The organism is Rhizobium sp. 05N49, assembly GCF_056396805.1.
Genome location: NZ_JBFTME010000008.1, coordinates 171,767 through 227,983, shown reverse-complemented (window position 1 = coordinate 227,983; position 56,217 = coordinate 171,767). Strand labels below are relative to the sequence as shown.

The window sequence follows — 56,217 nt, the reverse complement described above, 5'->3', positions numbered from 1 at the left end:
GGCGCCTTCCTTCCGTGGCGCGCGAGTATGTCCACAACCAGACCATTTACCTCCTGCACCTCTGCCCGACGGCCCTTTCGCCAATCCTGGAGAGACGTGGTGAGCGTGTCGGCTTGGGAAAACGTCTTTAGGACTTCTTCGAAAATTTGGTCCACGTACCGTTCCGGATGGTTGGTTGTGACGGCAGACATGCCGATGATCGGGATGATCTGAGCTCCGTCGGCCAGCGCTGCCTGCATCGCTTCGTATCCCGCCTCCCGCATTACTTCCAGCATTCCCGGATGCCGCGCGGCGTCAGCCAGTGGAAGGTTGACGATCGCGGAGGGGATAAGCTCCGCTGCGTTCACGACCAGCTTCATCCACTTCGCCGAATGAATGTCGTCCAGCACTTCGACGCGCCCAGAGTTTCTTAGAAGCTCGGCAACATGTTCCACCCGGTCCTGGTTTGCCGGATCCAAGGCGCCAAGAGCAAACCACGAGGTGTCATGATCGTTCTGGCGATTTGTAATGCCGGGGACGAACATGTTGGACGCTATCTCGATGACGGCACCAACGGTCCGATGTCGACCTACGACATCGGCGATGTCCTCGTGCGTCATGCCATTCTGGAGACCGATGACCAGACCATCGGGAGCGAGGCACGGCTTGATCAACTGACATGCCCATTTCGTGTCATAAGCTTTGACGACCAGGAAAACCAAATCGAATGGCTCCTTGATCTCCGCTACCTGGCACAGGTGCAACGCTGGGACTCGAACATTTATCGTACGAGACGGCAGATTAACCGTGATGCCGTCGCGACGAATTGCTTCGACGTGTTCCGGCCACTGCTCAATGAACGTGACGTCTAGTCCCGCAAGAGCGAAATCTGCACCGATGGAGGCCCCTTGCGCGCCCGTTCCCAAGAACGCGATCCTTGGTCTCTTATCAGCTCCGGTCATTCTATGTTCTCCCAACATTTTCGCGCCGCTCAACAGCTTCGCGCGATCAGATAGGACGATCGTAATGCCGATCGTAGAAACTTAAACGACGGTTTTATCCAATCTGGATGTAGCTGACTTCGGGCTGTCTACAGGAACAGCGGAGCCGTATGCGCTGGTTACGTCGAGACTAGGCAGGCGGTTGGAACGGTTCGTTGTCGGCTTTCCGCGACGTATTCCCTTGCGTGCCCGTGTGTGGTGGCCATTGCGATGCACTACCTTCCGCTTTCTCTCGAGGAGATGACCATATGCTCGCGACTACCAGCCCGATTTCAGAAAAAGCCGATTCCGATCGGTGCCCCCAAGTCGTTGAACGAGGACACGCAAGACGACGAGCGTTCCGAAACCAGCGTGGACGACCGGCAGGCCCCGCCCGTTAATGAGCAACAGCCAGAAACCGGCGACAGCGTCGCGGAGGCCGATCCGAACCGGCAGGGGCGACGCGAAGGATCACGTCCGGGCACGGCAAACCTAGCGACACGTGACAGCAAGGCTGGCAGCTCGTCGATCATGGCGGGATCGACCTCCCCGTTAAACTCGGCTCATATCGAGATTGGTAGTCGCTCGCCTGCTCTCACCGCGCCCTTCAGTCGATTGCCCGACGGCGCTAATGGACAGACATAGCGGGGCGAGTAGGCGCAAGAAGGAAAATAGGAAAAGTTGAAATCGAGTACCAGCGCGCCGCCTGCTCGGGCAACTCCGAGGTCCGCTCCTTTGATGGTGTCGAGGAGATATCGGCCACCACCATACGTCTCTGTCCCCGAGGTCCCGTCTACAAACGGCAGGAACACGCCACCACCGTACCCTTCAATCCAGTAAAGGGTCAATTCGCCGCCTAATCTGGCTTCCAGCCCTGCGGTGCGGGCGAACGCATGCATCGACAGATCACCGTCCACGCCTGTTGCGATGGTTATCCGTTCCGATGTTTTCGACACAACCTCAACCGTCATGCGCAACGAAGGATCATAAGGAAATATAGTCGGCCCTGCGAACCCCTTGCGATCCGCCTGTTCGATTGGTGACTGGGGATGGTCGCGAAACAGGGTCGAACGGGTGTCGCACCAAAGCCTCCAGGCAGCAACTGCGTCCGCACTGGAACGTATCTCGTAATAGAGATTTGAGATCCTTTCCCGCCATTCCCACAGTTGTAGATCCTCGTTCACACCATACCCTTCCATGTCAGAAATTAAGCCGGCTTTCATCATCGTGATGCTCGCGCATTCATTGCGGCGCACCACGGCGTGACAATATGCAGTCCACGTTTGGGTGCATGTCAACAATAACCAGACAGAAGCATATCGGAGCCTTCAGCATAGCGGCCGCGCCAACAGCGCGGGAAAGCGGGAATCCGCGTCACAGGCGGGCGTGAAGAAGGGCAGCCGCAGGAGCGCCAGCGTCGGCGATCCGAAGAAGAAGCGGGACCGACTGCCACGACCGCGTGTTCCGGAATCGATTTCCGAGCCGACACCCCAGGCACAGCCTAGCGCGTTCGGAGGCTGCAACCAAAAATGTCAGCGTGCCAACGCATCCCTCGGAAACCCGGCAGCCAGGCTGTCGATGAACTTGCGCACCGCCGGCGGAAGACCCCGGCGTGTCGTGAACACGAGGTGGACGAGTCCCTTCATACCACGCCAGGCCGGCAGCACATGAACGAGCTTTCCCTCGTCGATGGCTTGGCGGCAGGTATGGTCGGGCAGGAGTGCGACCCCAAGCCCGGCAATCGCTGCGGCCCTGACGGCAGTGAAGTCCGCGCAGCCCATGCGCGGTTCGTGGCGTAGCGTATGCGTGCGTCCATCGTCCGTTTCGAGAAACCAGTTGACCTCTCCCTGGTCATCAGTCGTTGAGAGCGTCGATTGATCGGCGAGCCCGGCTATGTCGCCGATGCGGCTTGCTATCTGTGGGCTTGAGACAAGAATGCGAACCGAATTTCCCAGCGAGCGCATCGTCAGTGATGCGTCGCCATCAAGCGACGTTCGCACACGCAGCGCAACATCTATGCGTTCTTCGATCAGATCCACCGGACGGTCGATCGCGACAAGCTGAAGGCGTACCCTCGGATGTTGCGCCAGAAACTGCGTGACCAGACCAGAGATCGATTCGACGAGGCCGGTCGGACAACTCATCCGGATCAGGCCATGCGGCTCTGACTGCGCCTCAGCAACCAGGGCTTCGGCGCGCTCTGCCTCTGCCAGCATCGCCTTGCAGCGCTCGTAAAAGGACTGCCCGACATCGGTTACACGAAAGCGCCGGCTCGAGCGCTCGATCAATCGGACACCAAGGCGTGCCTCAAGGCCCGCGATCCGCCGGCTGAGCTTCGATTTCGGCTCGCGCAGCGCCCGGCCCGCCGCGGCAAAACCGCCATGCGCCACGACTTCGGCAAAATAAACCAGATCGTTTAGGTCGGTCCGCATCATCGTTCTCCATTCAGAACGCTGGGTAACACAATTGCTGGCTACTGGCACCAGCGTTCTACTGGCATGTTCCTTCTCAACGGCAACCGGCCGCAACAAGGAGCAAGGCAATGACCAAGAAGTTCGAGAACAAAGTCGTAATCGTCACCGGCGGCACAAGCGGCATCGGGCTGGCGACAGCAAAGGCCTTCTCTCAGGAAGGTGCATCGGTCTTCATCACGGGCCGCCGGAAGGAAGCGCTTGACGCTGCCGTCAAAGACATCGGGGGCAGGGTGACTGGCGTGCAGGCCGACATGAGCAAGCTCGTCGATATCGACCGTCTTTATGACGCAGTCCAGCAGAAACACGCTCAGATCGATATCCTCTTCGCCAATGCCGGCGGTGGCGAGATGGCGCTGCTCGGGGCGATCACTGAAGAACACTACGAGAAGACATTTGCGACGAACGTGAAGGGTACGCTCTTCACCGTCCAGAAGGCGCTGCCGCTGCTACGCGATGGTGCGTCGATCATTCTCACTTCCTCGACAACGAGCATTTCCGGCACGCCTGCCTTCAGCGTCTATTCGGCAACGAAGGCCGCCATCCGCAACTTTGCGCGCAACTGGATCCTCGACCTCAAGGACCGCCATATCCGCGTCAACGCGGTCAGCCCTGGCGTTACCGATACGGCAGGCCTCAATGAGCTGTTCGGCAATGGCGACCAAGCGGAGAACACGAAGAACTACCTTGCGAGCCTCATCCCTGCCGGTCGCATCGGCAAGCCGGAAGAGATCGCCAAGGCTGTCCTCTTCCTCGCATCCGACGATGCCTCCTTCATCAACGGCGTCGAACTGTTCGTCGATGGCGGCCAGGCTCAGATCTGATACGGTGACATGAAGGAGAGCCGTCATGGTAGATATCGCAACATTGCTTGAACGCAATCTGCAGGGCATCTTCGGGGAGGGCGACGAGGCCCTCCGCCGGACGGTGGCCGAGGAGATTTTTCATGAAGATGCCGTATTCGTCGAGCCGCACGGAACCTACCGCGGCCGCGACGAGATCGTCCGCATTGCCGGCGTCATCCGCGCCATGCATCCGGAGTTCAAATATACGCCGATCGCGCCGGCCGAAGTGCTTCACGAGGCGGCAGGACGGATGAGGTGGGTGTCCGGCAGCCCAGGCAAGGCGCCGTCCTACGCGGGAACGGATTTCATCGTGGCAAGGGATGGAAGAATTGCTGCCATCTATCTGTTCTTCGACGGTCAACCTGATCCCACCAGTCCGCCGATACCAATGATTCTGAACAAGTGGCGTGGCGCCTAGCACCCTGCCCTATTCGCGGCCTGCCCAGGAAAGCAGGTCGCGCCACCGCTTCACATATCCCACGACGATGAGGTGATGCATGCCGGACATGACAAGTCGCTCCGACAGTATTTCAGGATCGAAAGTGGCTATGGGCGTATYTTTGCCATAGTGGCGAAGTGTATAGGTAAACATCTCCTCCCAGCTGCGGCGTACACCCACGGTCTCGTCAGCCAGACATGGCCGGTATCGATCGATCAGCTCTCCCAGCGTCACGTGGCCTCCTTCCTTCCATCCACGGCATCAAAGCACCTGGCCGATGGCAAACCTTTCGCACAGCGCTGTTTCGCCGGCAATTTTACTCCCCTCTCCTTTTCCCAGCCTGAACAGATCACTCGGCCAAGGTCGCGTGCGCGTTGCCCCCTCATTCAGGGCGGTCCCACACCGTTCAGACGCCGCCGCCTCGTCTACGTTTCAGACCAGGAGCGGCTACAGGGTAGAATTCCTGACACCGAACCGCGGAACAGACGACTATCTTGATCAGCCCGCAGAGATGCCGACGCTCGGAGGCGCCAGCGCCGCTCCGCTTCGCTTCCTCGATTTCCTGATCCGTGATCCTGTCCGGACGATGCTCCTGCACAAGAGCGGTGTCCCGGTGACCGTCCCCGACCCATCGCGCTTTGCTGTCCACAAGCTGATTGTTGCAAGCCGCAGGCACGCCGACGGCCAATCGGCAGTCAAACGGGCTAAGGATATCCGCCAAGCGGCACTCCTGTTCGAAGCCCTCCTGCAAACAAGGCGAGCCTCTGACCTTGCTCTTGTTTACAACGAGGCCTGGGAACGTGGTTCGTCATGGCAAAGCGCCATTCGAGCAGGCGCTGCCATGCTGGATGCGCGCGGTAGAGGCAATTTCGCGACCTTTCTCACGACGGGTTCGAAGGAGATTGCAGAGAACGTCGTCCTGCCCTTCGAAGCGAGCCCTTGAGACAAGATCCCTTTGTCGAAGAAAGGCGGGCCCGGTCGGCGTCGAACGATTGCTTCGATCCCTGGTTGCCGTGGCAAATGTCGGTCGCTAGATTGCACGCGCGATCAACTGCAAACATACGAGGGTTTCATGCCGACCGGTAAAGTAAAGTTTTTCAACGCGGACAAGGGTTTTGGCTTCATCACGCCGGAAACGGGCGGTGCCGACGTGTTCGTCCACGTATCTGCCCTGGAATACGGCAATGTCTTGAAGGAAGGCCAAGACGTATCCTTCGACATCGGTCAGGATCGAAAGACCGGCAAGTCGAAGGCCGAAAACGTCAGGCCGCTCTGAGCCAAACTCTTTCGAGAGCCTGTTCCAGCGGGGCGCGGTCGATCGCGCCCCGTTTCTTCCGATACCCAAACCGCTCGCCGGTGTTTTCCGCAGTGTTTGGTGACACCGGTGGTGATCTTCGCAGCCGTCGGCGATGGCGTCGTCGTCGGAGCGATCTGAGCGCCACCTCTAGCTTTCCTGGCAGGCTTGGACTTCGCCAGGCAGTTTCGGCTCTCCGGGCCAGGCTTCTTTGCCCGGCTGTTCTTGACCGCGCCGCCATCCGCCTCGGCGCTTGCGGCAATTTCCTGGACGCCTGCGGCCAGTATTGCATGTCTTCCCCGAGCGGCCGGCGCTCCTGCTCCCAGATCTCGTAGACGCGCTGTCCAATACGGTCTTCGTTTGCTGCCATCGGGGGCTGGCCTTGACGCTTTCAGTTTATGTCGTTCGGAAGCTCAGCCCGATTTTCCAGGTAAAGCCTGTTTGCGGTGACGGAATGAGATCGAGAGATCATGGATATTCCAAACAATAAATTCCGCGATAGCAGGTACGTTCCCGTGAACAACGGGTTTGTCATCTGCCAAGAACAATCTTGCCGCGGCCAGCAGTACGGCCATATAAGGCGCGATGACTGATTCAAAGATTTTTGTCGGCCTGAGACCGATCCGAAACAAGCCGGCTGAACGTCGCGATCCAGGCGGTCCGACATGCCAATGGGATGGATGTGACAAACAAGGCATGCACCGCGCCCCCGTCGGAGCGGATGCTGAGGGCCTGTATCTTCTCTTCTGTCGTGGCCACGCAAAAGAATACAGCGAAGGCTACAATTACGTGACGAAGCTCTCGAACCCTGTCACTGCCCGTTATCAGAGGGAAGCGGCAAGCGGCAGCCGGCCGACCTGGGGCGTCAGGGTCAATCACGCTTCTGCCGCACCCCTCCCTTCCTCAGTTCGCTCCGGGACCGCAAAGGCGATCAATGCAAGGAAAAACGCTGCGCGCAGCCGCGCGGCTTTGCAGTCCCGAAAGCTCAAAGTTCTTGAAGCGAAAGCATTCGAAACGCTCGATCTTTCCGCGGATGCCACGCCGGAAGAAATCAGAAGTCGCTACAAGCAGAGGCTCAAGATGCACCATCCCGACGCAAACGATGGAGACCGCGCGTCAGAGGAGGCACTTCGGGCGACGATCGAGGCCTATAAAATCCTGAAGCTCAACGATTTCTGCTAGGTCGGTGGGCATTGGGCGCATCGACCGGAGTCGAACCGACGTCCAGCTACTACGAAGGCTTTTAGTCTGAACGCGCCAACAGGCTCGTCAGTTTGCTCAATCCGCGCAGAGCGCGTCCACGTATGCGATTCTGATTTCTCTGAAGGCGACGCCTTCACCACGAGCATGTGGGTGGCCTCTTCCCTTCCGAGAACTCGGCAACTGCTTTCCGCGCGCGTGACGACGACGTCCGCACGCGACAAGTCGAGACCGACATCTCGATTTTCAGCTTCGATAAGGCTGCTGGCGCAGGGCGCCCTTGTAAGATTGTTGGTTGCGGTCGGTCGAGTTTGCGCTGGCGAGATGTCCGCAGATTGCTAGGATCGTGACGCATCCGCCGCCGACTCAGTTTCAGTTCAGGTTTTGATTTCAAGGCGAGGACGAAATGAGGCTTGTTTTATTCAATTCGGCGGGTGCATTCGGAACGTGCTGGAGGAGCGCTTGATGAATTCGATTGACTTGAAAGACAGAGTGACCGTCATCACCGGCGGCGCACAGGGGATCGGTTATGCCATCGCCGAACGGGTGATCCAGTCCGGCGGGAAAGTTGCTCTCTGGGATTCAAATGGCAATCGCTCGGCCGATAGTGCCAGCACACTCGGACCGAATGCCCACGCGTTCCAGGTCGACGTGACGGATTTCGATCTCGTCGGCAGGGCGGCTTCGGCGACAGAGGAGGTTTTCGGAAGGATCGATTGCCTGGTGAATTCGGCAGGGATTACGGGGAAGGTCAAACCGACGATCGAATACGATGTCTTGGAGTGGCGAAGTGTCGTAGACGTCTGCCTGACGGGCACATTCAACTGCTGCCGCCATGTCGTGCCGGTCATGTTGAAACGAGATTACGGTCGGATCGTCAACATCTCATCGGTGGCCGGAAAAGAAGGTAACCCGAATATCGCGGCCTATAGTGCTGCCAAAGCAGGCGTGCTTGGCTTCACCAAGTCTTTGGGCAAGGAACTTGCGAAAACCGGAATCGCCGTCAACGCCATTACGCCCGCCACAGCGAAGACGCCGATCCTCGATGGCCTCACGCCCGAATTCATCGAATACATGCTGGTCAGGATTCCGCGAGATCGCTTCGCCGAACTTACGGAGATCGCGGCGATGACGGTATGGCTCCTGTCGGAGGAAAACTCGTTCACGACGGCGTCTACATTCGATCTTAGTGGCGGAAGAACGACTTACTAAGTGCATTAATCGCCCCTTGCGGCACCGCATTGGCTGAAGGCGCCTTCTCCCCCTCACGTGCCCGGACGGCGGAAGCCCTTGGCCAAGCCGGTGGCCGATAACATAATCGGCAAATGACGATTCGAGGGCGACTGTCGGTCTTGCCGGCGACCGAGCGGACGATATCGGCCGACAGGTCCACCTCACTCGAGATCCGAACAGATCGCCCGTAGAAGGTCGTCGAGGGTATTGATGTAGACGCGGACAGCCCTACAGGATCGTAGACGGCCCCACTGACCGCGCCGTGATTGATGCCCTTTATTACCTGAAAGACACTTCGACGTTTTGACGGTCCTGCGCGATAACGCGGCAACGGGTTTCGAAGCCTTCGCCGCGGATTACCAGATCAAACTCCGGCGGTATGCCTGAGGTGTTTGAAAGGACCAGCCCTGCGCCGTCGCTTCCAAGCGACTTAACCGTGCAGTCGATTACTGAACGCCGCTCGTTGAACAGGATGGAGGCGCTTTTCAGTACCCTGCGGCGCTCTCCTCCGTTTGCACCCTTCAGATCATGCCATGAGACGCAGCGATTTCGTCCTCCGCTTTTGGCGGCATACATCGCCGCGTCCGCCTGGGCTATGAGCGTATCGGTGTCACGGCTAACAATTGAAAGGTTGGTCGATCCGATACTGGCTGTCACACTCACGGTGCCGAAGTCGCCGTTCACAAGGGACCCCGCGATAGCGTTCCGCAACTTCTCCGCAACAGCTGCGGCTGCGGCCTTGTCGACATGGGGAAGTAAAAAGGCGAATTCCTCGCCCCCTAGACGTCCAATTAGATCTCCTGCCCGCAGGCTGCCCCTACATGCACCACTAACAGCTTTGAGAACCTCATCGCCGGCAGAATGGCCGTAAGTGTCATTTACCTTCTTAAAGTGATCCACATCCAATACAAGGCATGCGAGATCATGCTGATGCCTCAGTGCCTGCGCGATTAATTTCTCGCTCTCGGACTTGAAGGCTTTTCGTGTGAGAACACCCGTCAGACCATCCGTCGCAGCAGATTGAAGCAGCTCAATGCGTTCCATTGCAAGTCCAGCGAGCTCCTGAAGGATAGCAAGGTCCCTCGCCCCAAATGACTTGGGCCGACGGTCAATGGCGCACACCGTCCCCAAGACAAACCCCTCGCGCGTTTGGAGTGGCACGCCAGCATAGAAACGGACATGAGCTTCGCCAGTCACCGATGGATTGTTTGCGAACCTGGCGTCCTTTGACGCGTCCTGAATAATCATCGGCACTCCCGAGTCGACGATCAACGTGCAGAAGCTTTCTTCTCGTGGGACCTCTGAATTCGGCAAGCCGACACAGGCTTGATAACTTTGACGATGTGCGTCGATGACAGACACAATCCCGATATCGACTGAAAATATCTCTTTGATAAGCCGAACGATTCGTTCGAAGCTCGAATCCCTTGGCGCGTCCAACAAGTCAAACTGGTCCAGTGCTTCGAGCCGCGCGCGTTCGCGCTGAGCTCGTTCCGCCGTCAATTTTCCGAATGTCCGTAAAGTGTTCATGTAGCCCACCATATCAAGCAGGTGGATCATGGGAGCGATAAATTAAATTTCGATTAGACGGCTAGCTGCGCATACTCTGGATAGCGCTTGCTTGAAACTTCGCCACTGGGTCGCATGCTGGAATACCAGCTCATCGCCCAGGAGCGCGAACAGAACGGAGATAGTCCTATGCGCATCAAGCAATGCACACGGCTTAGAACCACTTCACCAGAAAATGTTCGCTGGTGGGACGCATATCGCCTCGCCGTCGATATCGAACCGCAGGAGTTCACCTAATCCTCTAATTCGGCCTGGAGTAGCATAAAGCGAGACGCCTTCAGGGCGCGGCAGTCAGTTCGTCCAAGACCCCCATTTTCTTCAACGAACTCACGACGCCGGTGAGCGCAACGACTGCTACGAAGAGCGCGACAAGTACCATCGCGTAAGAAAGCTCCTCAGGCGATATTGAATCTGCCGCCAGTCGATAGAATTCAGTTGCCAACAGGGCGATCAATGTGGACGACATCGTCGAGTAATCCTTGGCAATGACGCGCTTCGCATTGAAAGCCATACCTTCCGTTGACGACGAAAACGCGCTCAGCTTCAGCCCCCATCTGGATACGTCCCGGCAATAAGCGCCATATGCCTCGCCGAACTTGTTCGCGAGGAATTCCTCTTCGGCGTAAATGATGCACTGGTAGATAAGGCCGAACAGTACGCATCCGGCAACGACGACCACCGGATTGCCATGGAAAAGAAAGAGCCCGGAGTAAATCAACATGTTCCCCACGTATAGAGGGTTGCGGCAAACGCCAAACATGCCTTCCGTCACCAAATCGCTGGCATAAACCCGCTTATTGAGGCCACCGCGCTTGATGTAGGCATATCCGATCACGGTTGCGCGCAGTACCAGACCAGCCATGACGACAAGCAACGCGATAATGTTTTTCCATCCTTCGAGCGCAGCACTACCGAAAACGGTTGTGGCAGGCGGGCTAGAAACAAACAGTGCGACGATTATGAGCGGGAAAGCCTGGTTTCGGTATTTGAAAAAGAAGCGGCCGATCGCGAGGGAAACTCTGTTCATGGCTTTTCGACTCACTTGACCGCGACGATGCCGCAGAAATTGTACCAGCGGAAGAAGACCTCGGTGCTCTTGAAGCCTACCTCCTTGAGCAACTGGATGTTCTCCTCGAGGCGGTAGGGAATGAGGACATTTTCCAGTGCCTCTCGCTTCTTCGAGATTTCGATCGAGGAATATCCGTTGCGCCGCTTGAAGTCATAATAGTGGTCGATGAACAGTCTGTTGAACGTCGTGTCCTCGCTGGTCAACTTCTCGATCAGCAGCAGGCATCCGTGCGCCTTGAGCCCGTTGAAGATAGTCTTCATCACTCTTTCACGAAACAGTGGACGCACGAACTGAAGCGTCAGAAGCATCGTCACGACGCTAGCATTTTCGATCGTAAAGCCGCGATGGAGGTCGCTTGTGACCAGATCGATTGATCGGTTTGTTCCCGATTCCTCAATCTTTTCCGCCGCCTTCTTGAGCATGTCCGGTGCATTGTCGATTCCGACGAAATCAAGTTGATTGTCGACGACGTGGTCCAATGCCAACAGGGTGGTGGCCGTCGAGCAGCCAATATCATAGAGGGTCGAATGGGGTTGGGCGAAGTCCCGGGCCAATTCGCAAACCATCCGCTGCATCTCCCCATAGAATGGGACTGAACGGCTGACCATGTCATCGAAAACGCTTGCGACGGTGGAATTGAAAGAAAAGTCCGCAACCGAATTGCGTTCGTCGGCAAACACCTCGTCGCGCGAATTCATATGCAAGACAAGACGGCTAGACTGGTCTGTCATACCCGCTCCTAATTTATAGCAATTTCAGGTGGGAGTACTTTCCCCGAGCACACCCGGCGCGGTGCGATGTGAGCACAGGAGTCTGACAATAACCTGAAAGACGATCTGCACTCACAACAATGGTGGGAGAAACGGCTAGAAGTGATCCTGCCTACGTGAGGCCGGCTCGCCACCAGTCGCTATCATTACAATCAACGCCGCCTTTCCCTCACCTCACCTGCCCGGCCGCGCCAGCGACCGTGCGATATCGATGATGTCGTCACGCGAGGCGGTCGGACGCACCGCCTCAGGCAGAAGCAGCCGCACCATTCGGCGCATGGCCATAACGCTTGCGGAATGCGTTGGAGAAATACTGGCTGGAGTTGAAGCCGCAGGAGAAGGCAATCTCCGTGATGCTGCTACGCCCCGGCGTCTTCAAAAGGCGCGAGGCCTCTTCCAGCCGCAGATGCTGCAGATATTGCCGCGGCGTCATATTGGTCAACCGCTTGCAATATTCCGAAAAGCGGGTGCGCGACAGACCGCATTCTTCGGCCATGGAATCGAGCGTCCAGTCTTCGGCAAGCGCGAAGGCCAGCCGGCGCAGGAAGATCGCCACCGTATGCTGCGACGTCGAAAGATCGGGATCGAGCTTCGGCGCCTGCTCCATCATCCGGTCGATCAGGCTCAGCATGATCGTATTGATCGCCACCTTCAGCCGCGTTTCGCCATCTTCGGGCGTTCGTCCGAGCAGGATCGAGGGCACGGCCTCGAAGGCGCGGCACAGATCAGCGCCGCCATCCCAGACCGGCTGGTTGTTCTGCGTCAGCAATTCGCCGAGCGTGCGGGCTTCCTCGCTTGAAAACACCATCCAGCTCGGCCATCCCCAGGCTTCGCTCGGACGCCTCAGCCCCGCATCGAGAATGATCCACAGCAGGCGGCTCGCATCGACGCCGGGATTGCCGATCGAATGCAGCTGCCAGGGACGGATGACGATGAACTGGCCCTGCTCGAAATTGTAGGTCTGGTCATCCACGACGAGATTGAGGTTCCCGCGCGCCAGATAGGCGATTTTGAACCCTTCATTGCAGTGGCGGCCGAGTCCCCAGCTTTGCGCATAACGCGCATCCCAGAAGCCGACCGTACGGATCCCCGGCAGGCGGTCTCCGAGCGACTGGCCGGGATAGCTGCCGCGGGTCCACGCGTGCAACTCGACTTCGCCACGCGCGGCGGCAGCCTGCAACTCGCGGCAATTGTCGGCATACATCATCGAATCCGGCTGGCGAAAGACCGAAGGACGACGAATGTCGGCTGGCTTGATGATTGTGTGCTTATTCATTTCGCGCGCCTCCCAACGCAGAAAATGACTTAAGAAATTTACCACTGTTGTGGGGCGCAAGTTYTACCGAGTCAAGTCTGCCAAGTATCCACCTCGAGGATGGGCAACCATGCCGCGGGACGACGACGTGACTGCCGCATGGGAAGGAGAACACGTGAAGATCGCATTCAACTTACTTGTGCTCGGAGCGGAGATCACCACGGCGCATGGCCGTCAGCTCGAGCGACTGAAGGCGCTGGGATATGACGCGGTCGAGATCCCCGTCTTTTTTGGAAAGCCGGATCACTATGCCGCCCTCGGCAAGATGCTGCGCGATATCGGTCTCTCCGCCGGCGCCGCTGCAGTCGCGACCCAGGAGGCCAATCCCGTGAGTGCAGATCCTACGGTCCGTCGACGCGCCCGCGACCATCACCGGTGGATCGTCGACTGCACGCAGGCAATGGGCGGCGAAGTGATCGCCGGTCCGCTCCATTCCCCCGTCGGTGTCTTCACCGGCTTCGGTCCAACGTCGAATGAGCGCGGCCGCTGCGTCGAGGCGATGCGGGCGCTGGCCGAATATGCCGCATCTGCAGGCATTCGCATCTCCGCCGAAGCCGTCAACCGTTTCGAATGCTACCTGATGTCGACGATCGCTGCCGCCTCGGAGATCTACGGCGAGGTTGGTCACCCGAACTATGGCTACATGTTCGATACCTTCCACGCCAACATCGAAGAAAAGGATCCGCCGGCAACTTACGAACGTTACCACAGGGAAATCAATCACTACCATGTTTCGGAGAACGATCGCGGCATTCCGGGGACCGGTCACGTACCCTTCGCGGCCCATTTTGAGGCGTTGCGCCGTTGCGAATATGACGGCTGGCTCACGGTCGAATCCTTCAGCCGTGCCCTACCCGAGCTTGCGGGAGCCACGCGCGTCTGGCGGGATCTTTTCGACGACCTGGACACGCTCTTTGCCGAGAGCATCGCCTTCATCCGCAGGGAATGGGACATTGCCGGAGAACGCGCACCATCGGGCTCGAAGGGGGCGGCGCAATGACGCTACCCGCACTTGAAATGGCCGGCATCACCAAGACTTTCCCCGGCGCGCTCGCACTTGACGAGGTGGATTTCGACTGCCGTCCCGGAGAGGTGCACGCAATCTGTGGCGAGAATGGCGCCGGAAAGTCGACGCTCATGAAGATCCTCGGTGGCAGCTATCGACCGGATAGTGGAGAGATTCGCATTCGCGGCCAATCCGCAGATTTCGCCCACCCGCAACAGGCCAAGGCGGCTGGTATATCCATCGTCCATCAGGAACTTAGCCTATTGCCCTATCGCAGCGTCGCGGAAAATATCTTCGTGGGCCGCGAGCCCTCGCGGCGCGGCGTTCTCGACCGGCGCGAGATGCGTCGCCGCAGCATGGAGTTATTGCAGCGTCTCGGCGCCGGTATCGATCCGGACCGGCAGGTTTCGACGCTTTCGATTGCGGGTCAGCAATTGGTGGAAATTGCCAAGGCGTTGCTGCTCGATGCGCAGATTCTCGTCATGGACGAGCCGACGGCGGCCCTTGACGAACGTGACGCCCAGGCCCTGCTGCAACTCGTGCGCGGCCTGCGGAGTGAAGGCGTCTCGATCATCTACATCTCGCACAGAATGCCGGAAATCATGGCTCTTGCCGATCGCATCACGGTGCTGAAGGACGGCCGCAGGATCTGGACGAAATCGCGGGAAGACGCCGATATTGGCGCGATCATCAGAGCGATGGTCGGTCGTGATCTCAAGGACTTCTATCCATCGCCGCCGGCCGGCAAGCCCGGTCATTCGTTGCTCTCGGTGGAACAGGGCGGAAATACCTACCTGCGCGGCATCGATCTCGATCTCCGGGCCGGCGAAATCATCGGCGTCGCCGGGCTGGAAGATTCCGGAAAGGCATCGCTCGCACAGGCAATTATCGGCGATCAGCCGCTGACAGCAGGTACGATACGACTTGGCGGCGGTTCGCAGGCAATCACCTCGCCGCGCCGCGCGACGAGCCGCGGCATCGGCTATCTGCCGGGCGATCGCAAGCGCGAGGGACTGTTGCTGCGGCAGTCCGTTCGCGACAACGCACTGTTGACGCTCCGATCCATGTCGAATTTCTTCACCCGCCCCGAAAGCGGAGCCTTCTCAAGAGACCGCATCGACGAGGTGCTGCGGGTGACGGACGTGCGAGCTGCCGATTTCGGCCAGGCGGTCGATTCGCTTTCCGGCGGCAATCAGCAGAAGGTCATCATTGCCCGCTGGCTTGCGCGGCAATCGAATATCCTCGTTTTCGTCGAGCCGACCCGAGGCATCGACATCGCCGCCAAGGCGGCGATCTACGAGGCGATGCGAAGCTTCGCCAATACCGGCCGCGGCATCATCGTCGTTTCTTCTGACATGCCAGAACTCATCGGCATTTCCGACCGGATTCTCGTGATGCATCAGGGCCGGATCGCCGGCGAGTTGCCGCGCGGCGCAAGCGAGGAAGCAGTGATGGCGCTGTCGCTCGGCATCGATATACGCCAGAAGCAGGAGGCCCTCACATGAGTGGCGAGACCCTTCCGGCGACAAGCCGTACCCGTCACCCGATACGCCTTTCCGTGGCCGCCGTGCTCGTGCTGGTTTCGGCCTGCATCTTTGTCATTGCGGCGATAGCGACGGGGGCGACAAGCCAGCTAAATCTTGAAGGGCTGGCCGGCCTGTTTCAACGGATGGTCGCTCTCGGCCTTGTCGGGCTCGGCCAGACCTTCGTCATTCTCGTCGGCTCGATCGATCTTTCGGTGGCGGCGCTAATCAGCGCGGTCGCGGTCCTTGCCTCGTTCATCATGCAGGCAAATCCGGCAATGATCCTGCCGGCGATCCTTGCGTGCCTCGTCCTCTGCCTGATCGTCGGCGCCATCAACGGACTGCTCGTCGCCTATTGCGGCATAAACCCGCTGATCGCAACGCTTGGCACAGGCCTGACAATCCAGGGATTATTGTCGGCATCCTTCACTTACCTCCAAGGTTCGGTCGCACCGTCCTTCCAGGCCTTCGCCTATACCAGTCTTCTCGGTATTCCCTACCCGGTCCTGCTGTTCGTCGCACTTGCCGCCGCGGCAAGCCTGCTGCTGACGCGCACCGTATTCGGCGCGCGCATCTACGCCGTCGGCGGAAATCCGCAAGGCGCTCGTCTGGCTGGCATCCGCACCGAGCGCGTGGTGCTCGCTGCCCATGTCATCGCCAGCCTCTTTGCCGGCGTTGCGGGGCTCTATCTGGCGGCCCGGCTGCAGTCAGGTACGCCCTGGATCGGCCGTGACGGCATCTATGACCTGGAATCGATCGCGGTAACAGTCATCGGCGGGACCATACTGGCCGGTGGCAAGGGGGGAGTGGCGGGCACGGTCGCTGGCGTCCTGCTCTTTGCCACGCTTGACGCCAGTTTCAATATGCTCGGTGTCGATGCATTTCTCAAGCAGGTGATGCGCGGTGCGATCGTGATCGCCGCTGTTGCCATCCACGCCATACGTCACAAGGGGCATGTCGCATGACCCCGCTTTCAGAAACGACACCGATGCGTCGCCCGGTCATTTCGCTTGCAAAGATCAACTTCGGCCTGATCGTCTTTATTATCCTCTATGCCGCTATCGCGAGCCTTCAGCCGAACTACCTCGAAGCCGGCCTTTTCATGAACTTCCTGCGCCGGGCAGCGCCGCTGATCATCCTCGCCGTCGGGCAGCTCTATGTCGTTCTGACCGGTGGTTTCGATCTCTCCGTGGGGGCCATCGTCACCCTCGTCGTTCTGGCAGCTTCCATCCTGATCAATGGCGACCCCGAGATGACCTGGCCGATGATCGGCGTCCTCTACCTCATGGGTCTCGCTGTTGGCCTGGTGAATGGTCTCGTCGTCACTTTTCTGAAGGTGCCTTCGATTATTGCCACGCTTGGCACCATGCTGCTCGTCAACGGCCTAGCGCTGGCCTGGTCGGGTGGTGCGGCGCGCGGCGATCTGCCGGACAATTTCCGAGATCTCGGCCGTTTCCTGATGCGCGATGTCTGGCTGATCGGCAGCCTGCCGCTCGCAGTCATCATCCTCTTGCTTTTTCTCATGTTTGCCTGGTGGGGACTGCACGGCACTGTCTACGGCAAACGCGCGTTGGCGATCGGCGACAATCCGAGGGCTGCGGAACTCGCAGGCTTGCCGGTCGCCGCCACCCGCATCGCCGCTTTCGTTGTGTCGGCACTGGCGGCGGTCACCGCCGGCATCCTCGTCGGTGGCTTTTCCGGTGTGTCCGTCAACGCCGGCCGCGGCATGGAACTGCAGGCGATTGCCGCCTGCGTCATCGGCGGTGCCCAGCTGCTCGGCGGCCGCGGCTCGCTATGGAGTGCGTTGTTTGGCGCTCTTAGCCTTTTCGCGCTCTTCACCCTACTCAATCTCGCCGGCCTGCCCCAGGCGCTACGCGACAGCATCCAGGGGGTGATTCTGATTGCCGCCGTCGGCGCCAGCGCCTGGCGAGATCGGAGAAAGACCTGATTGCTTGCAGGGAGAGACAAGCGATGAACCGCCGGTACGCCGGCATAATGGAGGAGGACGAACATGCAATACAAAGCAGTTGTTGCAGCACTGATAGCGATGGCATTTGCCGGCGTTAGCTATGCGCAGGAATTCAACGATCCCGCTGAATTCAAGAAGCAGCGCGAGCAGCTTTCGATGACGCCGCAAGGCCCGGAGGGCAAGCCATGGGCGCAGCATCTCGGGGACGGAATGGTCGATGCCGCCAAATACAAGAAGGACGGCCCCGTCACGATCTGCTTTTCCAATGCCGGGATATTCAACCCCTGGCGCGTCGTTGGCATGCACAATCTGCAGGCCGAGGCCGAACTGCACAAGGATCGCATCAAGGAACTGGTGGTCGTCGATGCCGAAGGCAAGGACGATAAGCAAATCTCCGATATCGAAGCCCTGGTCAGCGGCGGCAAGTGCGATGCGCTGATCGTATCGCCGAACACGACGGCGGCGCTAACGCCGGCTGTGGAGGCAGCCTGCGCGAAATTGCCGGTCATCGTCTTTGACCGCGGCGTCGCTACCAAGTGCCCGGTCACCTACATCCACCCGGTCGGTGGGTACGGGTTCGGCATCACCTCGGGCGAGTTCATCGCCAGCAAGCTGCCGAAGGGCGCCAATGTTCTGGCACTGCGCATCATGCCGGGTGTCGACGTACTTGAGACCCGCTATTCGGCGGCGAAGAACATCTTCGACGAAGCCGGCCTGAAGGTCATCGGCTCAGAATTCACCGCCAGCGACCGAGCCAAGACCAAGGCGGTCGTCGAGGACTACATCAATCGCGGCGAAAAGATCGATGCCGTCTGGATGGATGCCGGCGATACGTCCACCGCAGCACTCGAAGCATTCGAAGATGCCGGACTGCCCTATCCTGTCATCAGCGGCGAAGACCAGCAGGACTTCCTGCGCAAATGGCAGAAGGACAAGCTGACGGCAATCGGCCCATCCTATCCGACCTACCAGTGGCGGACAGCGATCCTCGGCGCTCTTGATGTGCTCGACGGCAAACAGGTGCCGGGTCCGGAATGGATCCTGCCTCAGCCGGCGATCACGCAGGATACGCTGGCAAGCTATATCGACGAGCGCATGCCGCCGCTACACTACAGCCTTTGCGGCTGCCAGGACTTGCCTGGCTATCCGGAGCTTTGGGGTGGCAAGAAATAGGTTCTGTACGACAGCAGCCCCGGCGGAAACGCCGGGGTTAGCAATCAGAAATAGATCGACATCACCAGATCCTGGTCGAAATCGCCAAAACCCTTGCCGAAAAGGTTCATGCCTCCAGGGTTGTCGGCCTTTTCGTCGATTCCGATACGGAAGCGGATCGAGTGACGGTCGGCTATGCCGAGCGAGGCGATAGTCTGGGTAGAGACCATAGCGCCGTCGATCCAGGTGCCTGTCTCATCGATCGTCCAGGTCTTGAGCTTGCCGTATTGGGAGCCCGATAGCTTCCACCAGGACGGCGAATACATGCCGCGGCGATCGCCGAAATCGCCAGGCGAAGTCCAGTGTCCGGCCTTGATGCCATTGACCCAGATGGAAATGTCGGATGGCCAGTTCGCGTTCGTGGCCGGGGTCTCGGAGCTCAGCTCGGCCGAGAATTCCACCTTGCGGATCTTCTTGCCCGAGACCTTGGCATTGTTCGGGAATTTATACTCGACATAACCACGAGTGAACCACAGCAGCGCCGCCTGCATGCGTTGCGGATCGAGGAAGACTTCCTGCACATCGAGCATGCCGATGACGTTGTTGACCGAACAGAGGCCGCAGGGGGCGCCGACGTCGAATTCCGTGAAGAGGCCGATCGGCATGCTGACGGTCACCACATCCTGGCTTGCCTTCGTGCCGTTGGTATCGAAGCGGATCAGGATTTCGTCATAGATGCTGGAGCAGATCTTCTGATTTCCCTTCGTCGCCTTCATCGTCTGGGTCTGGATGAGACCCGCCTGCTCCAACGACTTCAGATTGGTTGCCGTCGTCGATTGCGGCAGGCGCATCTGTGCCGCGATGTCGTTGACATTCAGCGGCCCTTTCTGGCGCAAGAGGTTGAGGATTTCGATGCGCGTCGGAGAACCGAGTGCCTGCACGACGTCAACGTCCCGCATCGGATCGACGGTTAGAAGTTTCGTCTCCATGCCCTGATACTGGTTCTCCAGTCTTTCTGGTTGGTTTGAGCTAATATCACGGCGTCATATCCAATGTCGCCGCTCTTTTTTGATCGCCGGCCCGCGCCTCGGGAGAGCTCTCGCGGACCGGCTGGGGCCTTCTCACCTCGGCCCGGAAACAACCCCTGATGCATTATCCCTTGATGCCGGATGACAGCATCAGGGCCTGTGTCACGCGTTTCTGGAACAGCAGATAGGCAAGAGCGACCGGCATCGCTGCAAGGATGGCGACAGCCATATCGCGCGCATATTTGACGCCGAACGCATCCCGCGTCTGGGTGATGCCGACGGTGATCGTCATCATGTCGTCGGAACTGGTGACGAGGAACGGCCAGAGGAAGGCGTTCCAGGCCATGATGTAGGTGATGATCGCGAGCGCGGTTGTGATACCCCAGTTCAGCGGCAAATAGAGCTTGAACAGGATCTGGAACTCGCCGCAGCCATCAAGCTTTGCGGCCTCGCGCAGCTCCTTCGGCACGGAATCGAAGAACTGCTTGTAGACGATGACGACAACGGGAACGATCAGCTGCGGCAGGATGATGCCGCCCCAGGTATTGATCAGGTTCAGCTTGTGCATCAGCACGAATTGGGAGATCACGAGCGCCTGCGAGGGCACCATGAAGCTCGCCAGGATGATGCCGTAGAGAAGCCGGCGGCCGGGAAAGACGATCTGCGACAGCGCGTAGGCGCACATCACGCTGATCAGGATGACGACGACGGTTACCGTCACCGAGGTGACGATGGAATTCAGGTACCAGGTCGACAGCTTCGTCTCGAAGAGCGCGTAATAATAGCCTGAGAAATTCAGGACGTCGGGAATGAGGGTGGTCTTGTTGACGACGTCCTGTTCCGGCTTGATGGATGTGACGATCGCCCAATAGATCGGGAAGGCCCAGGTGCAGGCGATCACCACCGTGAGGAGCAGCAGCAGCGCGTTGCCGATTGTCTTGCCGGGCATCTCAGCGCTCCCTCACTCGCAACAGCTGGTATTGCAGCACCGAGACGACGACGATGATCAGAAACAGGATCACTGCGACTGCGGAGCCGAGACCACCATGGTTCGATCGGAAGGCTTCACGATAGACGAGCTGCAGGAGCACATAGGTGGAATTGAACGGCCCGCCCTCGGTCAGAAGATAGACCTGGTCGAAGATTTTGAGCTGCAGGATCAGCTGCAATGTCAGCACCAGCGCGGTCACCGGCCAGATCAGCGGCCAGGTAATGCGCTTGAAGCATTGCCAGCGCGTCGCGCCATCAAGCATGGCCGCCTCGTAATAGTCATTGGGAATGTTGCGCAGGCCTGCGATGAAGAGCAGCAGGTTGAAACCGTTGGTCCACCAGACGGTCACAAGCGCCACCATCGGCATGGCCCAGACCGGATCGCGGAAGACGCTGACGCGCGAGCCGGTGACGGCCTCGATGACGAATTGGGCGATGCCGAACTGCTGATCGAGCACCCATTTCCAGATCTGGGTCACGACGGAAACCGGAAGAATATAGGGAATGAAGAAAAGCACGAGCACCAGGCTCTGCATCCAGCCCTTCAGACGCACGACCATCAGCGCCAGTCCGAGGCCGATCAGCGTATTCGGGATGACGGTCAGAACGACGAAATAGCCGGTGTTCCACACCGAGGTATAGAAGAGCTTCTGATGGAAGAGCTTCACGTAGTTGTCGAAGCCCACCCATTGGCCTTCGCCGACGAGCGGCGCGTCGGTAAAGCTCAAGGCGAACATCTTGTAGACCGGATAGGCAAAGACGGTCGCATAGGCGATCAGGAACGGCGCGATCATGACGATCGCCGTCAGCGTCTTGCGTCGCTTTTCAGTGTTGACCACAGATCATCTCCCTGGACGAAGGACTGGCCGGAGGCTGGCTCCGGCCAGTGTCTTCCTACTTCTGGCTTTCCAGCTCTTCGCGCATCTGGTCGATCGCATCTTCCGGATCGAGCTGACCGTTGAGTGCGGGAACCACGAAGTTCTGGGTTGCCTCGTAAATCGGACCGGCAACACCTGCGAGCTTGGAAACCGGGTCGAAGACGGCGGTATCGGCCAGCTTCGCATAGGTGGCGTTCGGCTGCATTTCCTTGAATTCCTTGCTGTCCGTGACCGGCTTGAAAGCAGGAATGTGGCCGGCACTTGCCCAGGAGATCGAGTGCTCATTCATCCAGGCAATGATCTGCAGCACGGCCTTCAGTTTTTCAGGGGTGATCGGCTTGCTGTCGCTGTTCGGGACAGCGAAGGAATGCGAGTCCGCCCAGGTGGCCTGCGTGCCCATCAGGTTCGGAATTTCGATGGCACCCCATTCGAAACCGAGTTCGCCCTTCTTGGCAAGATCGGCCATCGTCGGCACTTCCCAGACGCCGTTGACGTGGAGAGCTGCCTTGCCGGAGGTGAAGAGCGCGATCGAGGCTTCATAGGAGATCAGCTTCGGCGAATAGCCCCCGGAGACCCAGTTCGCCATGGTCTTCAGGGCTTTCACGCCGGCATCGCCCGGCAGGATCTGGTCCCCGTCGATGAACTTTGCCCCCTGCTGGGAAAGCAGCGTATAGAAGACGCGCCACATGGAGCCGCCTTCATCCGTGTGCAGCGACAGCGGATATTCGACCTTGCCCGTCGCCTTGATCTTGTCGAGGGCGGCGTTGAAATTGTCGAGACCGTCGAAACCTTTCGGCAGGCCGTCGTCACCGAGCAGGCCGGCTTCCTTCAGGATGTTCTTGTTGTAATAGAGAACGATCGAATGCACGTCGAAGGGAATGCCATAGACCTTGTTGTCGAAGGTCGCCTGCTTCCAGGCCGCGTCCACGTAATTTTCCTTCTTGATGCCGGCCGATGCCAGCTCTTCGTCAGTAAAGGGACGCAGGATGCCGGTCGGCACGGCCAGCGGATAGCGAGACATGTGATAGGTCATGATATCCGGCTGCTGGCCGACGGCGGCCGACGTCTGCACCTTGGTATAGAAGGGCACGCCCCATTCGAGCGTCGTGGCATTGATCTTGATGTCAGGATGGGTGTCGTTGAATTCCTTGATCAGCGCCTTCATGCGAACGCCGTCGCCGCCGCTCAAGAAATCCCACCAGGTAATGTCCGTCTGCGCAAATGCCGCCGCCGAGGGCAGCAATGCGATGGCTGCCGAGACGGCGAGCTTTATAATCTTTCTCACGTTTGTTCCTCCTCTAAAGCATGGGTTAAGGTCACCCCGCGGCACGGGGCGTCTCTCGCCGCGAACCTCCTCCAAAGGCGCGCGATCAGATGTCCTGCATTTCTTTCGGTCGCCGGATCCGATCCGGATTCCGTTTCAATCAACTGAGCCTTCTGCCTTCGGCGTCGAAAGCCAGCATTTCAGGCACTCTCAGGGAGAGGCTGATCTTCTCCTTCGGCTGAGGCCTGCTTTCGCGGCACTCGACCGTCATTTCCGCATTGGTTGCGGTCAACACGTGAAGATATCCGGTGCCACCGAGCTCCTCGGTGAACTCGGCAGTGGCAGGCAGTGTCAGGCCGCCATTTGAGGCGCCAAGGCCGATATGCTCGGGCCGCACGCCGACATTGATGGCTGCGCCCTCGGCGACCGGACTGCGTGTCGGCAGGTCGAAGGCCTGGCCCGGCGCATCATCGAGCTCGACACGGGCAGAGCCCTGGCCAGCGGACACGACCCTGCCTTTCAGAAAATTCATGCCCGGCGAACCGATAAAGCCGGCGACAAACATGTTCTGCGGATTGCGGTAAAGTTCCAGGGGTGCGCCGATCTGCTGGACGACACCCTCCTTCAGCACGACGATCTTGTCGGCGAGCGTCATCGCCTCGACCTGATCATGGGTCACATAGACCATCGTCGCACCAATCTGGCGGTGCAGACGGGCGATTTCCATGCGCATCTTCACGCGCAATTCGGCATCGAGGTTGGAGAGCGGTTCGTCGAACAGGAAAACCCTCGGTTCGCGCACGATGGCGCGGCCGATCGCCACGCGCTGGCGCTGACCACCGGAAAGCTGGCTGGGTTTGTGCTGAAGATAGTCGGTCAGGCGAAGAATATCGGCGGCCGCCTTCACCTTCGCTTGAATCTCTGCCTTCGGCCGTTTGGCGATCGACAGACTGAAAGCCATGTTTTCGAACACCGAAAGATGCGGATAAAGCGCATAGGACTGGAAGACCATGGCAACGCCGCGCTTCGACGCTTCCCTGTGGGTGACGTCCTCATCCTCAATCCTGATCTGGCCGCCGCTCGTTTCCTCAAGCCCGGCAATCATTCGCAGCAGCGTCGACTTTCCGCAGCCGGAGGGGCCGACGAAAACCGCGAACTCGCCCTGCTCGATCTCGATATCGACGCCGTGAATGACGGCGAAGGAGCCGAACGACTTCCTGACATCAGTCAGTTTTATCCCAGACATACATCCTCCCGATTGGCAGTCCGAACGGGGCAGCCTCCTCCGCTGCCCCGATAGCGATCAGCTCATGCCGAAGCGACTGACAGCAGGATGAAATGATAGGATTTCGCCGGCAGCGACCCGGTGAGCCTGCCTTCATCGGTGACCTGCAGGCCGGATCCTGCCTTCGGCACGATGCGGTTTTGATCCTCGACGGAGTTGCGGGCCTTCAGGTCATCGCCGACCATCGCATGATGCTGGACCACCTTGACGCCCTTGAAGCCCTGCAGGTCGATATCGAGGTCGATAGCCTCATCGAGGCTGCGGTTGATCGCAAAGAGCGCGATGCTCTTGCCATCCTCATGCAGCACGGCCGAAAGATCGAGATAGGGAACGTCCTGTGCGACTTCGCAATCGTAAGTCGGGCCGGATGAAGACACCGCCAGTGCAGTGCCGCGGCCGTACTTCGAAGCAAACTGCAGCGGATAGTAGATCGACTGGCGCCAGGCCGGGCCGCCCGCCTTGGTCAGGATCGGCGCGATGACGTTGACGAGCTGTGCCATGCAGGCGATCTTGACGCGGTCGGAACGACGGATGAAGACGTTGATCAGCGAGGCGACGAAGATTGCGTCCTCGAGATTGTAGAGCTCTTCCAGGAGCGGCGGCGCCTCCGGCCAGTCCCAGTTCTTGTAGCGCTGATCGTCTTCCTTGCGGTCGTGATACCAGACGTTCCATTCGTCGAAGCAGATCTTCACGTCACGCTTGGAACGCTTCTTCGCCTTGATATAGTCGATGACGCCGCCGATCGTGACGATGTAGCGGTCGAGTTCGATCGCCTTGGCGTAGTAATTCAGCGTGTCGTTTTCCTCGTTGCCGAAATACTTGTGCAGCGAGATGTAGTCGACGCTATCATAGCTTGCGTCCAGAACCTGCGCCTCCCACTCGGGATAGGTCTTCATCTTGTCATTCGACGAGCCGCAGACGACGGTTTCGAGCGTCTTGTCGAAATATTTGAACGCCTTGCTGACGTCGTTGGCGAGCAGGCCATATTCGGTCGCGGTCTTATGGCCGACCTGCCAGGGGCCATCCATCTCGTTGCCGAGGCACCAGATCCGCACATTGTGCGGGTCCTTGTAGCCGTGCTTGGCGCGCAGGTCGCTCCAATATGTACCGCCAGGATGGTTGCAATATTCGAGGAAATTGCGGGCATCGTTCAGGCCGCGCGAACCGAGGTTCATGGCCAGCATCATCTCGGTCTTCGCGAGCTTCGACCAGTCAGCGAATTCATTGATGCCCATCTGGTTGGTCTCGCGGGTCCGCCAGGCGAGGTCGAGACGCGTCGGGCGCTGGTCGCGCGGGCCGATGCCGTCTTCCCAATGATAGGCCGAGACGAAGTTGCCGCCCGGATAGCGTACGATCGGCATATCCAGGTCGCGCACCATATCAAGAACATCGGTACGGAATCCGTCCTTATCAGCTTTTTCGTGGCCCGGCTCATAAATCCCGGTGTAAACGGCGCGGCCCATGTGCTCCAGGAAGGAGCCGTAGACACGCTTATCGACGTTCGAAATGGTGAATTCCCTGTTCAGGGTCGCCTTAGCTCGCATGAATGTTCCTCGTTTATTGAATTTGATTTTTGAAGAAGCTATTCTCACAAGTTTTTTTATCAAGTATTTTGTTTTGTATCCATAAATCGGTTTTGATATCTCACACGAGATGCGAAGCCCATGAAAAATCTGGGAAAACCATTCATGTGGTGGGCGGTGGGAGCAAAGGCGCCCCTTAAAAAAAGATGGGAAACGGAATTCTGGTGGCCACCGCGCCGCAGCGGCATATCCAAGCGCGAAATTGGGGCGTTCGCGACGCAAAATGAGAGCTCTCTCACAATACCGATCTCACGCGCCGCTCGCGGGCTGCGGTTTTGACATGAACCTAAGCTGAAGAGCGTCTTCAGAAGGAGTTCATGGCGCAGGGGCCAGCCTTGGTCACAACTACCAAGGAGAGAAACTATGAAAATCACTCATTTTGCCGTGGCAGCCGTTCTCTCGCTCGGCTCGGCCTTGGTCGCGGCAGAGCCTGCAGCGGCGATGCCTCGATCGGCGGCGCCGTCCGCATCGGTGGAAAAGAGCGCGGTCGTTCAGGTCCGGCACCGCCACTACCGCCATCATCGTGATTACGACCGGTATGGCTGGCATCACCGCCGCTACTATCGAGATCGCGACTATCGGGATTGGCGCGCAGAGCGGCGCTGGCGGGACGATCGCGGCTGGCGATACCGTGACCGTTACTACGGTGATCGCTACTATCGCCCACATCGCAACGGCGTGTATTTCCGCCTGGATCTCTAAAGCAGGACCGCCTCAGGATTGCCAACGGATCGCGGCCGGTCGCCGCGTCCCTGCAGTAAGTCGCTAATAGAGATATCCTCGTTCAGGTCAGTCCAGGGCCCATTGGGCTGACCTGAACTTTACGCAGCTGATCCGATGTCGCGTTCAAGAACTGTGGAATGCAAGCCAATGGCACACTGAGAGTGCGCCCATCAGCTATTGAAATCCACATTGAACCGCTCCTTCCAAGATGACGCGAAAGGGACGCCGGCCCGCAGGACGCGTGGACCCTCCATTGGGCGTCAGCGGAACCGTTTGCCGAAAGCATCCGTTTTCCGTCGCCTGCTTCCCGTTGAAGCCCTAAACCTCGCCTCTCTCGGAGCCTTCGATGCCCGCATCGCTCGCCAAGGATCGCTCACTTCTGGCGCTTGCCGTCCTGAACTTCTTCCTGGCTGACGCCCGCGACGGTCTCGGACCTTTTCTCGACGGCTTCCTCGCCACCCGAGGGTGGTCACCTATGGCGCTTGGCCTCGTCGCCACGATCGGTGGCGTGCTTGGCATGGTCGCCACGCCATTCTTCGGTGCCTGGGTCGACGCGACGCATCGCAAGCGCACGCTGATCATCCTGCCGGTTCTGTTGGTGACGGCTGCCGCTCTCTGGACGCTTGCGAGCCCCGGCAACGCCGCCGTCTTCGGCGGCCAATCGGCAACCGCAATCGTCGGGGCGGTCGTCGGCTCCGCTCTCATGGGGCTGACGCTCGGGCTTGTCGGCGAACGCCGCTTTTCCGGGCAGGTCTCGCGCAACGAATTCTGGAACCACGCCGGCAACGTCGCATCGCTTGCTGGGGTCTATCTCGCGTCGCTCGCTTTCGGGCTGAAGGGCGTCATTGCCATGATGGCAATGACGGCCACAGCGACCATTCTGGCTGTTCTTGCGGTCGATCCGCGCAGCATCGACCATGAGGCCGCCCGCGGTCTTGCGCACGACGACGGAGCGCCTGGTCCCTCCGGCTTCTCCGTTCTGTTTGCCAAGAAGGGTCTCGTCCTGCTCGCCGTCGTGCTGATGGTCTTCCATTTCGGCAACGCCCCGATCAGCCGCCTGATCGCCCAGGATTTCTCAATCCAGCTCGGGACACCCTTCCGAACCACCGCGGTCACGACAGGGGTGTCACAACTGTCCATGATCGCGATGGCGCTGGCCGCCCCCTTGATGATCCGTCGCTTCGGCCTTGGCACCGTCTTTATCATCGCGCTTTCCGCCTTGCCTGTTCGAGGCCTGATCGCCGGCACCTTCACGAGTTTTGCCGCCATCTTTCCAGTCCAGATCCTCGACGGCGTCGGTGCAGGCCTCATTGGCATCGCGACACCGATCGCCGCAGAGCGTATCCTGTCAGGCACCGGGCGCTTCAATGTCGGCCTGGCCGCCGTCATGACGGTTCAGGGCATCGGCGCGTCTCTCAGCAATATTGTCGCCGGCTGGCTGACGGATCTTGGCGGCTACGGCCTTGCCTATTTCGTTCATGGGGGAGTGGCACTCTTCGCCGTTGCGATCTTCTGCACCGCTTTGGGCTCCATCGCGCCATCGCCGACAGATGAGGATGACACGTCGGTCAACGGTTCAAACCGGGTTGATCTCGCGGAAGGCGAGGGCTAGGTTGCCGCCCCGCAACACGTACAAACACATGAGGACGTCATGCCGACTGGCAAGGTTAAGTTTTTCAACATGGATAAGGGCTTTGGCTTCATCACGCCGGAGACGGGCGGACCCGATATCTTCGTCCACGTCACCGCGCTTCAATATGGCGATGGGTTGAAGGAAGGGCAGAGCGTTTCCTACGATGTAGGCCAGGACCGCAAGACCGGCAAGGCAAAGGCGGAAAACGTCAGGCCGCTCTGAGCTGCGACACTCGCTTAAAAATCACAAGCACTAGCTGGGCGCCCATGAGGCGCCCTTCTCATTTAGAAGTTTATCTCTGTCGGCTGCCTGGAAGCGCCATAAGGATGGGACCGAGCACAAACTCTCCGTGTTCGGCTGGTCTCGTCAGGTCGCGCAGAGAACCGCCGACCGAATTGACCTGGCCTCTCCGCTCCAGGATGCAGGCGATCACGGTCGCCCGCATTTTCCGCGGGCGATGAGATCTTGCTGCCCGCCGCACAGGAAAGGATTTCGGGTCGCTGCCCGTCCCCCTTTCTGCCGTCATACCCTTGCTGCAGCGGGTGCTGCCATGCTTCGGCAACACCCGCCGCACCAGCAATTAACGAGAATAGAACGTCATGCCGCCGTCCGCAGCCTGTTCTGCGTCGACGATATTGGAGACCTTCACGCCATCTCTTTCGAGCCTTGCGACAAGCGGGCCATTTGCTTCAATGGCAGCCTGAATTCCCTGAATGGCGTTCTCCGAGCGATCCGAAACGGAAGACCCACGTGTGGTGTGCTCGGGCGACTGGTCCCAGTTACCAAGTACGTGGACGTCGAAATCGGACGAGAAGGTGCGAAGGGTGTTTTCGAGAGGGCCCGGGGCATTCATGTCAAGGCTCTCTGCGTGGCTGACAGTTGCGAAGCCGAACGAGGAAACGAGGACGACGGCGGCGAGGTTAAGAACGCGGTTCATCGGAAAATCTCCGTAGGGGGTTACGATAGGTCTTCTCGTCGGTCGCTTCGAAAGTGCTTGGCGCTCCGGTGTGAAGACATATTTGAGGTAGGGCCTCGCACCAGGGATCGACACTAGACGGCAATTCACTTGTCACTAGACTTTGGTCTAGGTTGTCGCAAYGGGTTGATTGTCGATGGCCCGATACTTTGCTGCCGAAAGAATTCGGCGGCGTACTTCATTACAGACGAAACATATTTCCAGAGAACTGAAACGATGCTGCGGTTTTGCAGCAGCACTTCTCCCTGCGACCTGGCCCCTGCTTCTACGTCTGAAGATGGGCAAGTCTTTCATCCGTTTGCCAGCAAGCGCATTGAAGAGAAACCGATGACCGGGCGATTTCGTTCTTCTGTGACCACAATTTCCACCGACGCCGCATGGCGCGTACCGCCAAGAACCTTGCGCGGGCGGCTGCTGTTCATCCTGTCCGTCGGTCTCGTTTTTGCTCATGGCGGTCTGGCGGTCGGCCTCTACAACGAGGTGCGGCACCCAGCCCAGCCGAACGGGGCCGAACAACAAGTGTTTGCCGTACCGACCGAACTTGCAGCGCTCGACGATCGGCAGACGCCGCTGCAGGTCATACGGGAAGAGGCAAGCGCTGATGGGGCGGGGATGCTGGAGAGCAGCGGCTCAGATGCTGTTTCGCCTCCCCCGCCCGAGATTTTGCCCCCTCGGAAGATTCTCGTAGCCGGTAAGACAGAACGCCAGACCATGGGACCGGCGATGACTATGATTGCAAGTCATGTTGTCTTCCTGCTGATGTCTGCAGGCATGTTTGCCTACGCCGTCAGAAAGTCGATTTTGCCGCTGACCCAAATCACTGCGGCAGTGGAGGCGCTTGATCCAAATCGCCCGGGCGAACCGTTGAAAGAGGGCGGCCCTCTTGAGGTTGCCGCGGTGGCGAAAGCCTTCAACGCCATGCGACACCGAATCTCGCAACAGTTGGACGAGCGCATACAGGTTCTGTCGGCATTCTCCCACGACATGCAGACCCCGATTACCCGCATGCGACTGCGCGCTGAATTGGCAAGCGATTTTCCGGAAAAGGAAAAGCTCCTCAGAGATCTGGATGAGACTGAGCGGCTGGTCCGCGAAGGCATTGCCTATGCCAGGAATGCGCATGCGAATGAAGAGGGCTTCGCACTTGTCGATTTCCGCTCATTCATCGAATGCCTCGTGCTTGATTATCAAGACACTGGCCGGACTGTTTCCATCGCCAATTCCGTTACCGGTCCGATCGTGACCAAGCCGCGGGCCTTGAGACGAAGCCTTTCGAACTTCATTGATAACGCGCTAAAATTCGCGGGAGCCGCCGAGGTCAGCGCCATCCGCTCACATCGCGATGAGATCATAATTACCGTATTGGACCGGGGGCCGGGGATCGCCGACGAACTGCTGGAGGCTGTCAAGAAGCCTTTCGTGCGGGGCGGCCAGATCGCCAGCGAGGGAATTCCCGGCAGCGGTCTCGGTCTGGCGATCGCCCAACAGTTAGCCGCGACGTTCGGAGCAAGCCTCAATTTGCGAAACAGGCCGGACGGCGGCCTGATCGCAGAACTGGTGATAGCGCCAGCTGTCGACTGTTAGGAGCCCCAAACGGCTGGCAATGCGAAGGGCTGTCTTGAGAGCGCGACGCGTGTTTTCGTCGGTTTGATTGTTCGGGTCGAGCCGTGAAATCTCATTTCATCATGCATTGCCGGCGATGGGCGCAAGCAATGTTCTTCCGCGCGTGAGGGAGCATCTGCCAGAGAGGCGACGCTACCCAGCGCGGCACAGCCGACAACAAACAGCGCCCTCAATGCTCTCTCAGAACCGCTGGGCGATCGATCTAAAGGCTCTGTGCCAGGCGCCGGTAGGACCGCGCGTAGAGCGCGTTTCCGAAGTTGCGAAGCACCAGATTTCGGACAATATCTGCCGCGCCTCTCAACTTGTCGCGCGCATGACATTGCTGCTGGACCCATTCGACACGCCCCTTTCGCCGCTTGTAGAATTCCTCCAGGGCTTGCGCGACTTGACCATTCTGAGCCAGGCAGGCGGCAAGCACGATCGCATCCTCAAGCGCCATCGCCGCGCCTTGAGCCATGCTCGGCGAAGAGGCATGCGCAGCGTCGCCGACCAGCACAAGCCCCTGATCAATGAAACGACCGGCTGGAATCTCTTCAAGTCTTGCAGTGTGGGCAGTGACCTTATCGTCGAGAGCAGCGATGATCGAGCCCAGCGGATCGCCAAAGTCGGCAAAGCGTGCCCGGAGAACGCCAATCGATCCATCGCCGAACTGTTCCACCGGACAGTCGGCATAGATATAGAGCTCGGAGCGGCTCAAAGGTATGGCAAGGAGCGTCCGTCCTTTTCCCAGCATAGCCGTCCAGGCGTCCACCTGATTGTGGTTTTCGACCACCAAGCGCCAGCAAGACATGCTGAGGGGGCGCGGTGTCCTCCCGCCAAAACCGAATTCTCGCACGGCCGAGCGAATTCCGTCAGCGCCAATGACGAGGTCGTATTCGTCGATGCTGCCATCGCTGAAGTGCACTTCTCTGATGCCATCCCGCAATCGGGCCGCGGTGACGGAGATACCGTAGGACACTTTCGTCGTGCTGATCGACGCCTGGAGCGCATCAATTAGCTTGTGCCGCGGCAGTGCGAGGCAGGGACCGCAGTCGCCCCAGACCGTCTGGGTGGCGACATCATTGATGACGACACCGCGTGACGTCAAAATTCTCTGTGCCTCGATTGGAAAGGCGACATCAAAGACGTCCCCCAGTACCCCAAGCATTGCCAGGGCGCGTGATGCATTGCCCAAGAGGAAGATGCCCTGACCGGTCGTGGGGGAGATACTGCGCCGCTCGACGATGTCGACCTCAAATCCTTTCAGCTCGAGCGCTCTTGCCGTAGCAAGTCCGGCAATGCCGGCCCCGACGATCAGAATCTTCATGACTGGGTTCCCATTGTCGCGCGGCCAGAATGACCACTTTGCAATACGCCTAGGTTAGGATGAAATGTTGCGCCGTCGCTTCAAAAACCTGCCTTGGTATTTCATCTGTAGCAAATTGCCGCGTTCGGCACAGATTCGAGGGGATTTGGCTGTCGGACGAAGGGAATTGGCCTTCGGATAGTACGGTTCTTTCATCTGTAACCGAATTTCACTTTTCCCGCAGGTACCATCGACGTTAGGAGCCTATACGCTCCATCAAGGCCCAATTGGCGTCGCATCGAAATTGACCCGCTCAGAACAAACCGAAGCCGACACGCAATGGAATCGGCATTCGACCCGTCCCTCGAGGCGCCGAGACGTGTTTCGGATGCTTTGTCTTGCGTCCGCTGGCGGGGCTCTGGAATTCTATGACTTTGTAATTTTTGTCTTCCTTGCCGAGTCGATCAGCGTGCTGTTCTTCCCGCCTGATATGCCGACATGGCTGGCGATGATACAAACTTACGGCATATTCGCCTCCGGCTACATTTTCCGGCCTCTCGGAGGAATAGTGCTTGCCCATTTCGGCGACATGTTTGGCCGCAAGCGTGTCTTTGCATTCTCAATTCTGTTGATGGCCGGCGCAACGCTCGCGGTCGGGCTTTTGCCGACCTATCAGAGCGCCGGGATTGCCGCGCCCTTATTGCTCGTCGTCCTCCGCATATTTCAGGGTATTGCGATCGGCGGGGAAGTGCCCGGCGCCTGGACATTTGCGGCCGAACACGTTTCCTCGCGTCGTGTGGGCTTTGCATGCGGCCTGGTGTGCGCCGGGCTCGGGGTTGGGATTTTCCTGGGCGCATCCCTTACGGCACTGACGACGATGATTCTGCCGCCTGCCGACATGTTGAGTTACGGGTGGCGGTTGCCTTTCATTCTCGGTGGTGTCTTCGGCCTCATCGGGATGCGGCTTCGCCGCATGTTGCATGAAACGCCGGTGTTTGTGGCTCTAAGAGCAAAAAAACAACTCGTTCCCGAACTGCCTCTCGCCGTGGTCGTGAAGACCTATCGGCGGAGCATCGTTATTTCTGGCCTTTGCACCTGGATCCTGTCGGCTAGTGTCGTGATGCTGACGCTGATGGTCCCAACGATCCTGGAGGGATCTCACCATGTCGACCATCAAGTTGCGCTGATCGCGACAACGATAAGCGCGATGTCCCTCGTGGTCGGGGTGGTTTCAGGCGGACTGCTTTTCGATCGGATCGGCGCGGCGCGGTTCTTCATGGTCGGAGGCCTTTTTTTGGCCATCGGCGGCTTTGCTTTTTACAATATTTCTACGCCAGCCCCGGCCCAGGTCTTTCTTTCGAGCGCCATCATCGGCTTTTCCGGCCTTAGTGCCGTTGGAGCAGCCGTTGTCATGGTCTCATGCTTTCCGCCCCCGGTCCGTTTTTCGGGCGTATCTTTCTCCTACAATGTTTCCTACGCATTTTTTGGTGGCCTGACACCGGTAACGCTCGCCACGTTCTTGACGATCTCGTCGCTTTCGCATGTGTTTTACCTGCTCTTCGTCAGCGCGCTCACGATGGGCCTGGGTGTTTACTTCTTGGTTCGGCCCGAGGCCTTGACCGACCGGCAGCAAGTCTCGAGCGCTCAAAGGTAAAATACCTTACCGGAAACCTGGCCGGCTATCGGGGGACCTCGGGGCGCGGTTGCTTGTTCCCAATCAATTCGAACAGCGTAGCAGCAAGGCGGTTGGAACTGATGGGTTTTCGCAACATTGATATGTCGGCAAAGACGCGATGATCGGCACCGGCATGCTCCGGCTCAACGATAAACACCGTGGTGGTCTGCCCGAATTCGCCGGCGATATGTCGCAGGTCCGGCATGACTTGCCATAAATCGAGATCGAGAAGGATCAGGTCGGGCGCGCGCGCGCTTTCCGACACCCAGTCCTTGAGCGCTGAGAGGCTCTCAAAGCCGACAGGTTCATATCCGAGCGCGGCAATCTTTTCCTCGTACATCAGACGCAGATTGTGATCGCGCTGGCCAAGCAGAACCATTTCGCCATTGCCAAGCGGAACCGTCCTCTCATTGAAAAATTGTTCCAAAGGAACGGGTGCTGCAGCGCTCACCGGGAAATAGAGATTGAAGGTCGTGCCTTCGCCCTGCCGACTTTCCACGTCGATCCTGCCGTCCATCGCAGTGACAAGGCCGTGAACAGCGGCCAGACCAAGGCCGGTTCCGCCTCGATTCACACGGGTCGTGAAGAAAGGCTCGAAGATGTACGGGAAAAGGCCGGGTGCGATACCGGTTCCATTGTCTGTCAAGCCGACAAGGACATAGCGCCCGGCGGTGATATTGCCATGCGAAAGGGCAATGTCGGTAGAAAACTCTGCCATCTGCGCCGAAAGTTGAATTCTTCCATTTTCGCCCGTCGCCTGCGCGGCGTTCGTACAGAGGTTCATGATGACCTGCTGAAGCTCGATCGGATTGCCAGCGACCGCCGGCATGTTCGGCGCGATAGTGCTCGATAGCTGGATAGTGTCCGGAATCGACATTTTCACGAGCGGCACGATGTCGTCGATGGCCTCCTTGACGTCGAAGGGCCTGCTTACCCGCTCGCGCTTCCGGCTGAAAGTGAGAATTTGATCGACAACGTGCTTCGCGCGCAGGCCGCTCGAGACAATCTCCTGAATATATTGGCGCGTGCGTGATGGTGCCTGGTTGAGCTCCAGCGCCATTTCCCCATAACCCATTATCGCGCTAAGCGCGTTGTTGAATTCGTGAGCAATGCCGCCGGCGAGCGTTCCGACTGCTTCCAACCTTTGCGCATGCTCAAGGCGCCCCTCCAGCTCCTGCCTTTCCTTGCGCTCGCGCTTTCCCCTCAAACTATGTGAGAGTGCGACGATTGCTTGCCCGAGCAATCTTATTTCGTCGCTACCCGGTTTCTTGCGAATTTCGGCATGTTCGAGGAAGAGCAATCCGACTTTTCCGGCGTCTATGCTCGTCGCAACGACTGAACCGGCACTCAGCGAACCTTCGGGAAGTGCCTGCATCTCCGAGCGCTGCAGATTTTGGTAAAAGAAGCGATCCCAGTGAAGCTTCTCCGCCATGGTCGAAGCCGATATCTGGTCCGAAAAACGGGCGGTAAGACCGGCCAAGGTAGGCGCCTCCACATTTCCGAAACTCTCAACAACCGATCGAGAACTCGTGTCCACGACGACGAAAGCATATCGGCTTGCATCAAAAAACTCCGCCACGATGACAAGCGAGTCCATGACAGCATTCGCGACCGAGTCGAAATCATCGCTGAAACGCTGCTTGATATCCGCTATCAGATTTTCGAGATCGAGTTGCTGGGTCAAACGATTGGTCTGACTGCGCAATCGGTACACGAGGATCGCGAGGTAGATGCACAGCAGAACGGAGATCGAGCCCAGCAGGATCCTGCTCCAGGCCGAGCGAACGCTGATGACGCCGAAGGCATCGAGATAATGCTTCTGCAGGAGTTGCGCCTCGACGGGYGTTTGCGATGCCTGGATCGAGGCGATCGTGCCATCGACCGCCGGCAGCGTCGCGAGGATCATGCGGGCATGCGCGACATAGGTTCTGACTTCGGCGACGTTTGCGGCATCGGAGCGAAGTATGGCGCCAAGTTGGTCCTGGATCGAACGAGCCAGCCGCTCGCCGGGATCGGCTTCAAAGCGCATCATCATATTGCCGAGATCGTTCGACCGCCCCAGCGCCTGTTGGATTGCCGGATCAGTGCTGGCATGCAGTTCGCTGAGCAACTGGTTTGCTATCGTAAGAGAGTTCTGCAGGATCGCGTTGTCCGTTTTGAAACGCTCGACCAATGCTTCGTCCCGGTCGATCGACTGGGCGAGCGCAGTCAGTTCCCGATCGAGGTCGGAGACGTTCTCGACACCGCTTTCCGGGAACGTCGCCCTTAGCCTGCTGAGCGCAGCATGAAGGTTGACGATCGATTCGACCAACGGATCATAATTCCTGAGCAGCCCTGCTCTTGCCCGCAGCACGTCGCGCTGCAACGAAGCATGATTGACATCGATAGCCCTCAATGCCGTCAGTATCGCCTCGTGCGTGTCTCGTGACGGAACGCGTCCGATTGCCAGCAGAGCGAAGCAGAATGCACCGATGACGAGTACGGCGATACGCCATAATTCAATCGTTGCTCGACGCTGGGGCCGGCTGGAGCTTGTGTCCATTGTACTCGCCCGTAAGAGTGTTCAGGAACGCCACCAGGGACTCCACATCGCGCTGACTGAGCGTGCGCCCAAGCTGGCTGCGAGCCATGATTTCAACTGCATCCGACAGTGAAGAGACGCTGCCATTGTGGAAATAAGGTGCCGTGACGGCAACGTTGCGCAGGCTGGGGACGCGGAACACGCCTTTATCTGCATCAACTCCAGTCAGTGTGTAGCGCCCGAGATCTCCATCGTTGTCGGGATCAATTGAAGGCGGAGGAGCAAAGATCCCAAACTTCTGAAACATGTTTCCACCGACGTTCGACCCCTGGTGGCAGGATGCGCAACCAAGATCCTTGAAGAGACGGTATCCTTCCAGCTCCTTCTCCGACAGAGCGTCGAGATCACCGGCAAGGTATCTGTCAAACGGCGCGTTGGGCGTTGTCAAGGACCGCTGAAAGGTCGCGATGGCATCAAGCAGATCCTCGCGCTGCACCGGACGGCCATAAAGGCTCTGAAACTTGGCCGAATACGCCGGATTCTGGCGTAGCCGCGCGAGCAGATCCGGCCACGTCGCGGCCATGAGGTTGTCGTCGAGCAATATTCGTTCGTTCTGATCCTCGAGCGACGTGAAATCTCCTCTCCAGCCGAGCCGATAATTATTGCCGACGTTGAAAATCGTCGGCGCGTTAAACCGGTGGACGCGACCCTTGTAGCCGACCGTTCGCCTGACGTTGACGGTTCCGCCGGCGGTCAGGTCGTGGCAACTCACGCAGGCAAGCTTGTTCATGCCCGACAAGATAGGGTCAGAAAACAACAACCCGCCAAGTGCAACCTTCTCGGCATCAAGCCCTTCAGGCACAGTCAGTGGGGCAAGCGGCTCGCGGGGATTGGGATTGCGATCGATCGCGTGAACCGCTTCAACGCCAAAGGAAAGACCCAGGGCAATCACCGCAAGAACAGCCTGACGGTTTCGCCAGGTCGCCCACATGCGGAACCCGGCGCCCCGTCGAGAACCGATCACTTGGCTCGCCTGCGCGCTTCAACAACAACGTCGGCATCGAATATGTAGCCGGCGCCGCGCTCGGTACGTATCAACTTCGGCGCCGAGGCGTCGGCTTCCAGCTTGCGTCTGAGCCGCAGGATGAGAACGTCGATACTGCGATCGAAAATCTCCTCGTCATGCACCCTGCTTGCCGACAGAAGCTGCTCGCGCGACAGCACTTGGCGGGGCATATCGAGGAACGCCGTGAGCAGATTGAATTCACCGGCGGTCAGCTTGACCTCGCTTTCTTCGTTCGAGATCAATTGCCGTCTTTTGACGTTCAGGATCCACTTGTCGAAGTAATAGATCTTGCGATCCTTGCGATCGCTCGCCACCGGGTGAACGCGCAATGCTGCTCTTACACGGGCCAGAAATTCCCGAAGGCCGAAAGGTTTGGTGATGTAATCGCAGGCGCCGAGCTCCAGCCCGACCACCTTGTCGGTTTCGTCGAGCCGGTCTCCGCTGATAATGATGATCGGCGCGTCCGATTTGCCCGATAATGTCCGAACGATTTCCAGCCCATCCTCGTGGCCGAGGTTGAGATCGACAATAACGAGATCCACCGGTTCGGCTTGCAGCACCTGGCCGAGCTGATGACTGTCCTTCACGCCGGTGACACGAAAGGCGTGTTGCGAGAAATAGTCTATCAGAAGGCCACGAAGCTTACTGTCATCATCGACGACCAGAATGTGTTTCACGTTGTAACCCCCAGACACCACTCGAATGAATTCGGCCTAGCTTCGCGTATTGCTGCACGAGATTTCAAATGCATTACAGCCGGCGCGGCTTTGTTACAATTGAAACGCCGGCTGTCTGCAAGCGCCRGTGAGACTCAATTTGCACCGCCTTGACGCCAAAACCTGGAGCATCCGACGGAATCGCGGTCAACAGTGGCTCTCCATTTCCTCACAGGCGCAAGCAAAATCCGACCGGAATTGGTGCCAAAGCAAACTCTTCCTGGCGCGCCCTATTGGCCGGCTGAACGTCGAAGAATTGTGGCCCGCGCTATCGACCCCGGCAATTCCGATCGGCGGCGCCGCCGACGGAATTGCCGGTCCCATGACCCTTCAGAGCCGGGTTTCGAAGGCGGTCGGGGTCGCGACGCTGCCTGATATTTCCTTCAGCAATATCTGCGCGGCCCGCTCACCGACGACGACACAGGGTGCCATTGTGTTTCCCGTCGGAATCCGGGGGAATACCGATCCGTCGGCGATCATAAGATTGTCGATGCCGTAGACTTTGAGCTTTGCATCCACGACGGACCATTCGTCCCGCCCCATCTTTGCCGTGCAGGTCTGGTGCCAAAAGGGAACGGCGCTCTGCCTTATGAATAGGTCGAGGTCGTTCTTGTAGGCGCCTCCGGGAAAGGCCTCACATTTTGTCAGCTCCTTCAAGTGCGCCTGGGCACCGATTTCCCGGCTGAGTTCGACCGCTGCCCGTGCAGTCGCCAAGTCTCGCGGATCCGACAAAGCGTTGAGTTGCAACACGACGTCATCGCGTGGATCGGCGCTGCGTAGTCTGACCCTGCCTCGGCTGCGCGGCTGCGCCAATCCTGCGACCAGTGACCAGGCATTTTGGGGAACGGAATGCTGTTTTGCAAGTTCGGGGCTGCAGACCGGGAATTCGCCCTGGCACATCAGCACATCCGGTGAAGCGCTGCCGGAATGAACCGATGTGTAGATTGTCGCTTCGCTGCCATTGCCCCGTGCTGGCTGCGGCTCGTGATACTCAAAAATGCTCGGGAAACAAAGGTGATCCTGCAGGTTCTCGCCGACTCCGGGAAGATGCTGAACGATCGGAATTCCGAGCCGCTTCAGTTCGATCTCGTTGCCGATGCCGGATTGCATCAAAATGCGCGGCGTGTTGATCGATCCGGTGGACAGCACGATCTGCTGTGAGGCAGCGAAGCGTTGCGGTACGCCGTCGAGCAGAACATCGACGCCGACTGCTCGTCCGGATTCTGTGACGACGCGCTGCACGACTGCGCCGGTGACCAAGGTCAGATTGTCGCGACCGAACACCGGACGCAGATAGGAATCGAAGATGGTTACCCGCTCCAGCCCATCGGCTCGCACGTCCGAGATGGCACAACCACTCTTTGCCTCCATCATGTAGCCGTTGGGATTTCGGAATTCGGGGATCCCGACAGACTTTGCGGCAGCTACCAAGGCTGGCGCAATCGGATGAGGTCGCGCCGGCTGAAAAACCGCGACGGGACCGTCTTTCCCACGCGCCATGTCCGGGCTGCCGCGGTAATCCTCGATCGTGCCGTAAAGCTTCAAAATCGCTTCGTAACCCCATCCGGCATCCCCCGTTTCGCTAGCGAAGAAATCCCAATCGTGGCGATGACCTCGCGCCCAGATCATCGCATTGATGCTGGAGCTGCCACCCACGACCTTGCCCATCGACATCAGCAGCGATCTACCGCCCAGACCCGCCTGCGGTTCGGAATGGAACGCCCAATCGTGAGGGCCGCCGATATTTTCGGGCCATCGCGTGGCGGTTTCGATCGTGTCTGAATAAGTTATCCATCCGCATTCAAGCAGTAGGACGTTGAGATCTGGATTGTCGGACAGACGACGAGCAACGATCGAACCAGATGTCCCGGAACCACAAACGATGACATCGAAGGAATTGGCCAGCGTTTTCGGGATAGATGCGTCAGGCATTGTGTGTTGTCTCCGTGGAAATGGCATTTGCACCCGGCACCATGGAGGCTCCCAGCGCGAATTTTGCGCTGGTTACCTCTCGGCGCCGGTGACGGATATTGCGAAACCAGGTGTCTGCCCGGTTATCGATCAGGGGATTGCGGTTACATCTGCAAGGATATGATTGCCGGCTAAAGCCTGCGCAGCTTGCCCAACGTCACGTAGTCATCGACGAGCCGCCGTTCGGCGGCGAATGGGTGATATTCCCATCCTTCATGTCCAAATCCAACAATGGTAACCGTTGCATTGGGATATCTGTCCAGCACGCTGGCGATCACGATGATGCCGCTGCTTGGGACGACATAGGGCGCCGGGTGGTAGGACTGCAGCACGTCATCGACCCAATCATGCGTTCGTTCGTCGATGACGAAGCAGCGCTTGCCGCTTTCCAGGCAGAACGCATTGAATGCCTGCGTGCCGTCGTCGCAGAAATCGTCTAGTTCCGGGTGAAGCACCGCAATGAGGGGTTTCATCGCGGCAAATTTCCTGGGATCACGTACACACCAGATCTCCTCCGCTTGAGCGACAGCTGGATGTGATCGCCAGACGTCTGAGCCCAGCATCGATTTGGCTGGTCGACCGGTGTTGCAAACCGCAACGACGTCGGTGCGTAGGCCACTGGCGCCACTGGAACGGCAATCATTGAACCGGACAACCAGGTCCGCGGACTCGATAATCGGCGCGTAGCGGCAATCTACGGCGCCATTTCCTACGATCATAATGCGGGTCATGTAAAATTCCTCGATTGGATGGCTCCGTCCGCGAAGAGGCCGTAGCCCAATGAGGCAGCAGATCGTCGGGGCGAAGCGGGCAATGGACGGCCAACCGGTCCGTGCCGGCCTCCTGGAGAGGTCGCAAAGCTTGGTTCGGGTCATGAACGCTTCATTGCAAAATCAGAGGAAATCATTGTGTTCGTAACATCACCGTGAGCAGACCCGGAGCACGGAAATCAATTATTACGATCGTAAGACGATTGGCCTGAGAAGAAGCGTCCCTGCCCTATTCAGTTCGCTTGTCCGGAGATAGTCTGCGAGTCGGCTCCAACGCGGATCCACCCTGGAGCCGCCCCATCGCAACGAGACTGTTCGCTAGATGCCCGCCTCTCTTCGAAGCCCAGTTGGTTTTTCACGGCGACGGAAAAGACGTGGTGACATCCGCACAGACCGCTCGGCCTTGGAGAGCACGTCCCTGCCTCCACTCTGGATTGCCACAGTCGTTGCCCTGGTAATCGACCGGAAGGAGTGCTCGTTGTGAACAGTGCCTTGTGGCTGATTTGCGCAGTCGTAGCGGCGATTTTGATCCTGGCTGCTTGGGGCCGCAATCATCGCCGCGTCAGTCTCGAGCAGTGGGCGCTGGGTGGAAGGCGATTTGGGCCCGTCCTGGTCTTCCTGCTGATGGCGGGGGAAATCTACACCACCTTTACATTCCTTGGTGCAAGTGGATTTGCCTATGGCAAGGGCGGCACAGTATTCTACATCCTGACTTACACCTGCCTGGCTTTTGTCACATCCTACTGGCTGCTTCCGCCTATTTGGCGTTTTGCCAACGAGATGCGACTGGTCACGCAACCGGATTTCTTCGAGCAGAAATATGACAGCCCCGGTCTCGGTTTTCTGGTCACTGTCGTCGGCCTCGTGGCCCTCATTCCCTATCTCATCCTGCAACTCAAGGGCCTTGGTATCATCGCCGAAACCTTGTCCGGGGGCGAGATTTCGAAGTCCAGGGCAGTGATTTTAGGCGCGGCGGTGATGGCCCTGTATGTCATCGCTTCAGGGATGCGCGGTTCTGCGTGGGCAGCAGCGGTCAAAGACGTAACGATCTGGATCATTTGTGCATTTCTCGGGCTCTATCTTCCCTATCACTATTATGGGGGGATTGGACCGATGTTCGATCAGATCGAGATGGCAAGGCCCGGCTTCTTGGCGCTTCCGAATACCGGCGAAACGATCGTTTGGTATTGCAGCACCGTCGCGCTTTCGACCCTCGGCCTTTATATGTGGCCGCACACCTTCTCCTCCGTCTACACGTCCAGATCAGAGGGTGCATTTCGGCGGAACGCTGTGCTGATGCCGCTCTATTCGCTGGTTATGCTGTTTGCAATGCTCGTCGGTTTTGCGGCCGTCCTCAAGATCCCCGGATTGCAGGGCGACGAAATCGACCTGGCGCTCTTGAAGCTGTCCATTGCCACATTTGATCCCTGGTTCGTCGGCGTGATCGGGGCCGCAGGCGTGCTTACGGCACTTGTGCCGGGTTCGACCATCGTCATCGTCGGATCCACTCTGATCTCGACGAATATTCTGAGAAAGCTGGCACCCTCGATTTCTGACAGGCTGGTTACCGGTTTTACGAAGTGCTCGGTTCTACTCATGACCGCTATTGCAGTGCTTTTCACCTTGATGGGGGGAGAAAGCATCGTTGCCATCTTGATTATGGGTTACAGCATCGTGACCCAGCTCTTTCCGGCTCTTCTTGCGAGCCTCCTGCCGAAAAACCCCTTCACGAAGGAGGGGGCAGCCGCGGGAATAATCGTCGGCGTCGGCACAGTCGGCATCGTCGTCACGACTGGCTTGACGATCGCCAGCTTCTTTCCAAATGCTCCGGCGACGGTAAAGCAGATCAACACCGGTTTCATCGCACTGACTCTGAACGTGCTCGTCGCACTGCTGGTCAGCGTTGCGACTGCCCAACGACAAACGTCTTCGGCGCGCTTCAATCCATAGCTGCGAACATAGGTGTCTCGCGATGCGCTTCGTGCAGTTTCCCCAAGGCTTCGCGTGTCTTCAATCACCTTGCGATTGCCTCCGCATTACCGGACAGAATTGGGCGATAGCACCATGCTCGCCGCAATGGCGGCCGGTATCACCTCGTGCTGTCAGGCTGATATAGACGTCGATTCAAGGTCCTTTGAGCCCGCCCGTACACATTTTGATACATATCGGCGCCTGCCTGAAATTATGCGGATACAATCGCCAGCAATCGTGGCTTCAGATCATCGGTCCGAAAGGAGTCCAAATTGAAGCCCGCACTCCCTGGCATATTTGTCATTTCCGCACTTGCATTTGGCGCCGTCGCTTCCCTTTGCGCGGCGACGCAGTCAGCTCCTGAAAATGCTTCTCCGATCTACGGGGTTACCATTCCGGAAGGCTACAGAGACTGGAAGTTCATAGCGCCGGCTCAGGAAGCGCCGCCGCTTGATGAACTGCGCTCGGTGCTTGGCAACGACATCGCGGTCGACGCCTATAAGAAGGGTACGCTGCCCTTTCCGGATGGTTCGATTCTGGTCAAGCTCGCCTACAAGCGCAAGCAGTCGACGGAGTTCGCGCCTGCGACCGTTCCAGGCGCCGCGACGACTGTGCAGGTCATGGTGAAGGACTCGAAGAAATACCCTGACAGTCATGGCTGGGGTTTCGGAAGGTTCGTAAACGGCAAGCCGGTCGATATTGCCCAGCACGAAACCTGTCTTTCCTGTCATGTCAGCAACGTCGAGAACCACGACTACGTCTTCACACGATATGCGCCTTGAGCTTCCGGCCAGACAGGCGAGGCGACGCGGCGATCGTCCCGCGTGATCATTGACACGGCCCGATACGACGGGATTGCGTCGGGCGAGGCGATCATCCCGTGACGGGACCGGTTCTTCAAAAGCGACGATTTGATGTCATCACTCAGGTTGATTGACTAAGTCTGTAACGGTTTGGACGATTGCTGTAATAGCGCGGAAACGAGGTTCACCGATCCTGCCGATAGATATCAGCAGGAGGGCATATGCCCGGATTTTTCGACAAAGCCGGTTTAGGCTTACCGATATGTATAGCCGGTGCTGGCGCGATAGGGATTACGGTTGCAGCGCGCCTATCGATCGCCGGCTTTCATGTCCGGCTGGTCGCTCGGGGCGACAGCCTCGCCGCGATCAACAAGCAGGGTATTCGCTTACTGGACAGCGAAGGCGACCATCGTGCGCGCGTCGAGGTCGGCCAGGCGACGGACTTTGGCCCGCAGCGGATTTTATTTCTCTGCTCCAAGTCTCATGATCTGGTTGACCTGGCGGCCGTTCTACAGCCGCTCATTTCCGCCGAGACCATCATTGTTCCAGTCGTCAATGGCATACCCTGGTGGTATTTCGACGGCGATGAGGGTGATTGGACCGGTCAAGTCGTGAAATCGGTCGATCCCGATGGGAGACTGAAGAGACTGATACCCTCACGACAGATAATCGGCACGACCACGCTGATCACTGCCGAGCGCACGTGCCCGGGAACAGCGCGAACCGCCAACCCGCTGCAGATGACGATCGGGGAACTTGATGACCGATCCTCTGAGCGCACAAATGTCCTGGCAAGTATGCTGAACGCCGCCGGGATCAGCGCCAGGATCGCGCCTCGTATTCGAGATGCAGTTTGGACCAAGGTCGTTCGCAATCTCATTTCCAACCCGGTAACCGCCATCACGGGAGCCACATTGCGCGAAAACTTCGGCAATCACTACCTTGCAGACATCAGCCGACAGATGTTGCGGGAAGTCATTCCTGTGATCGATGCCTATGGCGCCAAGCTTGAAGTCGACCCGGATATCATCCTCGAATCCGGACGAAAGCTTGGAGATGTGAAGACCTCGATGCTGCAGGACTATGAGAAAGGGAACCAGCTGGAACTTGCATCGATTTGCGATGCCGTCATCGAACTCGCCAACCAGCGCGGGATCCGAATGCCGGTTACGGAGGCAATCACCGGCCTCGCACATTTCAGAGACACCGCTGAACGGTCACATGCCGCCTAGTCGCGGATTACATTCATCCGCTGAACGCCCGACATGCGTAGCCAACAGACCGATCCTCCGTCCGCAAGTGCTTTCCCATCCCAGAGCATTCCAGCCATTTCTCACATCTGAAACAAACGAGGCCCGCTGTGAAACATTCCTGCATTCGCACGGCGCGATAGCTCAGCCTCTTCTTTTGTCTCAGACATCGAGGTGACTTTGATGCGTATTGTGTTTTCCGGACATACATTCCCGGACATGCCCGATTATCTAAAACGATCGCTTGCAGGCGAGCACGAAATACTTCTGTGGGATGGTGAACTCACAACTATGCCTTCCAAGATCGATGTCCTGATCCCGCGTGCTCAACGGATCGGAGCGGTCGAAATGGACCGCGGTAATGTGAAGTTCATACAACAATTCGGTGTTGGCCTTGATGGCGTTGACCTCGCCGCCGCGCGTTGCAGAAGAATCCCCGTCGCGAACGTTCCGGGAACCGGGGGGAACGCAGATTCCGTTGCCGAGCACGCAATTCTTCTGCTGCTGATGCTCTTGCGCCAATGCAATAAAGTTCGAGAAAATATCCGAGACGGAATTCTTGGAGCCCCCATCGGGACCGCGCTGGCAGGTCGTAGCGTTTGCTTGTACGGTCTTGGCGCTGTTGCGAAATCACTTGCGAAACGTCTCAAGGCGTTTGACGTTCGGTTGCTCGGCCTGACAAGAGCGCCCACCGCGGGAAAAGCATCCGAATATCACCTCGATCGGTGCTACTCCGCTGAAAATGCAGAAGCTTGCCTTTCACAGTCGGATATCCTGATCGTTTGCGTAAAACATACATCCGAAACGACAGGGCTTGTTCAAGAGCAGCATTTGCGATGGCTGCGTCCCGGTGCTGTCCTCATCAATATTGCCCGCGCCGGGCTAATCGACAGGAAGGGGCTTGAGGCCTGTATCGCAGACGGCCAACTGGGAGGAGTGGGCCTGGATGTATTCTGGACGGAACCCGCCGACGCGCTCGACCCTCTTCTTGCGCATCCAAATGTCATTATGACCCCGCATGTTGCCGGCATTACCGACAGATCCCTGGCCGACATCGCACGAGCGGTTGCGGAAAACATCGAGCGTTTTGCCGTGATGCGGCCCTTGCTGAACACAGTGGACTAACCCGGATCCCCGGCTTTCACCCGTCGGTTTCAGTTGAAACCAACGAGCCTCGCTTAGAAACCGGCCAGAAGTCCCGATGAGACAACGCTGCAATGCTCGGACCCGGCCCATGCCCATCGGACGAATATATTCGAGAATTGCGCCATCAGGCAAAGGACGAAGGTAGATGTCCAAACTTTCAAAAACCGAAGTAGTCACCTCTCACGGGGTCATTGCTGTAGAGGAGAACTCCGCACACGGCCCGAAAGTACTTTTTCTTCACGGTAACTCGACCTGTCGCGCGGTCTTTCGGAAGCAATTCATGGACGACATCCTCGAATCATACCATCTCATCGCGCTTGACTTGCCGGGCCACGGAGAATCCGGCGATGCGGTGGACCCGAAACGGACCTATTCGCGGCCAGGATTGGCGGATGCGTGTCTGGAGGTGATGGCGGCGATGGGCATCAGGAGCGCCGTTATCGTCGGTTGGTCGCTCGGCGGTCATATAGCCATCGAGATGCTATCCCGCTCGGCAGGAATCGACGGCATCATGGTGACCGGTACCCCGCCCGTCGGGGACAACATCGCCGAAGGATTTCGCCGCAGGCCGCTCGGCGGACTGGCCGGCGAGGCAGAGCTTACGTCGGAAGAGGCGGTCGAATTTGCACACGCCATCATGGGCCCCCATCTGGAGCCTTTCATCCCAAACACAATCAGGCGAACGGACAAACATTTTCGGCCCTTGCTCGTGAGCGGAGCCATGAAAGGCCAGGGCGCAAACCAGCGGGACGTGCTTTCTGCAACCAGCGTACCGACAGCAATCGTGAACGGCGCATTGGATGACATTGTCAACCTGGACTACGTCAAATCCGTCCCCTACGGAAATCTGTGGAACGACACATGCATCCGGATCCCACGCGCCTCGCACGCTCCCTTTTGGGAAGTTCCCGCCAGTTTTAACGCCCTGCTCAGGAACTTTCTCGATGATGTTCATCAATGACCGATGATGACAGAGGCCTTCATCCTGATGCTCGCGTACGGGCCGAAGTGCCGCAATCTGGCCAACACGGTCAGGAAACGGTCTCGAAGCTCCGCCGATGAGATGAAGCAATTTCGGCCGGACTGCTTCTGCTTTCGACGAACGCGCCGACGATATACCCCTTGATCACATTGCATCGCACGGAGATGAGGTCGCCGACATAAGGTATGCCGGGAAGGCATTAGCCGCTCCTTGGAAAGGCTTCCACTTCGGCGTGGCCATGTTAAAGTAGCGCTCTCCGACGAATTGCGGATATGGGGGAGCGATGCGATTTCTGATTGCGGTCATTGTCGTTGCCTCTGTTTTTGCCGGAAATGTGGCCTTCAACGACAGCACCACCTTTCTCGGCTATCCTTTGTTCTTCGTTTGGAACATTTTTAGCGTGGTGCTCATCACCTGCGGAATGGGGCTCATTTTCGTTTTGGACCCCAAAAATAGGCGGAGCGCAAATCCGGACGCCTGAAGTTTCGCTCCCTGACAGGCCCGACGCGGTTCATGGCATGCATCTCGCAACGGTTGGCTTGCCGTAAATGGCTTCGAATGCATCGGGCTTGCATGCGGCACCGGCAAAAGCGTGGAACCAATCTTCACGCTGCATGTTCGAACACCTGATGGGTTGCGGAATGAGTAATAGGGAGGTCACATGCCGGCAAGCGAACTGGATGAAGTCCTGACGAAGCTACCGCTACGCATCGGCGTATACGTTCCCGACGACCTGCTGGAGGATTGGTTTGCGCCTGGCACCGGAATGAACCCCGTGAGAAGCAAGGCGCTCGATGCAGCGGCCGCCTATGGCAGAGCATTCGAATGCGAGTTCAAGCACTACCCCGACCGCAAGGAAGGCGTCTTCTGGAAATGGGTGCCTGCGATCTGACGGTGATCGGTGGGAGTAAGCAAATCATGACCCGTTGGGCTGCTTGAGGCGTCGTTCGCGCGACCGAGCGCTTTTCCTTGCCTCACGCGGTTCGTCGAGCGTCGGCTGCCACCAGCCGCGCGATCTCTCAGTGTCTCCGGTCGGGGTTCTTGACGGCCAGGTATGTACAAGTTCGTCCAGGGTCGGGTTTCTCCATAATGCCCAGACCGCCTCCCCCGAGGAAGGATAGAACTCCTGCGCAATTTCGGGATCGACAATTTCGCCCGTGACCTCGACGATCAGGACAATTCCGTATGCATTTGTGGAGACAGATCTCCCGGGCGGCGGCGGATCGTTGCCTGCAACCGGCAGCCTGTGTCGACGTCGCTCGGCCGCACGCCGTCGTCTATCTGCTTCCTCCTGCGTCCCTTTTCGCGCAGCCGCGCGTTTTCGTCTTTCGTCCGGCTCATTGCGCAGCGCGGCCTCTTCGATGGTCCTCCAACGTCGCAGAAGTTCGTCATAGGACGAAAAGGGGACAAGCCAGGCGCGCTTCGCACTCTCCCATCTTGCAAACGGGACTTGCCGGAGTTCCTCCACCGCCGTCCGAGAATAAGGCGTGCGTATCCAAAAGCCAATGTCGCCCACGTTCAGGTAGGGACTGAGAATAGGCTCGAAATTATATGCGTCGCGCCCCCTCTCATCCGCGAAGGGCTCGGTTCGGGATGCTTCGCGCGCAAGCCATCGGTCGATACGGCGCCGCGCCGTACGTCCGGGCACGAACCAGGCCTTTTTCTCCTCGCTCCAGCGCGCACGCGGGAACGTCTCCCGGAACCGTTGCGCTGTCATCCTGTCGAAGGGAAAGGACACTGCCTCGCCCGTCGTCGCATCGTCCATTCTTCGATCTTCATCGTTGCTCATTGGAGGTCTTTCCGCTCCAAGCAAAACGCAGAAGCGACCCGTGAGGTTCGCGATGACCGTTATCGTTTGAATCTGGGGGTTCGGAGACCTCGCCGCGATTGCAGCGATCCATTTTTCAAGCTGCCGCTGGATCGAGAAAAAAGCGCTGGCGAAAAGGACTTACCGTCGTTTCTACCTTCCCGCCCTTCCCGTCGAGAGATGGGACGCCTGTTGGGCGATTATTCCCAAAACTGTTGCATCGAGCGGAGGCCGAACTGAGTCGTCAAGAAAATGAGAACTCCGACGGCCCCGATATAGTAAAGGCCGGACAGCTGGAACATCTCCACGACCTCTAAGGACACGAGCCCTGAAACGGCTCCGATCACAACCGTCGCCAGCAGGGGCATTTCTCGCGATTGATCCACAGCGAGCACCTCCGTCATTCGATGGGAACGACTGGGCGGAGAATTGGTTCGCGCGCCGACCAGATTATGGCTACCAAATGGTTTCCAGAAGGATTGGGTGGGCCTTGTCCAGATAACTCGCCGTCGTCTCGGCTGCTCAGCGAGGCCAACTTCCTGTCTGGCTGCCACGACGTGAAATAACAACTGCCCAAAAGCGTTGTCACGATGTCGGCAAACTGCTCCTGGAATGGATCTGCTACGCCGCACCAATTGAACTTTTCGTTGATGAGATCGGTTCTCTGGAGGTGGACTGAAAACGGTGATGGAGGAAAGCATGGCTCGTCACGGCGGCTGCTTGTGTGGCGCAGTTCGATATCAGGTGGAGGGAGAGCCCTATCGCATCGGCCTTTGTCACTGCGCTGATTGTCGAAAGGAAAGCGGATCCTCCTTCACAACCTTCGCCCACTGGCCGCGTGAAGCATTCTCTTTTTCTGGCGTTACCAGGATCTATAAGGGCCGCAGCTTCTGCCCTCTGTGCGGAGGCAGGCTGTTCTGCCTGAATGAACAGGATGTCGAGATCCGCCTGGGCTCACTCGACGATGCGCCTGCCCGGCTCTTCCCTGATATCGAGGTTTGGACGAAGAGGCGCGAACCCTGGCTGCACGCGATAGAGGGAGCGACCCAGCATGTGGAAGACACGCCTAGCAGGGAGAGCGACCGAACGGGTTCCTAGTTCGACGCGTCTGGGTCGGGCGATACATTCGCTCTGCTTGCGTTGGGCACGCCCGCCGCAGCACCTGAAAATTGCCTGCCAAAAGGAACCAAACACACCTTGGTGTGATAGCCTGTACAATACGCGAATGGTATATTTCCGCGGATAAATTCGTCCAGCTTGATACCGAGTAAGATCATGACGCGCGATCTGACCGATAAAGCCTTGGTTCACATTGTCGATGACGACGAATCTGTAAGATACACGCTCTGTCAACTTCTGCGGTCGGTTGGTTTACACGCCCGCACCTACGGATCCGTCACCGAACTTACAAGCCAACCTTTGCCCGACAAACCGGGTTGCCTGGTGCTGGATGTTCGCCTCCCCGGAGTGAGTGGCTTGGAATTCCAAGGGCAACTCAATGATCTTGGCATCTTCCTCCCTGTCATCTTCATGACCGGCCACGGCGATATTCCGATGTCGGTACGTGCCATGAAAGCGGGAGCCGTCGACTTCCTGCCCAAGCCTTTTCGAGATCAGGACATGCTGGACGCCATAAGCTCGGCAATTGGCCGTGACCATGACCGACGCGCGAACACGGATCAGGCTGCGGATATCTATGATCGGTTCACACGCCTTACGCCGCGCGAGCAGGAAGTGATGATGTTCGCAACGTCTGGAAAGATGAACAAGCAAACAGCTGGTTACCTGGGTATCAGCATAGTCACGGTCAAAATCCATCGCCGCGCTGCGATGACGAAGATGGAGGCTCGAACACTCCCGGATCTCGTGCGTATGGCCGACATGGTCAGGCCAATGCTCGGCATAGGCTACAGGCAATAAGCCGGCGCAGGACGGGCGCCCATAAGTCGAAACAGAAAAAGGATTTCACGAGTGGTAGCGGTAACGTTGGTCGGAATTGTTGACGACGATCGATCACTGTGCTCGTCACTCGTCCGTCTTGTTCGTTCGATGGGATACGACGCGCGTGGCTTCGAATCCGCTGAGGAATTCATGAGATCCAGCACGCTCGACGAGTGCTCCTGCCTCATCACAGATGTCCAGATGCCTGGTATCAGCGGCATCGAGTTGACGAAATTCATGACTGTTCAACGCTCGACCGTGCCCGTCATCGTCGTTACCGCTCATGCGGAGCCTGGCCTGGAAGACAGCGCCCTTGCAAACGGGGCGTCCTATTTCCTGAGGAAACCCATCGATGGCGACCTCTTGGCCGCCAACCTCTCGAAGGTGATAACCTCTCAGGTGGCCTGCGGTTGATCGGACGCGAACGCTGCTCTCAAGCTGGTACGATAGGCAAGTTGACCGAGAAGCAGGCGCCGCCGATGCTGCTGACGGTATCTGCGGTTATTTCCCCTCCGTGAGCTTCCACGATGGACTTGCATATTCGCAGGCCCATTCCCATTCCGGTCTCCTTCGTGGTGAAAAAGCTTTCAAAAAGCCGACTGGCCTGACCGGGATTGATCCCTGCTCCATTGTCCTCGACGGTGAATACCGCCCTATTGCGAGCGGAGGTCCCTGACCGCACGACGATGTGTGGGTTGCTCCGTTGGGGACGTGGGGCTTGAAGTGCGTTTATCGCCAGGTTCACGATGACCTGGTGCACCTGTGTGCGGTCCCCAGCTATGACGAGTGGCTGCCGCGATTTCTCATGGGTCACGATTGCGGAACGTGCCTGGATCTCGTGGCGTAAGAACTGCAGCGCTTCCTGTATGACCTCGTCCAAGTCGAGTTGCGTCCGCTCCGGAGGCTTCCCGTTCGCCATTGCTCGAATTCGGCCGATGAGTTCGGCTGCCCGCTTGGCATCATGCAACATCGAGGTCAGAGAATCTCGCACTTCGTCAAGGTCGGGCTTCGGACGGTTTATCCATCGCAATCCGGCTGCCCCGGCGTTGGCGATTGCGGCCAGCGGCTGATTGATTTCGTGAGCTATCGACGCCGTCAACTCGCCAAGGACAGACAAACGGGCGGCGTGCGCGAATTCCGCCTGAACCTGCTGTAGGCGTCGTTCAGCCTCGACCCGGGCGGAGATGTCAAGGACACCGACAAGGCTGGTATCAGGGTCTTTGGAGAGACCAACGCGCGCTGTTGTGAAAAGCACGTCTACGATACGTCCGTCGAGCGTCACCATCTTGGTTTCTTCTTCGAAGTTGGTATTCCCTCGATAACGGGACACCATTGCGCGTCGGAAGGTCGCTGAGCTCTCTTCAAAGGTGCCGACAACGGACTTGCCTTTGAACTCGTCCGCCCCACGGCCACCGAACATCTGGACGCCACGTTCATTTGCTTCCTCGAAAATCATAGCTTCCATGCATGACCTCAGGAATGCGGGGTTCTCGTCGAAATAGGTGTCCAGATCCGTCACGCCCTCGGATCTGAGCTGCTTGAACTGGGCAACCAGATTGCTGGCGTTAAGCTGCCATAGCGCGATGGGCATCCGGTCGAACAAATAGCGGTACCGCTGCTCGCTCTTTTCCAGCTTCGCATAGGCCTCTTTCTGAGCGGTGATATCCATGACTGCGCCGACGAATTGGGGACTGTTCTTGCTGCCGAAGTCACATCGGGCAACCACGCGAACATGTTTCACATCCCCATTTGGCATCAGAAGACGATGCTCATGTCGAAAGTCGCGCCGATCGGCATGGGCTTTGACAAGAAGATCTCGAACAACAGGCAGATCGTCCGGATGCGTCCGCTCCAGGACAAGAGCCATTGATGGCCTTGCTCCTTCTTCCACGCCAAATATTCGAAAGGTCTCGGCCGACCAAAAAAGCTCGCCAGTCGAGAGGTTCCACCCGAAGCTTCCTGTGTTGCTGAGCTTCTGCGCCTCAGCAAGATAGGCCGCCTGGCTCCTGTTCAGCTCGCCTTCAGTACGTTTGCGCTCACTGATATCGGTATTGCATTCCAGCGTCCCGACACTGTTCCTGCGATCTTCGAGCCGGTGTGACCACCGACTGGAAACTGAGATCCGCCTGCCGGTGCGGGTCGTGCGGATCAACTCGCCTTCCCAACGCCCTGAACGACGTAATGCATCGTTTATCTCGAGAAGCGATACCTGAAACCTTGTTTTCAGAAGTTCGTGGGCGACCTTTCCTATGGCCTCGTGACGGGACCATCCATACAGCTCTTCCGCGCCACGGTTCCAATACGTGATGATGTCGTCGGCATCGCGGACAAACACGGCGTCACTTGTCAGATCGAGTAAGCTTGCCTGTTCACGCTCCGACACGCCCAAGCTGCGAACCAGTCTGATAAGGCATGCGGCAAAAAGCGAAGACAGGAGAAAGACAATCAATGTCGCGAGGTCGTGCCTGCTGCCGATGATGAACGTGTGCAGCGGGCCAACAAACCAGAAGTTCAAGCATCCGACAGCAAGAACCGAAAAGAAGACCGATGAAATGCAGCTGTCGAATAGCGCGAGGAATATAACGACCAATAGGAGTACAAGCGCAGCAGGCGTCAAGTTGAAGCCAAGAGCTGCGCAAGCCAGGCTGAACAGGCCTATAGCCGCACCTCCTAATAGCCAGAACGCAAGAAGCCAGCGATGGCGCTCAATCCGTCCGGCTGCCAGCAGCGGCACTGCGCGGCGTCGAAACAGTTCAAGAGTGCTCACGACACCACCATCGTTGCGCACCAACGCATTGCCGCTACCGGTACGAAAGCCATCCACTGCCCTGTGAACATGTCGCTCTCCCTCGATAAACTGCTCCCGTCGCATGACGGTATCGAACGAAGTCAATGACATCAGGGGATGTCGTATACGAGTTTAGTATTGTGAATCGTTGTGAACGCCCTTCGCTGTGTTAACCCCGGGCTCGATTACTCGACAGATGCAGGAGCGAGCTAAAGGCTTGTGATGGTTGCTCCGTCAACGATCGCTAGCGCCTTTTCGTTAGTCGCACCGCGCAAAAGGTAACCCCGATGAGATATTTTGAGTGCGGCGGAGGTGTGCTGTTCCACCATGAGCACGGCGACCCCTGATCGGTTAATCGCCTGGATCTGATCAAGAATGCGCTCGACAAACCGGGGGGCCAGGCCCGCCGTGGGTTCGTCCAGCAGCAAAATCCTCGGCCTTGGCATCAAGGCCCGCGCCAGTGCGAGTATTTGACGTTCACCCCCGGAGAGACTTCCCGCCTTTTGGCGGCGCCGTTCTGCCAGTGCGGGGAAACGAGAGTATAATTCTTCGCGGCGAGGGCGAAGGGCTATGTCGGATCGCGACCTGAGGCCAATCTCGAGGTTCTCGTCCACGGAAAGCGATTCAAACACATTGTCGCTCTGGGGGACATAACCCATTCCGCGCTTCACGAACTCGCTGGGCGCCATGCCTTCTACAAACGTCGAATCTAGCCTGATGCTGCCACTACGCAGCCGGGCCAACCCTATCAAAGCCTTTAGAAGAGTTGATTTGCCGGCACCGTTGGACCCGACAACTGCCACGATCTCATCATGGGAGACAGTCAGGCTGATATTATTCAAGATGTCAGGATCAGCCTCATAGCCGACTGTCAATTTCTCGGCGACGAGGAGCTCCGTCATCACAGCGACCCGAATTGCAGGTCGCCCATGTAGGCGTCGATGACCCGTGGGTCCGAGGAGACGGCTTCCGGGGTGCCTGAGGCAATCACACAGGCTTCAACCATCACCAAGACATGATGAGCGTAGGTCATGACCGCCTCGAGATCATGCTCGATAAATAAAAACGTGGTCTTCGACCGGCCCTGTAGGGAAATTATCGTTTCGAAAATCGTTGATCGTAACCCTTCGTTCATTCCGCTCATTGGTTCGTCAAGCAGGACCATGGACGGCTCGGTCATCAACACCTGAGCGAGGTTGAGAAGCTTTTTTTGACCGGCAGACAACGTGCCGGCATATTGATCCGCCTTCTTTTCAAGCCTCAGTTTCTCCAGCATTCCTTCGGCGGCGGCGCGTCCGATCGTTTCCCGATCACGGACGGATCGCGGCGCGACGAAGAGTGACGCCAAATGCTCTCCCGGTTGTCCCGGACATGCCACCATCAAGTTCTCGATCACGGTCATTCCAGAGAAAACTCGCGGAAATTGAAAGGACCGTGCCAAGCCGAGACGCGCAATACGATGGGGCGGCAGGCCCACGATACTCTGCTGGTTGAAAAGAATTTTGCCCTCATCTGCCCGGGAATGTCCGGTGATCAGATCGAACAGCGTGGTTTTCCCCGCGCCATTCGGGCCAATGAGCGCTGTCACAGATCCACGCTGAATGTCGAAGTTTACATTCGAGACGGCCCAACGTCCGCTGAAAGCTTTGGAGATACCTGCTACTCGCAAGATGGGCATATCAGTAGTCATGGTCGCGTGCCCGTCCTCTTCTGTTGCCCAAGAAACCATGGGGGTAAACGCGACTTAGGACGATCAGCAAAAATCCAACCACCAAGAAGCGGAGAGACGCCTGTTCGGTCGCGGAGAGCGACGTCTCGATGAGCCGTGACCCCTCCATCAGCGTCCAGAACACCACGCTTCCCAACATTATTCCCCAGTAGTTTCCGAGGCCCCCAATAAGCAGGATGACAAACCCGAAAAACGTAAAGGTCGGGTCAAAGATGCCTGGATATAAATATGTCACATCGAGAGCGATGAAGAATCCGGCCACCGCGGCGAGTGCTGCGCCTATTGCCAAAGATTGCATCCTGAACCACAGGGTGTTTTTTCCCAACGCGGCGATCGCTGTCTCGTCATCGCGAATGCCACGGAGGACCCTGGACCACGGCGTCCGTTCGAGCATCTTCATCAGTCCCGTTAGTGCCGCGAACGTGATCCACACAAACAGCAAGAGAGGGATTTGCTTGTATTCACCAAGACCGATCCCTGAGAATAATGAAGTGATCCACTCACTGGCCGATCGCCATTCCACATCGAAACCGATCAGGCCCTGGTTGCCGCCGCTGAAGTCAGTGTTTTGCAGGATGTGCCGAACGATCTCGGCAAATGCGATCGTCACGATTGCGAACTGATCCGGCCCGAGCCTGCTCGTTGACCATCCAATTACCATCGCGACAACGGCAGATAAAACCAGAGACGCCGAAAATGCCAACCATAGGGAAAACCCGGCTTCGGCGACCAGTATCCCTGCCCCGTAGGCACCGATTGCCATAAACCCTGCTTGGCCGAAATTCAGCAGACCCGTGAATCCGGTGTTAAGCTGGAGCCCGAGCGTGAGTATTCCGTAGATGCCCGCGATCACCCCGACATTGATCCAGAAATCCACGCTCATGGGCGGCGCTGCGCGCGAGCGAAGATGCCACGAGGTACAGCAAGGAGCATGAGAACCAGGAAAACCAGAGCCACGAGAGGCTTCCATTTTGCGCCGAGCAACAAAGCAGACCACTC

General features: G+C 58.2%; 54 protein-coding genes and 2 pseudogenes (2 of these 56 only partly in view). 27 read left to right on the top strand and 29 right to left on the bottom strand.

Annotated elements, in window-relative coordinates; genetic code table 11:
* From AC1DF8_RS18195 to AC1DF8_RS18185, 3 genes are all read right to left on the bottom strand, one after another.
* On the bottom strand, positions 1 to 941 hold the 5' portion of the coding sequence (locus AC1DF8_RS18195) for a 2-dehydropantoate 2-reductase (RefSeq protein WP_113206468.1). 112 nt of this gene lie to the left of the window's left edge; 941 of the gene's 1,053 nt are visible here — the first part of the coding sequence; its start codon is at positions 939 to 941; its stop codon lies off the left edge, out of view.
* A 581-nt stretch (positions 942 to 1,522) separates the two neighbouring features.
* A complete protein-coding gene (locus AC1DF8_RS18190) occupies positions 1,523 to 2,185 on the bottom strand; it encodes a DUF1684 domain-containing protein (RefSeq protein ID WP_478154353.1) in 663 nt (220 codons plus the stop codon).
* Between the two features lie 306 nt (positions 2,186 to 2,491).
* Positions 2,492 to 3,394, bottom strand: a complete 903-nt coding sequence (locus AC1DF8_RS18185; RefSeq protein WP_478154352.1) for a LysR family transcriptional regulator — start codon at positions 3,392 to 3,394, stop codon at positions 2,492 to 2,494.
* Between the two features lie 107 nt (positions 3,395 to 3,501).
* On the opposite strand from AC1DF8_RS18185, the gene AC1DF8_RS18180 reads away from it, so the two are divergent.
* A complete protein-coding gene (locus AC1DF8_RS18180; protein WP_183882018.1) occupies positions 3,502 to 4,254 on the top strand; it encodes an SDR family NAD(P)-dependent oxidoreductase in 753 nt (250 codons plus the stop codon).
* A gap of 25 nt (positions 4,255 to 4,279) precedes the next feature.
* Positions 4,280 to 4,693 carry a nuclear transport factor 2 family protein gene (locus AC1DF8_RS18175; protein WP_478154351.1) on the top strand — a complete coding sequence of 138 codons (414 nt, stop codon included), beginning with the start codon at positions 4,280 to 4,282 and terminating at the stop codon, positions 4,691 to 4,693.
* Positions 4,694 to 4,702: 9 nt separating this feature from the next.
* Here AC1DF8_RS18175 and AC1DF8_RS18170 read toward each other — a convergent pair whose 3' ends face one another.
* Positions 4,703 to 4,948 carry a hypothetical protein gene (locus AC1DF8_RS18170; protein WP_478154350.1) on the bottom strand — a complete coding sequence of 82 codons (246 nt, stop codon included), beginning with the start codon at positions 4,946 to 4,948 and terminating at the stop codon, positions 4,703 to 4,705.
* Between the two features lie 139 nt (positions 4,949 to 5,087).
* Between AC1DF8_RS18170 and AC1DF8_RS18165 the strand changes: the two are divergent.
* Together AC1DF8_RS18165 and AC1DF8_RS18160 are read left to right on the top strand one after the other, a co-directional pair.
* Positions 5,088 to 5,657 (top strand): annotated as a pseudogene (locus AC1DF8_RS18165) (GSU2403 family nucleotidyltransferase fold protein); the annotation flags it as partial.
* Between the two features lie 129 nt (positions 5,658 to 5,786).
* Positions 5,787 to 5,990 (top strand): cold-shock protein, encoded by a 204-nt coding sequence (locus AC1DF8_RS18160; RefSeq protein WP_112542180.1) that lies wholly within the window; start codon positions 5,787 to 5,789, stop codon positions 5,988 to 5,990.
* Here AC1DF8_RS18160 and AC1DF8_RS18155 read toward each other — a convergent pair.
* Positions 5,977 to 6,378 carry a DUF2934 domain-containing protein gene (locus AC1DF8_RS18155; RefSeq protein ID WP_478154349.1) on the bottom strand — a complete coding sequence of 134 codons (402 nt, stop codon included), beginning with the start codon at positions 6,376 to 6,378 and terminating at the stop codon, positions 5,977 to 5,979. The genes AC1DF8_RS18160 and AC1DF8_RS18155 overlap by 14 nt on opposite strands.
* Before the next feature lie 215 nt (positions 6,379 to 6,593).
* On the opposite strand from AC1DF8_RS18155, the gene AC1DF8_RS18150 reads away from it, so the two are divergent.
* Positions 6,594 to 7,190 (top strand): J domain-containing protein, encoded by a 597-nt coding sequence (locus AC1DF8_RS18150; protein ID WP_113206463.1) that lies wholly within the window; start codon positions 6,594 to 6,596, stop codon positions 7,188 to 7,190.
* A gap of 483 nt (positions 7,191 to 7,673) precedes the next feature.
* The gene (locus AC1DF8_RS18145) at positions 7,674 to 8,420 is read left to right on the top strand and encodes an SDR family NAD(P)-dependent oxidoreductase (RefSeq protein ID WP_112542178.1); all 747 of its coding nucleotides are present in this window, start codon (positions 7,674 to 7,676) and stop codon (positions 8,418 to 8,420) included.
* Positions 8,421 to 8,720: 300 nt separating this feature from the next.
* On the opposite strand, the gene AC1DF8_RS18140 is transcribed toward AC1DF8_RS18145, so the two are convergent.
* Positions 8,721 to 9,971, bottom strand: coding sequence for a sensor domain-containing diguanylate cyclase (locus AC1DF8_RS18140; RefSeq protein WP_478154348.1), 1,251 nt, complete (start codon positions 9,969 to 9,971; stop codon positions 8,721 to 8,723).
* A gap of 87 nt (positions 9,972 to 10,058) precedes the next feature.
* Here AC1DF8_RS18140 and AC1DF8_RS18135 point away from each other — a divergent pair, with 87 nt between their 5' ends.
* On the top strand, positions 10,059 to 10,247 hold the full coding sequence (locus AC1DF8_RS18135; protein WP_478154347.1) for a hypothetical protein: 189 nt from the start codon (positions 10,059 to 10,061) through the stop codon (positions 10,245 to 10,247).
* A gap of 40 nt (positions 10,248 to 10,287) precedes the next feature.
* On the opposite strand, the gene AC1DF8_RS18130 is transcribed toward AC1DF8_RS18135, so the two are convergent.
* From AC1DF8_RS18130 to AC1DF8_RS18120, 3 genes are all read right to left on the bottom strand, one after another.
* The gene (locus AC1DF8_RS18130; RefSeq protein WP_113013706.1) at positions 10,288 to 11,037 is read right to left on the bottom strand and encodes a methyltransferase family protein; all 750 of its coding nucleotides are present in this window, start codon (positions 11,035 to 11,037) and stop codon (positions 10,288 to 10,290) included.
* 11 nt (positions 11,038 to 11,048) lie between these two features.
* Positions 11,049 to 11,810 (bottom strand): carboxy-S-adenosyl-L-methionine synthase CmoA, encoded by a 762-nt coding sequence (gene cmoA / locus AC1DF8_RS18125; RefSeq protein ID WP_112969721.1) that lies wholly within the window; start codon positions 11,808 to 11,810, stop codon positions 11,049 to 11,051.
* A 286-nt stretch (positions 11,811 to 12,096) separates the two neighbouring features.
* Positions 12,097 to 13,125 carry an AraC family transcriptional regulator gene (locus AC1DF8_RS18120; protein WP_113013707.1) on the bottom strand — a complete coding sequence of 343 codons (1,029 nt, stop codon included), beginning with the start codon at positions 13,123 to 13,125 and terminating at the stop codon, positions 12,097 to 12,099.
* A gap of 154 nt (positions 13,126 to 13,279) precedes the next feature.
* Here AC1DF8_RS18120 and AC1DF8_RS18115 point away from each other — a divergent pair, with 154 nt between their 5' ends.
* The 5 genes from AC1DF8_RS18115 (at position 13,280) to AC1DF8_RS18095 (ending at position 18,835) form a co-directional block, all read left to right on the top strand.
* A complete protein-coding gene (locus AC1DF8_RS18115; protein ID WP_162735770.1) occupies positions 13,280 to 14,164 on the top strand; it encodes a sugar phosphate isomerase/epimerase family protein in 885 nt (294 codons plus the stop codon).
* The gene (locus AC1DF8_RS18110) at positions 14,161 to 15,675 is read left to right on the top strand and encodes a sugar ABC transporter ATP-binding protein (RefSeq protein WP_113206459.1); all 1,515 of its coding nucleotides are present in this window, start codon (positions 14,161 to 14,163) and stop codon (positions 15,673 to 15,675) included. The genes AC1DF8_RS18115 and AC1DF8_RS18110 overlap by 4 nt, the downstream gene beginning before the upstream one ends.
* Positions 15,672 to 16,658: an ABC transporter permease gene (locus AC1DF8_RS18105; protein WP_478154346.1), complete on the top strand. Its 987-nt coding sequence runs from the start codon at positions 15,672 to 15,674 to the stop codon at positions 16,656 to 16,658. The genes AC1DF8_RS18110 and AC1DF8_RS18105 overlap by 4 nt, the downstream gene beginning before the upstream one ends.
* The gene (locus AC1DF8_RS18100; protein WP_478154345.1) at positions 16,655 to 17,641 is read left to right on the top strand and encodes an ABC transporter permease; all 987 of its coding nucleotides are present in this window, start codon (positions 16,655 to 16,657) and stop codon (positions 17,639 to 17,641) included. The genes AC1DF8_RS18105 and AC1DF8_RS18100 overlap by 4 nt, the downstream gene beginning before the upstream one ends.
* Positions 17,642 to 17,704: 63 nt before the next feature.
* Complete coding sequence (locus tag AC1DF8_RS18095; protein WP_113115617.1) at positions 17,705 to 18,835, top strand: substrate-binding domain-containing protein; 1,131 nt, start codon at positions 17,705 to 17,707, stop codon at positions 18,833 to 18,835.
* Between the two features lie 44 nt (positions 18,836 to 18,879).
* Here AC1DF8_RS18095 and AC1DF8_RS18090 read toward each other — a convergent pair whose 3' ends face one another.
* From AC1DF8_RS18090 to arfA, 6 genes are all read right to left on the bottom strand, one after another.
* Positions 18,880 to 19,803: an ArsR/SmtB family transcription factor gene (locus tag AC1DF8_RS18090; RefSeq protein ID WP_112542169.1), complete on the bottom strand. Its 924-nt coding sequence runs from the start codon at positions 19,801 to 19,803 to the stop codon at positions 18,880 to 18,882.
* A 163-nt stretch (positions 19,804 to 19,966) separates the two neighbouring features.
* Positions 19,967 to 20,791, bottom strand: coding sequence for a carbohydrate ABC transporter permease (locus AC1DF8_RS18085; protein ID WP_018114220.1), 825 nt, complete (start codon positions 20,789 to 20,791; stop codon positions 19,967 to 19,969).
* Position 20,792: 1 nt separating this feature from the next.
* Complete coding sequence (locus AC1DF8_RS18080) at positions 20,793 to 21,626, bottom strand: carbohydrate ABC transporter permease (protein WP_112542218.1); 834 nt, start codon at positions 21,624 to 21,626, stop codon at positions 20,793 to 20,795.
* Between the two features lie 100 nt (positions 21,627 to 21,726).
* The gene (locus tag AC1DF8_RS18075; RefSeq protein ID WP_113115616.1) at positions 21,727 to 22,995 is read right to left on the bottom strand and encodes an ABC transporter substrate-binding protein; all 1,269 of its coding nucleotides are present in this window, start codon (positions 22,993 to 22,995) and stop codon (positions 21,727 to 21,729) included.
* A gap of 139 nt (positions 22,996 to 23,134) precedes the next feature.
* Positions 23,135 to 24,220 carry a sn-glycerol-3-phosphate ABC transporter ATP-binding protein UgpC gene (locus AC1DF8_RS18070; RefSeq protein WP_112542167.1) on the bottom strand — a complete coding sequence of 362 codons (1,086 nt, stop codon included), beginning with the start codon at positions 24,218 to 24,220 and terminating at the stop codon, positions 23,135 to 23,137.
* 62 nt (positions 24,221 to 24,282) lie between these two features.
* Positions 24,283 to 25,803: an arabinosylfuranosidase ArfA gene (gene arfA / locus AC1DF8_RS18065; protein ID WP_113013716.1), complete on the bottom strand. Its 1,521-nt coding sequence runs from the start codon at positions 25,801 to 25,803 to the stop codon at positions 24,283 to 24,285.
* 402 nt (positions 25,804 to 26,205) lie between these two features.
* On the opposite strand from arfA, the gene AC1DF8_RS18060 reads away from it, so the two are divergent.
* Positions 26,206 to 26,544, top strand: a complete 339-nt coding sequence (locus AC1DF8_RS18060) for a hypothetical protein (protein ID WP_018114821.1) — start codon at positions 26,206 to 26,208, stop codon at positions 26,542 to 26,544.
* A gap of 82 nt (positions 26,545 to 26,626) precedes the next feature.
* On the opposite strand, the gene AC1DF8_RS18055 is transcribed toward AC1DF8_RS18060, so the two are convergent.
* A complete protein-coding gene (locus tag AC1DF8_RS18055) occupies positions 26,627 to 26,755 on the bottom strand; it encodes a DUF2442 domain-containing protein (RefSeq protein ID WP_478154344.1) in 129 nt (42 codons plus the stop codon).
* Positions 26,756 to 26,911: 156 nt separating this feature from the next.
* Here AC1DF8_RS18055 and AC1DF8_RS18050 point away from each other — a divergent pair, with 156 nt between their 5' ends.
* Together AC1DF8_RS18050 and AC1DF8_RS18045 are read left to right on the top strand one after the other, a co-directional pair.
* Entirely contained in the window at positions 26,912 to 28,177 is a 1,266-nt protein-coding gene (locus AC1DF8_RS18050; RefSeq protein ID WP_478154343.1) for an MFS transporter, read from the top strand.
* Between the two features lie 39 nt (positions 28,178 to 28,216).
* Complete coding sequence (locus AC1DF8_RS18045; protein ID WP_018114823.1) at positions 28,217 to 28,420, top strand: cold-shock protein; 204 nt, start codon at positions 28,217 to 28,219, stop codon at positions 28,418 to 28,420.
* Between the two features lie 70 nt (positions 28,421 to 28,490).
* Here AC1DF8_RS18045 and repC read toward each other — a convergent pair.
* Positions 28,491 to 28,637, bottom strand: a pseudogene (gene repC / locus AC1DF8_RS18040) (replication initiation protein RepC); the annotation flags it as partial.
* Between the two features lie 141 nt (positions 28,638 to 28,778).
* Positions 28,779 to 29,135 carry a hypothetical protein gene (locus tag AC1DF8_RS18035; RefSeq protein WP_018114824.1) on the bottom strand — a complete coding sequence of 119 codons (357 nt, stop codon included), beginning with the start codon at positions 29,133 to 29,135 and terminating at the stop codon, positions 28,779 to 28,781.
* 366 nt (positions 29,136 to 29,501) lie between these two features.
* Between AC1DF8_RS18035 and AC1DF8_RS18030 the strand changes: the two genes are divergently transcribed.
* Positions 29,502 to 30,758: an ATP-binding protein gene (locus AC1DF8_RS18030; RefSeq protein WP_478154342.1), complete on the top strand. Its 1,257-nt coding sequence runs from the start codon at positions 29,502 to 29,504 to the stop codon at positions 30,756 to 30,758.
* 241 nt (positions 30,759 to 30,999) lie between these two features.
* Here the strand turns inward: AC1DF8_RS18030 and AC1DF8_RS18025 are convergent, their stop codons facing one another.
* Complete coding sequence (locus AC1DF8_RS18025) at positions 31,000 to 32,103, bottom strand: FAD-dependent oxidoreductase (protein WP_112969711.1); 1,104 nt, start codon at positions 32,101 to 32,103, stop codon at positions 31,000 to 31,002.
* Positions 32,104 to 32,470: 367 nt separating this feature from the next.
* Here AC1DF8_RS18025 and AC1DF8_RS18020 point away from each other — a divergent pair, with 367 nt between their 5' ends.
* The gene (locus tag AC1DF8_RS18020; RefSeq protein WP_113206450.1) at positions 32,471 to 33,736 is read left to right on the top strand and encodes an MFS transporter; all 1,266 of its coding nucleotides are present in this window, start codon (positions 32,471 to 32,473) and stop codon (positions 33,734 to 33,736) included.
* Between the two features lie 25 nt (positions 33,737 to 33,761).
* Here the strand turns inward: AC1DF8_RS18020 and AC1DF8_RS18015 are convergent, their stop codons facing one another.
* The 5 genes from AC1DF8_RS18015 to AC1DF8_RS17995 all read right to left on the bottom strand — a co-directional run bounded on the left by AC1DF8_RS18015 (position 33,762) and on the right by AC1DF8_RS17995 (position 40,750).
* Complete coding sequence (locus AC1DF8_RS18015) at positions 33,762 to 36,299, bottom strand: two-component system VirA-like sensor kinase (RefSeq protein ID WP_478154341.1); 2,538 nt, start codon at positions 36,297 to 36,299, stop codon at positions 33,762 to 33,764.
* Positions 36,256 to 37,269: a cytochrome-c peroxidase gene (locus AC1DF8_RS18010; protein WP_478154340.1), complete on the bottom strand. Its 1,014-nt coding sequence runs from the start codon at positions 37,267 to 37,269 to the stop codon at positions 36,256 to 36,258. Before AC1DF8_RS18010 ends, AC1DF8_RS18015 begins: the two co-directional genes overlap by 44 nt.
* 29 nt (positions 37,270 to 37,298) lie before the next feature.
* Positions 37,299 to 38,021: a response regulator gene (locus AC1DF8_RS18005; RefSeq protein WP_018114830.1), complete on the bottom strand. Its 723-nt coding sequence runs from the start codon at positions 38,019 to 38,021 to the stop codon at positions 37,299 to 37,301.
* Positions 38,022 to 38,390: 369 nt separating this feature from the next.
* Entirely contained in the window at positions 38,391 to 39,992 is a 1,602-nt protein-coding gene (locus AC1DF8_RS18000; protein WP_478154339.1) for a GMC family oxidoreductase, read from the bottom strand.
* A 170-nt stretch (positions 39,993 to 40,162) separates the two neighbouring features.
* Positions 40,163 to 40,750: a Urease operon accessory protein gene (locus tag AC1DF8_RS17995; protein WP_113013836.1), complete on the bottom strand. Its 588-nt coding sequence runs from the start codon at positions 40,748 to 40,750 to the stop codon at positions 40,163 to 40,165.
* 531 nt (positions 40,751 to 41,281) lie between these two features.
* Between AC1DF8_RS17995 and AC1DF8_RS17990 the strand changes: the two genes are divergently transcribed.
* The 10 genes from AC1DF8_RS17990 to AC1DF8_RS17945 all read left to right on the top strand — a co-directional run bounded on the left by AC1DF8_RS17990 (position 41,282) and on the right by AC1DF8_RS17945 (position 51,115).
* Positions 41,282 to 42,751, top strand: coding sequence for a sodium:solute symporter family protein (locus AC1DF8_RS17990; protein ID WP_478154338.1), 1,470 nt, complete (start codon positions 41,282 to 41,284; stop codon positions 42,749 to 42,751).
* A 293-nt stretch (positions 42,752 to 43,044) separates the two neighbouring features.
* Positions 43,045 to 43,554 carry a cytochrome P460 family protein gene (locus AC1DF8_RS17985; protein WP_478154337.1) on the top strand — a complete coding sequence of 170 codons (510 nt, stop codon included), beginning with the start codon at positions 43,045 to 43,047 and terminating at the stop codon, positions 43,552 to 43,554.
* Between the two features lie 242 nt (positions 43,555 to 43,796).
* Positions 43,797 to 44,807, top strand: coding sequence for a 2-dehydropantoate 2-reductase (locus tag AC1DF8_RS17980; RefSeq protein ID WP_113206446.1), 1,011 nt, complete (start codon positions 43,797 to 43,799; stop codon positions 44,805 to 44,807).
* Between the two features lie 201 nt (positions 44,808 to 45,008).
* Positions 45,009 to 45,950: an NAD(P)-dependent oxidoreductase gene (locus AC1DF8_RS17975; RefSeq protein ID WP_478154336.1), complete on the top strand. Its 942-nt coding sequence runs from the start codon at positions 45,009 to 45,011 to the stop codon at positions 45,948 to 45,950.
* A gap of 166 nt (positions 45,951 to 46,116) precedes the next feature.
* A complete protein-coding gene (locus tag AC1DF8_RS17970; protein ID WP_478154335.1) occupies positions 46,117 to 46,932 on the top strand; it encodes an alpha/beta fold hydrolase in 816 nt (271 codons plus the stop codon).
* Between the two features lie 304 nt (positions 46,933 to 47,236).
* Entirely contained in the window at positions 47,237 to 47,434 is a 198-nt protein-coding gene (locus AC1DF8_RS17965; protein WP_018114838.1) for a hypothetical protein, read from the top strand.
* A 180-nt stretch (positions 47,435 to 47,614) separates the two neighbouring features.
* Entirely contained in the window at positions 47,615 to 47,845 is a 231-nt protein-coding gene (locus AC1DF8_RS17960; RefSeq protein WP_478154334.1) for a hypothetical protein, read from the top strand.
* Positions 47,846 to 49,447: 1,602 nt separating this feature from the next.
* Complete coding sequence (locus tag AC1DF8_RS17955) at positions 49,448 to 49,858, top strand: GFA family protein (protein ID WP_478154333.1); 411 nt, start codon at positions 49,448 to 49,450, stop codon at positions 49,856 to 49,858.
* Between the two features lie 177 nt (positions 49,859 to 50,035).
* Positions 50,036 to 50,680, top strand: a complete 645-nt coding sequence (locus tag AC1DF8_RS17950; protein ID WP_478154332.1) for a response regulator transcription factor — start codon at positions 50,036 to 50,038, stop codon at positions 50,678 to 50,680.
* A 51-nt stretch (positions 50,681 to 50,731) separates the two neighbouring features.
* Positions 50,732 to 51,115, top strand: a complete 384-nt coding sequence (locus AC1DF8_RS17945) for a response regulator (protein WP_183886755.1) — start codon at positions 50,732 to 50,734, stop codon at positions 51,113 to 51,115.
* A 19-nt stretch (positions 51,116 to 51,134) separates the two neighbouring features.
* On the opposite strand, the gene AC1DF8_RS17940 is transcribed toward AC1DF8_RS17945, so the two are convergent.
* From AC1DF8_RS17940 to AC1DF8_RS17920, 5 genes are all read right to left on the bottom strand, one after another.
* The gene (locus AC1DF8_RS17940; protein WP_478154331.1) at positions 51,135 to 53,600 is read right to left on the bottom strand and encodes a PAS domain S-box protein; all 2,466 of its coding nucleotides are present in this window, start codon (positions 53,598 to 53,600) and stop codon (positions 51,135 to 51,137) included.
* Positions 53,601 to 53,698: 98 nt separating this feature from the next.
* Positions 53,699 to 54,391 (bottom strand): ABC transporter ATP-binding protein, encoded by a 693-nt coding sequence (locus tag AC1DF8_RS17935; RefSeq protein ID WP_478154330.1) that lies wholly within the window; start codon positions 54,389 to 54,391, stop codon positions 53,699 to 53,701.
* Positions 54,391 to 55,179, bottom strand: coding sequence for an ABC transporter ATP-binding protein (locus AC1DF8_RS17930; RefSeq protein ID WP_183879251.1), 789 nt, complete (start codon positions 55,177 to 55,179; stop codon positions 54,391 to 54,393). Before AC1DF8_RS17930 ends, AC1DF8_RS17935 begins: the two co-directional genes overlap by 1 nt.
* Positions 55,169 to 56,101, bottom strand: a complete 933-nt coding sequence (locus AC1DF8_RS17925; protein ID WP_183879253.1) for a branched-chain amino acid ABC transporter permease — start codon at positions 56,099 to 56,101, stop codon at positions 55,169 to 55,171. The genes AC1DF8_RS17930 and AC1DF8_RS17925 overlap by 11 nt, the downstream gene beginning before the upstream one ends.
* Positions 56,098 to 56,217 carry the end of a branched-chain amino acid ABC transporter permease gene (locus tag AC1DF8_RS17920; RefSeq protein WP_478154329.1) on the bottom strand. The gene runs 858 nt beyond the window's last position, so the window shows 120 of its 978 coding nt (coding positions 859–978); its start codon lies beyond the right edge, outside the window; the stop codon is at positions 56,098 to 56,100. The genes AC1DF8_RS17925 and AC1DF8_RS17920 overlap by 4 nt, the downstream gene beginning before the upstream one ends.

What these genes read in the sequence shown, in the direction of transcription:
- AC1DF8_RS18130 (WP_113013706.1), bottom strand. Translation starts at nt 11,037, where the DNA reads ATGAACAGAGTTTCCCTCGCGATCGGCCGCTTCTTTTTCAAATACCGA.
- AC1DF8_RS18055 (WP_478154344.1), bottom strand. Translation starts at nt 26,755, where the DNA reads ATGTGGATTTCAATAGCTGATGGGCGCACTCTCAGTGTGCCATTGGCT.
- AC1DF8_RS18090 (WP_112542169.1), bottom strand. Translation starts at nt 19,803, where the DNA reads ATGGAGACGAAACTTCTAACCGTCGATCCGATGCGGGACGTTGACGTC.
- AC1DF8_RS17950 (WP_478154332.1), top strand. Translation starts at nt 50,036, where the DNA reads ATGACGCGCGATCTGACCGATAAAGCCTTGGTTCACATTGTCGATGAC.
- AC1DF8_RS18140 (WP_478154348.1), bottom strand. Translation starts at nt 9,971, where the DNA reads ATGAACACTTTACGGACATTCGGAAAATTGACGGCGGAACGAGCTCAG.
- AC1DF8_RS18020 (WP_113206450.1), top strand. Translation starts at nt 32,471, where the DNA reads ATGCTTTGTCTTGCGTCCGCTGGCGGGGCTCTGGAATTCTATGACTTT.
- AC1DF8_RS17975 (WP_478154336.1), top strand. Translation starts at nt 45,009, where the DNA reads ATGCGTATTGTGTTTTCCGGACATACATTCCCGGACATGCCCGATTAT.
- AC1DF8_RS17930 (WP_183879251.1), bottom strand. Translation starts at nt 55,179, where the DNA reads ATGACTACTGATATGCCCATCTTGCGAGTAGCAGGTATCTCCAAAGCT.
- AC1DF8_RS18010 (WP_478154340.1), bottom strand. Translation starts at nt 37,269, where the DNA reads ATGTGGGCGACCTGGCGAAACCGTCAGGCTGTTCTTGCGGTGATTGCC.
- AC1DF8_RS18080 (WP_112542218.1), bottom strand. Translation starts at nt 21,626, where the DNA reads ATGATCGCGCCGTTCCTGATCGCCTATGCGACCGTCTTTGCCTATCCG.
- AC1DF8_RS18085 (WP_018114220.1), bottom strand. Translation starts at nt 20,791, where the DNA reads ATGCCCGGCAAGACAATCGGCAACGCGCTGCTGCTGCTCCTCACGGTG.
- AC1DF8_RS17995 (WP_113013836.1), bottom strand. Translation starts at nt 40,750, where the DNA reads ATGATCGTAGGAAATGGCGCCGTAGATTGCCGCTACGCGCCGATTATC.
- AC1DF8_RS18100 (WP_478154345.1), top strand. Translation starts at nt 16,655, where the DNA reads ATGACCCCGCTTTCAGAAACGACACCGATGCGTCGCCCGGTCATTTCG.
- AC1DF8_RS18060 (WP_018114821.1), top strand. Translation starts at nt 26,206, where the DNA reads ATGAAAATCACTCATTTTGCCGTGGCAGCCGTTCTCTCGCTCGGCTCG.
- AC1DF8_RS18025 (WP_112969711.1), bottom strand. Translation starts at nt 32,103, where the DNA reads ATGAAGATTCTGATCGTCGGGGCCGGCATTGCCGGACTTGCTACGGCA.
- AC1DF8_RS18000 (WP_478154339.1), bottom strand. Translation starts at nt 39,992, where the DNA reads ATGCCTGACGCATCTATCCCGAAAACGCTGGCCAATTCCTTCGATGTC.
- AC1DF8_RS17935 (WP_478154330.1), bottom strand. Translation starts at nt 54,391, where the DNA reads ATGACGGAGCTCCTCGTCGCCGAGAAATTGACAGTCGGCTATGAGGCT.
- AC1DF8_RS18110 (WP_113206459.1), top strand. Translation starts at nt 14,161, where the DNA reads ATGACGCTACCCGCACTTGAAATGGCCGGCATCACCAAGACTTTCCCC.
- AC1DF8_RS18175 (WP_478154351.1), top strand. Translation starts at nt 4,280, where the DNA reads ATGGTAGATATCGCAACATTGCTTGAACGCAATCTGCAGGGCATCTTC.
- AC1DF8_RS18030 (WP_478154342.1), top strand. Translation starts at nt 29,502, where the DNA reads ATGACCGGGCGATTTCGTTCTTCTGTGACCACAATTTCCACCGACGCC.
- AC1DF8_RS18150 (WP_113206463.1), top strand. Translation starts at nt 6,594, where the DNA reads ATGACTGATTCAAAGATTTTTGTCGGCCTGAGACCGATCCGAAACAAG.
- AC1DF8_RS17955 (WP_478154333.1), top strand. Translation starts at nt 49,448, where the DNA reads ATGGAGGAAAGCATGGCTCGTCACGGCGGCTGCTTGTGTGGCGCAGTT.
- AC1DF8_RS18190 (WP_478154353.1), bottom strand. Translation starts at nt 2,185, where the DNA reads ATGATGAAAGCCGGCTTAATTTCTGACATGGAAGGGTATGGTGTGAAC.
- AC1DF8_RS17960 (WP_478154334.1), top strand. Translation starts at nt 47,615, where the DNA reads ATGCCGGCAAGCGAACTGGATGAAGTCCTGACGAAGCTACCGCTACGC.
- AC1DF8_RS18105 (WP_478154346.1), top strand. Translation starts at nt 15,672, where the DNA reads ATGAGTGGCGAGACCCTTCCGGCGACAAGCCGTACCCGTCACCCGATA.
- AC1DF8_RS18095 (WP_113115617.1), top strand. Translation starts at nt 17,705, where the DNA reads ATGCAATACAAAGCAGTTGTTGCAGCACTGATAGCGATGGCATTTGCC.
- AC1DF8_RS18045 (WP_018114823.1), top strand. Translation starts at nt 28,217, where the DNA reads ATGCCGACTGGCAAGGTTAAGTTTTTCAACATGGATAAGGGCTTTGGC.
- AC1DF8_RS18160 (WP_112542180.1), top strand. Translation starts at nt 5,787, where the DNA reads ATGCCGACCGGTAAAGTAAAGTTTTTCAACGCGGACAAGGGTTTTGGC.
- arfA (WP_113013716.1), bottom strand. Translation starts at nt 25,803, where the DNA reads ATGCGAGCTAAGGCGACCCTGAACAGGGAATTCACCATTTCGAACGTC.
- AC1DF8_RS18155 (WP_478154349.1), bottom strand. Translation starts at nt 6,378, where the DNA reads ATGGCAGCAAACGAAGACCGTATTGGACAGCGCGTCTACGAGATCTGG.
- AC1DF8_RS18120 (WP_113013707.1), bottom strand. Translation starts at nt 13,125, where the DNA reads ATGAATAAGCACACAATCATCAAGCCAGCCGACATTCGTCGTCCTTCG.
- AC1DF8_RS17965 (WP_018114838.1), top strand. Translation starts at nt 47,237, where the DNA reads ATGCGATTTCTGATTGCGGTCATTGTCGTTGCCTCTGTTTTTGCCGGA.
- AC1DF8_RS18050 (WP_478154343.1), top strand. Translation starts at nt 26,912, where the DNA reads ATGCCCGCATCGCTCGCCAAGGATCGCTCACTTCTGGCGCTTGCCGTC.
- cmoA (WP_112969721.1), bottom strand. Translation starts at nt 11,810, where the DNA reads ATGACAGACCAGTCTAGCCGTCTTGTCTTGCATATGAATTCGCGCGAC.
- AC1DF8_RS18035 (WP_018114824.1), bottom strand. Translation starts at nt 29,135, where the DNA reads ATGAACCGCGTTCTTAACCTCGCCGCCGTCGTCCTCGTTTCCTCGTTC.
- AC1DF8_RS17980 (WP_113206446.1), top strand. Translation starts at nt 43,797, where the DNA reads ATGCCCGGATTTTTCGACAAAGCCGGTTTAGGCTTACCGATATGTATA.
- AC1DF8_RS18180 (WP_183882018.1), top strand. Translation starts at nt 3,502, where the DNA reads ATGACCAAGAAGTTCGAGAACAAAGTCGTAATCGTCACCGGCGGCACA.
- AC1DF8_RS18185 (WP_478154352.1), bottom strand. Translation starts at nt 3,394, where the DNA reads ATGATGCGGACCGACCTAAACGATCTGGTTTATTTTGCCGAAGTCGTG.
- AC1DF8_RS18145 (WP_112542178.1), top strand. Translation starts at nt 7,674, where the DNA reads ATGAATTCGATTGACTTGAAAGACAGAGTGACCGTCATCACCGGCGGC.
- AC1DF8_RS18070 (WP_112542167.1), bottom strand. Translation starts at nt 24,220, where the DNA reads ATGTCTGGGATAAAACTGACTGATGTCAGGAAGTCGTTCGGCTCCTTC.
- AC1DF8_RS17925 (WP_183879253.1), bottom strand. Translation starts at nt 56,101, where the DNA reads ATGAGCGTGGATTTCTGGATCAATGTCGGGGTGATCGCGGGCATCTAC.
- AC1DF8_RS17940 (WP_478154331.1), bottom strand. Translation starts at nt 53,600, where the DNA reads ATGTCATTGACTTCGTTCGATACCGTCATGCGACGGGAGCAGTTTATC.
- AC1DF8_RS17970 (WP_478154335.1), top strand. Translation starts at nt 46,117, where the DNA reads ATGTCCAAACTTTCAAAAACCGAAGTAGTCACCTCTCACGGGGTCATT.